The sequence below is a fragment of the Pseudomonas sp. NPDC089758 genome (genome assembly GCF_044748705.1).
In the GTDB taxonomy this organism is placed as follows: domain Bacteria; phylum Pseudomonadota; class Gammaproteobacteria; order Pseudomonadales; family Pseudomonadaceae; genus Aquipseudomonas; species Aquipseudomonas putida_X.
This window is the reverse complement of record NZ_JBIVGN010000024.1, coordinates 1-57,671: the sequence shown is the minus strand read 5'-3', so window position 1 is coordinate 57,671 and position 57,671 is coordinate 1. Positions and strand designations below refer to the sequence as shown.

44 protein-coding genes (1 of these 44 running past the window's edge) are annotated in these 57,671 nt (G+C 63.9%); 27 read left to right on the top strand and 17 right to left on the bottom strand.

Annotated features, from left to right (window positions below; genetic code table 11):
- On the top strand, positions 1-509 hold the end of the coding sequence (locus ACIPZH_RS24255; RefSeq protein WP_400638119.1) for a cupin-like domain-containing protein. 622 nt of this gene lie to the left of the window's left edge; only the last 509 of its 1,131 coding nucleotides appear in the window; the start codon falls outside the window, past its left edge; the stop codon is at positions 507-509.
- Between the two features lie 86 nt (positions 510-595).
- Here the strand turns inward: ACIPZH_RS24255 and ACIPZH_RS24250 are convergent, their stop codons facing one another.
- The 3 genes from ACIPZH_RS24250 to ACIPZH_RS24240 form a co-directional block, all read right to left on the bottom strand.
- Positions 596-1,987, bottom strand: a complete 1,392-nt coding sequence (locus ACIPZH_RS24250) for an aspartate aminotransferase family protein (protein WP_267817490.1) — start codon at positions 1,985-1,987, stop codon at positions 596-598.
- Positions 1,988-2,363: 376 nt separating this feature from the next.
- A complete protein-coding gene (locus ACIPZH_RS24245; RefSeq protein ID WP_267817492.1) occupies positions 2,364-3,686 on the bottom strand; it encodes an ATP-binding protein in 1,323 nt (440 codons plus the stop codon).
- Positions 3,683-4,366: a response regulator transcription factor gene (locus ACIPZH_RS24240; protein ID WP_016393078.1), complete on the bottom strand. Its 684-nt coding sequence runs from the start codon at positions 4,364-4,366 to the stop codon at positions 3,683-3,685. Before ACIPZH_RS24240 ends, ACIPZH_RS24245 begins: the two co-directional genes overlap by 4 nt.
- Positions 4,367-4,616: 250 nt before the next feature.
- Here ACIPZH_RS24240 and ACIPZH_RS24235 point away from each other — a divergent pair, with 250 nt between their 5' ends.
- The 3 genes from ACIPZH_RS24235 (at position 4,617) to ACIPZH_RS24225 (ending at position 7,310) form a co-directional block, all read left to right on the top strand.
- Positions 4,617-5,960 (top strand): DUF6861 domain-containing protein, encoded by a 1,344-nt coding sequence (locus ACIPZH_RS24235; RefSeq protein ID WP_400638118.1) that lies wholly within the window; start codon positions 4,617-4,619, stop codon positions 5,958-5,960.
- A gap of 18 nt (positions 5,961-5,978) precedes the next feature.
- A complete protein-coding gene (locus tag ACIPZH_RS24230; protein ID WP_400638117.1) occupies positions 5,979-6,596 on the top strand; it encodes a GAD-like domain-containing protein in 618 nt (205 codons plus the stop codon).
- 93 nt (positions 6,597-6,689) lie between these two features.
- On the top strand, positions 6,690-7,310 hold the full coding sequence (locus ACIPZH_RS24225) for a GAD-like domain-containing protein (protein WP_267817527.1): 621 nt from the start codon (positions 6,690-6,692) through the stop codon (positions 7,308-7,310).
- Between the two features lie 14 nt (positions 7,311-7,324).
- Here ACIPZH_RS24225 and ACIPZH_RS24220 read toward each other — a convergent pair whose 3' ends face one another.
- The 5 genes from ACIPZH_RS24220 to ACIPZH_RS24200 are packed head-to-tail and all read right to left on the bottom strand — an operon-like array spanning position 7,325 to position 13,437.
- Positions 7,325-7,891 (bottom strand): NTP transferase domain-containing protein, encoded by a 567-nt coding sequence (locus tag ACIPZH_RS24220; protein WP_400638115.1) that lies wholly within the window; start codon positions 7,889-7,891, stop codon positions 7,325-7,327.
- The gene (locus ACIPZH_RS24215; RefSeq protein ID WP_400638113.1) at positions 7,888-8,859 is read right to left on the bottom strand and encodes an XdhC family protein; all 972 of its coding nucleotides are present in this window, start codon (positions 8,857-8,859) and stop codon (positions 7,888-7,890) included. Before ACIPZH_RS24215 ends, ACIPZH_RS24220 begins: the two co-directional genes overlap by 4 nt.
- 3 nt (positions 8,860-8,862) lie before the next feature.
- Complete coding sequence (locus ACIPZH_RS24210) at positions 8,863-10,074, bottom strand: cytochrome c (protein WP_400638112.1); 1,212 nt, start codon at positions 10,072-10,074, stop codon at positions 8,863-8,865.
- A 2-nt stretch (positions 10,075-10,076) separates the two neighbouring features.
- Positions 10,077-10,613, bottom strand: coding sequence for a (2Fe-2S)-binding protein (locus ACIPZH_RS24205; RefSeq protein WP_241804480.1), 537 nt, complete (start codon positions 10,611-10,613; stop codon positions 10,077-10,079).
- Positions 10,606-13,437, bottom strand: coding sequence for a xanthine dehydrogenase family protein molybdopterin-binding subunit (locus ACIPZH_RS24200; RefSeq protein ID WP_400638111.1), 2,832 nt, complete (start codon positions 13,435-13,437; stop codon positions 10,606-10,608). Before ACIPZH_RS24200 ends, ACIPZH_RS24205 begins: the two co-directional genes overlap by 8 nt.
- A 265-nt stretch (positions 13,438-13,702) precedes the next feature.
- Between ACIPZH_RS24200 and dsbD the strand changes: the two genes are divergently transcribed.
- The 3 genes from dsbD to dsbG are packed head-to-tail and all read left to right on the top strand — an operon-like array spanning position 13,703 to position 17,011.
- The gene (gene dsbD / locus ACIPZH_RS24195; RefSeq protein ID WP_400638110.1) at positions 13,703-15,415 is read left to right on the top strand and encodes a protein-disulfide reductase DsbD; all 1,713 of its coding nucleotides are present in this window, start codon (positions 13,703-13,705) and stop codon (positions 15,413-15,415) included.
- Positions 15,415-16,251 (top strand): TlpA family protein disulfide reductase, encoded by an 837-nt coding sequence (locus ACIPZH_RS24190; protein ID WP_241804483.1) that lies wholly within the window; start codon positions 15,415-15,417, stop codon positions 16,249-16,251. The genes dsbD and ACIPZH_RS24190 overlap by 1 nt, the downstream gene beginning before the upstream one ends.
- Before the next feature lies 1 nt (position 16,252).
- Positions 16,253-17,011: a thiol:disulfide interchange protein DsbG gene (gene dsbG / locus ACIPZH_RS24185; protein ID WP_400638108.1), complete on the top strand. Its 759-nt coding sequence runs from the start codon at positions 16,253-16,255 to the stop codon at positions 17,009-17,011.
- A gap of 776 nt (positions 17,012-17,787) precedes the next feature.
- Here dsbG and ACIPZH_RS24180 read toward each other — a convergent pair.
- Positions 17,788-30,735: a non-ribosomal peptide synthetase gene (locus ACIPZH_RS24180; protein ID WP_400638107.1), complete on the bottom strand. Its 12,948-nt coding sequence runs from the start codon at positions 30,733-30,735 to the stop codon at positions 17,788-17,790.
- A 305-nt stretch (positions 30,736-31,040) separates the two neighbouring features.
- Here ACIPZH_RS24180 and ACIPZH_RS24175 point away from each other — a divergent pair, with 305 nt between their 5' ends.
- Entirely contained in the window at positions 31,041-31,571 is a 531-nt protein-coding gene (locus ACIPZH_RS24175; RefSeq protein ID WP_241804486.1) for an RNA polymerase factor sigma-70, read from the top strand.
- Between the two features lie 124 nt (positions 31,572-31,695).
- On the opposite strand, the gene ACIPZH_RS24170 is transcribed toward ACIPZH_RS24175, so the two are convergent.
- Positions 31,696-32,709 (bottom strand): GNAT family N-acetyltransferase, encoded by a 1,014-nt coding sequence (locus ACIPZH_RS24170; RefSeq protein ID WP_400638105.1) that lies wholly within the window; start codon positions 32,707-32,709, stop codon positions 31,696-31,698.
- Between the two features lie 63 nt (positions 32,710-32,772).
- Entirely contained in the window at positions 32,773-33,573 is an 801-nt protein-coding gene (locus ACIPZH_RS24165; RefSeq protein WP_267824039.1) for an ABC transporter substrate-binding protein, read from the bottom strand.
- Between the two features lie 163 nt (positions 33,574-33,736).
- On the opposite strand from ACIPZH_RS24165, the gene ACIPZH_RS24160 reads away from it, so the two are divergent.
- Positions 33,737-34,282: an exonuclease domain-containing protein gene (locus ACIPZH_RS24160; RefSeq protein ID WP_267817546.1), complete on the top strand. Its 546-nt coding sequence runs from the start codon at positions 33,737-33,739 to the stop codon at positions 34,280-34,282.
- Positions 34,283-34,371: 89 nt separating this feature from the next.
- Complete coding sequence (locus ACIPZH_RS24155) at positions 34,372-34,656, top strand: pyrimidine/purine nucleoside phosphorylase (RefSeq protein WP_012315400.1); 285 nt, start codon at positions 34,372-34,374, stop codon at positions 34,654-34,656.
- 110 nt (positions 34,657-34,766) lie between these two features.
- On the opposite strand, the gene ACIPZH_RS24150 is transcribed toward ACIPZH_RS24155, so the two are convergent.
- Positions 34,767-35,459, bottom strand: coding sequence for an alpha/beta family hydrolase (locus tag ACIPZH_RS24150; RefSeq protein WP_400638103.1), 693 nt, complete (start codon positions 35,457-35,459; stop codon positions 34,767-34,769).
- Positions 35,460-35,508: 49 nt separating this feature from the next.
- On the opposite strand from ACIPZH_RS24150, the gene ccoN (ACIPZH_RS24145) reads away from it, so the two are divergent.
- From ccoN (ACIPZH_RS24145) to ACIPZH_RS24070, 16 genes are all read left to right on the top strand, one after another.
- Positions 35,509-36,933, top strand: a complete 1,425-nt coding sequence (gene ccoN, locus ACIPZH_RS24145) for a cytochrome-c oxidase, cbb3-type subunit I (protein ID WP_400638101.1) — start codon at positions 35,509-35,511, stop codon at positions 36,931-36,933.
- Positions 36,934-36,946: 13 nt separating this feature from the next.
- On the top strand, positions 36,947-37,555 hold the full coding sequence (gene ccoO / locus ACIPZH_RS24140; protein ID WP_241804492.1) for a cytochrome-c oxidase, cbb3-type subunit II: 609 nt from the start codon (positions 36,947-36,949) through the stop codon (positions 37,553-37,555).
- Between the two features lie 5 nt (positions 37,556-37,560).
- The gene (locus tag ACIPZH_RS24135; RefSeq protein WP_400628448.1) at positions 37,561-37,752 is read left to right on the top strand and encodes a cbb3-type cytochrome oxidase subunit 3; all 192 of its coding nucleotides are present in this window, start codon (positions 37,561-37,563) and stop codon (positions 37,750-37,752) included.
- Positions 37,749-38,690: a cytochrome-c oxidase, cbb3-type subunit III gene (ccoP, locus tag ACIPZH_RS24130; RefSeq protein WP_349976123.1), complete on the top strand. Its 942-nt coding sequence runs from the start codon at positions 37,749-37,751 to the stop codon at positions 38,688-38,690. Before ACIPZH_RS24135 ends, ccoP (ACIPZH_RS24130) begins: the two co-directional genes overlap by 4 nt.
- A gap of 367 nt (positions 38,691-39,057) precedes the next feature.
- Positions 39,058-40,500: a cytochrome-c oxidase, cbb3-type subunit I gene (gene ccoN / locus ACIPZH_RS24125; RefSeq protein WP_241804494.1), complete on the top strand. Its 1,443-nt coding sequence runs from the start codon at positions 39,058-39,060 to the stop codon at positions 40,498-40,500.
- Positions 40,500-41,108: a cytochrome-c oxidase, cbb3-type subunit II gene (gene ccoO, locus ACIPZH_RS24120; protein ID WP_012315407.1), complete on the top strand. Its 609-nt coding sequence runs from the start codon at positions 40,500-40,502 to the stop codon at positions 41,106-41,108. Before ccoN (ACIPZH_RS24125) ends, ccoO (ACIPZH_RS24120) begins: the two co-directional genes overlap by 1 nt.
- Positions 41,109-41,113: 5 nt before the next feature.
- A complete protein-coding gene (locus tag ACIPZH_RS24115; RefSeq protein WP_012315408.1) occupies positions 41,114-41,311 on the top strand; it encodes a CcoQ/FixQ family Cbb3-type cytochrome c oxidase assembly chaperone in 198 nt (65 codons plus the stop codon).
- Entirely contained in the window at positions 41,308-42,288 is a 981-nt protein-coding gene (gene ccoP, locus ACIPZH_RS24110) for a cytochrome-c oxidase, cbb3-type subunit III (RefSeq protein ID WP_241804496.1), read from the top strand. Before ACIPZH_RS24115 ends, ccoP (ACIPZH_RS24110) begins: the two co-directional genes overlap by 4 nt.
- 307 nt (positions 42,289-42,595) lie before the next feature.
- Positions 42,596-44,011 carry a cytochrome c oxidase accessory protein CcoG gene (gene ccoG, locus ACIPZH_RS24105; protein WP_241804497.1) on the top strand — a complete coding sequence of 472 codons (1,416 nt, stop codon included), beginning with the start codon at positions 42,596-42,598 and terminating at the stop codon, positions 44,009-44,011.
- A 15-nt stretch (positions 44,012-44,026) separates the two neighbouring features.
- On the top strand, positions 44,027-44,554 hold the full coding sequence (locus ACIPZH_RS24100) for a FixH family protein (RefSeq protein ID WP_241804498.1): 528 nt from the start codon (positions 44,027-44,029) through the stop codon (positions 44,552-44,554).
- 39 nt (positions 44,555-44,593) lie between these two features.
- Complete coding sequence (locus ACIPZH_RS24095) at positions 44,594-47,038, top strand: heavy metal translocating P-type ATPase (protein ID WP_400638099.1); 2,445 nt, start codon at positions 44,594-44,596, stop codon at positions 47,036-47,038.
- 13 nt (positions 47,039-47,051) lie between these two features.
- On the top strand, positions 47,052-47,264 hold the full coding sequence (gene ccoS, locus ACIPZH_RS24090) for a cbb3-type cytochrome oxidase assembly protein CcoS (RefSeq protein ID WP_241804500.1): 213 nt from the start codon (positions 47,052-47,054) through the stop codon (positions 47,262-47,264).
- Complete coding sequence (locus tag ACIPZH_RS24085; protein WP_241804501.1) at positions 47,257-47,940, top strand: sulfite exporter TauE/SafE family protein; 684 nt, start codon at positions 47,257-47,259, stop codon at positions 47,938-47,940. Before ccoS ends, ACIPZH_RS24085 begins: the two co-directional genes overlap by 8 nt.
- Before the next feature lie 108 nt (positions 47,941-48,048).
- Complete coding sequence (hemN, locus tag ACIPZH_RS24080) at positions 48,049-49,431, top strand: oxygen-independent coproporphyrinogen III oxidase (RefSeq protein WP_241804502.1); 1,383 nt, start codon at positions 48,049-48,051, stop codon at positions 49,429-49,431.
- A 185-nt stretch (positions 49,432-49,616) separates the two neighbouring features.
- On the top strand, positions 49,617-50,351 hold the full coding sequence (gene fnrA, locus ACIPZH_RS24075; protein WP_012315416.1) for a Crp/Fnr family transcriptional regulator FnrA: 735 nt from the start codon (positions 49,617-49,619) through the stop codon (positions 50,349-50,351).
- A 55-nt stretch (positions 50,352-50,406) separates the two neighbouring features.
- On the top strand, positions 50,407-50,955 hold the full coding sequence (locus ACIPZH_RS24070) for an adenine phosphoribosyltransferase (protein WP_003254303.1): 549 nt from the start codon (positions 50,407-50,409) through the stop codon (positions 50,953-50,955).
- Between the two features lie 200 nt (positions 50,956-51,155).
- On the opposite strand, the gene recR is transcribed toward ACIPZH_RS24070, so the two are convergent.
- The 3 genes from recR to dnaX all read right to left on the bottom strand — a co-directional run bounded on the left by recR (position 51,156) and on the right by dnaX (position 54,439).
- Positions 51,156-51,758, bottom strand: coding sequence for a recombination mediator RecR (gene recR / locus ACIPZH_RS24065; protein ID WP_241804503.1), 603 nt, complete (start codon positions 51,756-51,758; stop codon positions 51,156-51,158).
- 203 nt (positions 51,759-51,961) lie between these two features.
- A complete protein-coding gene (locus ACIPZH_RS24060) occupies positions 51,962-52,297 on the bottom strand; it encodes a YbaB/EbfC family nucleoid-associated protein (protein ID WP_008093501.1) in 336 nt (111 codons plus the stop codon).
- Between the two features lie 63 nt (positions 52,298-52,360).
- On the bottom strand, positions 52,361-54,439 hold the full coding sequence (gene dnaX / locus ACIPZH_RS24055) for a DNA polymerase III subunit gamma/tau (RefSeq protein ID WP_400638097.1): 2,079 nt from the start codon (positions 54,437-54,439) through the stop codon (positions 52,361-52,363).
- 125 nt (positions 54,440-54,564) lie between these two features.
- Here dnaX and ACIPZH_RS24050 point away from each other — a divergent pair, with 125 nt between their 5' ends.
- Positions 54,565-55,338, top strand: coding sequence for a substrate-binding periplasmic protein (locus ACIPZH_RS24050; RefSeq protein WP_400638096.1), 774 nt, complete (start codon positions 54,565-54,567; stop codon positions 55,336-55,338).
- Between the two features lie 24 nt (positions 55,339-55,362).
- Here ACIPZH_RS24050 and ACIPZH_RS24045 read toward each other — a convergent pair whose 3' ends face one another.
- Complete coding sequence (locus tag ACIPZH_RS24045; RefSeq protein ID WP_400638095.1) at positions 55,363-56,262, bottom strand: EamA family transporter; 900 nt, start codon at positions 56,260-56,262, stop codon at positions 55,363-55,365.
- A 581-nt stretch (positions 56,263-56,843) separates the two neighbouring features.
- Entirely contained in the window at positions 56,844-57,089 is a 246-nt protein-coding gene (locus tag ACIPZH_RS24040) for a hypothetical protein (RefSeq protein ID WP_400638093.1), read from the bottom strand.
- Positions 57,090-57,671 lie beyond the last annotated feature (582 nt).

Sequence of the window (57,671 nt, the reverse complement as noted above, 5' to 3'; positions counted from 1 at the left end):
CGTCCATGGCAGATTTCATCAACGCCCTAGACAACCCGCAGCCGCGTGACAGCAACGGCGAGCCACCGGCTTACATGGGCAACAACATCGTGCCTGCGCAGTTGCTCGAGCTGATCCAGTACCCGCCCTACTTCGAGCGCTCGCTGTACATCGCACCGCGCATCTGGATCGGCCCCAAAGGCACCCTCACGCCGTTGCACCGCGACGATGCCGACAACCTGTTCGCCCAGGTGTGGGGGGACAAGTCGTTCATCCTGGCGGCGCCCCACCATCGCCCGGCCCTGGGCACCTGGTCGACCTCGCCCAAGGGAGGCCTGGACGGCTGCGACTTCAACCCCGATGCACCGGATTATCAGCGCTTCCCCGAAGCGCGCGGGGTTACCTTCCTGCGGGTGCTGCTGCAGGCCGGGGATCTGTTGTTCCTGCCAGAAGGCTGGTTCCACCAGGTGGAGTCGGTATCGACATCGCTGTCTGTGAACTTCTGGGTCAACTCCGGGCGCGGCTGGTAAGCGGTAGCGAACGCGGCGGGCATGCCCCGCCAGTTCAAGTGAAAGCGGGCTTGCCGAGAAATGGGGCGCAGCGCGCCCCTCAGGGGTCAGACCGCCGCAGCCAGGGCCTGGGCAAAGCGCTGCGCCACCTCATCGACCTGCTGCGCAGTGATGATCAGCGGCGGCAGGAAGCGCACCACCGCACCGTGGCGCCCACCCAGCTCCAGAATGAGCCCGCGCTTGAGGCATTCGCGCTGCACCTTGGGTGCCAGTTCGCGATTGGCCGGCGGGTGGCCCAGCACGTCGCGCTGGCCCTGCACATCGACCAGCTCGACCCCGAGCATCAGGCCACGCCCACGGATATCGCCCAACTGCGGATAGTCGCGTTGCAGCCGCTGCAGGTGATCACGCAGGCGCCGGCCCATGGCCTCGGCATGCTCGGCCAGGCGATGCTCGACCAGGTAGTTGATCACCGCCGAACCCGCGGCCATGGCCATCTGGTTACCACGGAACGTGCCGGCATGGGCGCCTGGCTTCCAGGTGTCGAGCCAGTCGCGGTACACCACCACCGCCAGCGGCAGGCTGCCACCGATGGCCTTGGACAGGGTGACCACATCGGGCACGATGCCGGCGTGTTCGAAGGCGAACATCCGCCCGGTACGGGCAAAACCGCTTTGAATCTCATCGACGATCAGTGCCACGCCGGCCTGCTCGGTGATGCGCCGCACCCCCTTGAGCCATTCGACATCGGCAGGTATCACCCCGCCTTCGCCCTGCACCACCTCCAGGATCACGGCAGCGGGCAGCGGCACGCCACTTTCAGGGTCGAGCAGCAGGTTTTCCAGGTAATGCAGGTTGGCCTTGACCCCGGCTTCGCCACCCAGGCCGAACGGGCAGCGGTAATCGTAGGGGTACGGCATGAACTGCACCCCGTTGGCCAGCAAGGCACCCAGCGGTTGCTTGGGGCCATGGCTGCCCATCAGGCTCAGCGCGCCCTGACTCATGCCATGGTAGGCGCCCTGGAAGGCCAGCACGGTGCTGCGCCCGGTGGCGCTGCGCACCAGCTTGAGTGCCGCCTCCACGGCGTCGGTCCCGGTCGGGCCACAGAACTGCACCTTGGCCTCACGGCGCAGCGCTTCGGGCAGGATGCCGAACAGGTCCTGAACGAAGCGGTCCTTGACCGGCGTGGTCAGGTCGAGTGTGTGCAAGGGGATTTCATCGGCCAGGACACGCTGGATGGCCTCGATCACCACCGGGTGGTTATGGCCAAGGGCCAAGGTACCGGCGCCAGCCAGGCAGTCGATGAACTGCCTGCCCTCGACATCTTCGACATGGATGCCACGGGCGCGCTTGAGCGCCAACGGGATACGCCGCGGATAGCTGCGGGCGTTGGATTCCTGTTGCTGCTGGCGTTGCAGCAGGGGCGACTCGGTGAACTCGTACAGCGGTTGCGGCGCGCTGGCCGGCAGGACCTGGGCAAGGCTGGAAGCGGTCGACATGGGTAAATCCTCGCAAGCAAGCGAATGTGCGGGTAGTTGTCGCTTGGAAAACGCTTGGCTGGGGGGAGGATTTAGCGCTTGTTGTGGGATTTTTTGTGGCCTGTGCTGCCCAGTCGCCGGCAAGCGGGCGCCCACGGCGACCGTAGCGCTGCTCTGGACTGCGCGCCAAATGCCAGACCGTTAGCGTGATCAGGGCTGCTGCGCAGCCCATCGCCGGCAAGCCGGCCCACAAGGTACTGCGCTGGCCCCAAAAACTGCAGCAAGTGCTGCAACTGCGGCAAGTGCTGCAACTGCGGCAAGTGCTGCAACTGCTGCAACTGCCGCAGCCCAGTGGGAGCCGGCTTGCCGGCGATAGGGCCGGTACAGCCGGCGCAGATCAAGCGCCCGAGCGCGCCGGCACTTGCAGCACCACCCGCAAGCCATCGCTCTGGCTGTCGAAGCGCAAGCTGCCGGCACAGCGCTGCACGATCGCCTGGACGATCGCCAACCCCAGCCCGCAGCCACCGCTCTGGCCGTTGCGCCAGAAACGCTCGGTCAAGTGCTGCAGGTCATCAGCGGCAATACCAGGCCCATGGTCGCGCACCATGAAGCCAATCTGCCCATCGGCCATCTGCACCTCCAGTTCCACTTCCGAGTCACCGCCATGGCGCAAGGCGTTGTCCAGCAAGTTGCGCAGCGCCGCCACCGCCAGCGGTGCCGGCATACCGAGGTAGATGCGCGTGGCCTCCTCCGGCAGGCGCACAACGATGCGCCGGTTATCACCCCCACCGGCATCCTGCACCGCCTGCCGGGCGACCTGTTCGGCGCTGCACTGCACGCCATCTTCGAACGACAGGCTGCCTTCGACCCGCGCCAGCAGCAGCAGTTGTTCCAGGGTCCGGTGCATGCGGTCGGTGCCCTGTTCTGCATGCGCCAGCGCCTGCTCGCGCACTGCGCCATCGGTCATGCGGGCCACCTGCAGGTGGGTCTTGATCGCCGTCAGCGGGCTGCGCAGTTCATGCGCGGCGTCGTCGGTGAGCCGGCGTTCGCGCTCCAGGGTCTGGGCGATGCGCAGAAACAGCTGGTTCTGGGTGTCGAGCAAGGGTTGCAACTCACTGGGCAAGCCCGCCACCTGCAACGGCTCAACGCTGTCGGCTCGCCGCCTGCGCAAGGCGTCACGCATGCGATTGAGCGGCTCCAGGCCTTTGCCCAGGCCGATCCACACAAGCCCCAGGCTGCCGAGCAAGGCCATCAGCACCGGCGCCGAGGCGGCCAGCAGGATGGACTGGTTGAGCGCCTCGCGCTCCATGTGGCGGTCGGCAGTGGTGATGCGCACATCGCCATGGTTGTAGGTGAAGGTACGCCACAGCGCGCCGTCGATGGTCTGGTCGCGGAAGCCGCTCTGTTCATCGTCCATGCCCCCATCATGCTTGTGGTTGCTGGCAAGAATCTCGCCGCGCAGCGAGCTGACCTGGCAGGCCATGCCGTCGGGCACGGTGAACTGGTCGGCGGAAAAATGCGCCTCTTCGCCCTTGGCGCTCAGAGGCTTGGGCAATTGATCGATCAGCCCCGCGACCATGCGCGCTGACGCCACCAGGCGCTGGTCGAGGGAGAACATCATCTGCTGGCGCAGGTCGCGCAGCATCCAGGCTGCCGCGAGCACCCAGATGATGATGAACGCACTGCCCAGAATCAGGCTCAGGCGTACCCGCAGGCTCATGATGCAGCTTCCTCTGGCGCCTGCGCCGGGCCAAGGCGGTAACCCAGGCCGCGCACGGTCTCGACGATGCTGTTGCCAAGCTTGCGGCGCAGGTGATGGATATGCACGTTGAGGGCGTTGCTTTCGACCTCGTCACTGAAGCCGTACACGCAGTCCTTGAGCTGCTCGCTGGACAGCACCCGGCCAGGGTTCTGCAGCAGGGCCTGGAGCAAGGCCTGCTCACGCCGCGACAGGTCGACCGGCTGACCGGCCAGGGTCGCTTCGCAGCTGCTGGGGTCGTAGCGCAGCGGGCCATGCTCGATCACGTTGACCGCCCGCCCCGCGACCCGCCGCAGCAAGGTGTGCAGGCGCGCGGCCAGCTCGCGCAGGTCGAAGGGCTTGAGCAGGTAGTCGTCGGCACCGGCCTGCAGGCCGTCGACTCGATCAGTGACCGCATCGCGGGCGGTGAGCACCAGCACCGGCAGGTCGATGCCCTGCTGACGCAGGCGGCGCAACAGTTTGAGGCCGTCTTCGTCGGGCAGGCCGAGGTCAAGGATCATCACATCGAACTGCGCCGCCTGGAGCATGGCCCGGGCGGCAGCGGCGTTGGCTACGCGGTCGACGGTCAAGCCTTGGGCAGTGAGGCCGGCGCAGATGCCGCTGGCGATCAGGTCGTCGTCCTCGCAGAGCAGAACGTGCATGGTGGGGGCTCCCGCAGTGGTGTGGCTGGCATTGCACTATGAAGGGATTAACGGGGGATTATGGGCCTTTTTCGCGCCATGGTGGGCGTGCCGTTCAAGGCCGGTGAGCTCAGGCAGGGCCATCGGTCTTTTTGCACCATGATCATCTCCATTCGAAGACGATAAAGACTTTTCCTACAAGAACCACGGAAATGATTACTTCCAAACCATGATGTGATTTCCCCTGCACAGCGCTGTCAGGGAGACACACATGTTTCTGAGCCACCTGGTGCCGTCATGGCACGAGATCGAGTCACGGGTCATCGATAAAGTGGGCTATCAGGGAGGCGCCCATTTCCGCACCCACCATAACCAGCCAGTGGCTTCACTGTCACTCAACCTACGCCGACTCAGGGCGGTGCAGTCTGCCTTCAACCAGGCCGAATGGCAGGCCGCGCACATGCTGCGCCAGCGCTTCGCCGACCTGAACATCGCCGTCATCATTGACGAACTGCTGATCGTCGTCAGGCAGATGGCGATGATCGTTGTCGGCAGCACGTTAACCGGCGGCGCGATTGGCGCCGGGATCGGGGCATTCGGCGCCGGTGCAGGGGCCATCCCCTTGGCCGGCACTGGCGCGACAGTGGGCCTCAAGGTCAGTGGCTGGATCCTGGGCGCACTGGGACTTGCCTCCATTGCCGAGTTCTTTATCGATGGTTTGCCCCGGATCGGCGAGTACTACATCGATGGTATCCGCATCGCCTGGGAGGGCACACGGGACGAAAGCCTTAACCCTTTCGGGCGGGATGATCCGCATGCAATTTCCAGGGCGGCCCATCACATTGCCTTGGGCCATGTGGAAGTGGTGGTTCTGCTATTGGGGGCAATGGTTTCGTACCTCACACGCGGTCGGGGCGATGCCCGGGTGCTGGCGCAGGAGATGGCGGCCAGCAGCAAGGGGGCGCGGCTTGGGCAATGGATGCTAAAGCATGAAGAAGGGCTGAAGAACCGGCCGGATTTGCAGGTGCCGGAGCGGCGTAAGGGGGCGCTGGATCATCCGCAGCCTGCGCAGGCGAATCGCCCTGCGGGGAAGGACAAGGAGTCTTCCCAGGGCAAGCCCAAAAGCATGCCGTTGCATACTGTGGCTTGCTTCAAGGCGGATAAATTGCCAGCCTCTAAGCACATTGAGTTTGAACGGCAACTGAAGGGACAGCAGGATGGGCTAAATCGCCTCACAGTTGAGGAATTCTTGGAAAATATTGCTAACCCTGCAAAGCGGGACCCAAACATAGCCAGAAAAGCAAGAAAGAAATTGTATGATGATCTGAGAAAGAGGGCTTATCAAGATTTGGCTGAGCAGATGAATCCTATCGAAGCAAAAAAACTGTCAACAAAACAGGCCAAAGAAACAATGTCTTCACTTGCAGCATTGCATAATCCAGACTTGATCGCCGGCGGCAAAGACCTCATTAGTGATTTTGGCGACAGGCAAGTCAATTCGAGCATAGGCCCTCAGTGGAAAAGCAAAATTGGAGTACTCGTGCAATCTGTCAAGCAACAGTCCAAGGCGGGAGGCGCCTCTAGCTTCCTAAACATCAAACTGCATAAGTGCTAACAAACAAGGATCATGAATATGGACGAAATCTTCTCGCTCTTCATAGAGGAAATGGGCGAACCTATATTCAGACAGGAAGTTCCTCCATCAACCATAGCACGCTACCGAAGTGTATTCCCAGAAAAATTATTGGACTACTGGATCGAGCACGGCTGGTGCGGGTATGGCGACGGGATATTTTGGACAGTTAATCCTCAGGACTACGAAGGTGTAGTTGCCTCACTCATAGAAGGTACACCACTCCAAGGCCGAGATAGCTATCACATCATCGCGCGAGGCGCTTTTGGCGACCTCTACCTATATGGCGAAAGATCCGGCTTTTCGTTAGATATCGTACCGTACACATCAAATTACTGCGGCCGAATTCAAGCATCAGCAACAAATGACTTGGACAAACAGGTACGGGGATTTTTTCTATTAATGGATCGTGAATCCAACGATTTCGGGAATTTTTTCGAGCCAGCAAAAAACAAACTAGGCAGACTTGAACCTGACGAAATTTATGGTTTTATCCCCGCACTTGCGTTCGGCGGAACACTCCGGCTTGAAAATATTCAAAAAGTCAAGACAGTGGAGCACTTGACACTACTCTCTCAGCTTTCACCCCTTGAACCCTATCCATTCTCCGATTTCTAATGGCACACAAAACAGCCTCCGCCAAACGCTTGACAATTATCACATAACAAACAGTAGAACTTCACACACAAAACCCTAAAAAGGAATTTACCAATGAACGTAGTTTTCTCCATCTTCCTCGAAGCCTTCGGAGACCGTATAGGCCAACAACCCGTACCGCCTTCAGCCCTCGATCATTACAAAGACAAACTCCCCAACCAACTCCTCGACTACTGGAAAGAACACGGTTGGTGCGGCTACGGCAGTGGCCTTTTCTGGCTGGTAAACCCACGTGAATACGAATCCGTAGTCGATGCCTGGCTGGGTGGCACCACCCACGACACATACCACCTCATTGCCCACAGCGCTTTCGGCGAGTTGTACCTGTGGGGTGAAAACACCGGCTCGCTGCTGACCATTGCGGCCTACCATTCCCGGTACTTCCTGAGTGTGCCAAGCGCCAACAGCGAAGAACGGGACAACAAAATCCAAAGCTTGCTCATGCGGGCCATGACCGAAAACATCGGCCTGGGGCTTTTCGACGAGGCCAGAAAAGCATTGGGCGATCTGGAGGCCGGCGAGATGTACGGTTTCGTACCTGCCCTGATGCTGGGAGGCTCTGCGGAGCCGGAGCGCCTTCAGCGACTGGATGCCGAAGTGCATTTGAGTCTGCTCGCGCAACTGGCTGACCTTCAGCCGTATGACCTCGACGAAGAGGAAGAAGAAAATGAATAGGCAGAACGACGTGCTCAGCGGTTGACGGCTTCGGGCCGGTCCACGTCCTGCAACACTCCGGCATCCTGCACTGCAAGCCTGATGCAACTCGCCGGGTGCGCCTTCACCACCGAGCGCGCGCCCTCATCACCCGTCAGGCGTGAAAGCGCCGGCCAGAAATCGCGCCCGAACAACACCGGGTGCCCCTGTTGTCCGTCATGTTCTGGCAAGACGATCCTGGACAAATCGGCAACCGCGGCAAGCTGGCCCAACGTTGCCTGAGCGATCCAGGGCATATCGCCCAACAGCACCGCCACCGCCTGTGCCTCACTGTCGATCAACGAGGCAGCCCCGGCCGCCAGGCTATGCCCCATCCCCAACCCGGCATCCGGGCTGGCAATGACCCGGCATTGGCCCTGTAAACCCAGATCCTCGCCGCGCTCCCCCTCACGCAGTACCACGCGAACATCGCTGAATACCGAACAGGCACGCTCGACGCTATGCACCAGCAAGCTGCGCCCATCGGCCAACGTGGCCCGGCGCTTGTCGGCACCGAAACGCACGCTGCTGCCCGCCGCCAGTACCAGCGCGACGATGCTCACAGCGCCGCCCGCTCGATGCCGTTACGCATGCGCAGGATATCGGCCAGCACTGCCAGGGCGATCTCAGCGGGGGTCTTGCTGCCCAGGTTGAGGCCGATCGGTGCGTGGATGCGCGCCAACTCGCCACTGCCCAGGCCACCGATGCGCTGCAGGCGTTCGCGACGCTTGTCGGAGGTGGCCTTGGAGCCCATGACGCCAATGTAAAACGCCTCGGTACGTACTGCTTCAAGCATGGCCAAGTCATCGATTTTGGGATCATGGGTCAATGCAACCACTGCCGTGTCGGCATGGCAACCACCGTTGGCGATGAATTCCGACGGCAACTCGCGGCGCACTTCGATGCCGTGCAGCACCACGCCTTCGAGCACCTCGCTGCGCGGCTCGCAGAGGATGACTTCAAACCCCAGCCCCTTGCCGAACTCGGCGCAATACTGCGCAACGCTGGAATACCCCGCCAACAGCAGCCGCTGAGCGGCGCCCACACGCAGGCGCACACGGTTGGCGGCACGTTCGACCCTTGGGCCCTGGCACGTGTCGTCGCTGAGCCGGCGCGTGCCCTCGGGCAGGCTCACCTCGCGCAGAAGCCGCCGCTGGCCCTGCAGCGCACTTGCCAAGGCGCGCAGATGCGCCTGCACGTCGCAATCGGCCGGCAGGTTTTCCACCAGCACCTCCAGCACCCCGCCACACGGCAGACGAATGCTCGAACGCCGGTCGCTGCCGTCGCCATAGCGCACGATCGCGACCGGCTCGGGGAACTCGCCCAGGGCCACGCGCTCGAGGAAGTCGTCCTCGACGCAGCCGCCCGACAGCGAGCCCACCCACTGCCCTGCCTCGTTCACCGCCAGCAGCGAGCCCGGCGCGCGCGGCGCCGAACCGTAAGTGGCCAGCACCGTGCACAACCAGACCCGCTGGCCGTTACCCGACCACTGCATCGCCTGGTGTACAACCTGCAGATCAAGATGTTGCACGTATTACTCCGCCTTCAGCTCAGCAAGCTGTTGTACGCTCAAATCACCCGGCAATCCGCCCCAGGCCTGACGCAGGTAATTGACCATATCCGTGACCTGCTCATCACTGAGCCTGTCGGCAAAGCCCGGCATGGGCTGCATGCGCTCGAAACCTGTGAATTGCTGCTCACGGATACCGTCGAGGATGGCCTTGACCAGGTTGCGTGAATCCCCCTGACGCAGCACCGTGTTGCCCTGCATTGCCACCGCGATATGCGGCTTGCCTTCGCCGTCGACACCGTGGCAACCGGCGCAGACATTGAGGTATTGCTGGCGGCCGCGCTTGGCGCTGTCGCTGAGCTGGTCCAGGGGGACTTCCTGTATGACCTTGGCAGGCGGCGGCTGTTCACCCAACAAATAGGTGGCCATGGCAGCCAGGTCGGCGTCCTCGAGGTGCTGGGTGCTGTGGTGCACCACCGGGTACATCTCGTTGAACATGCTGCCCTGGGCGCTGATACCGTGCTTGAGGAAGGTGGTGAGGTCGGGCTGGGTCCAGCCACGGTCGGCAAGGTCCTTGGCCAGCAGGCTCGGTGCCAGGTAGCCATTGAGCAGCCCGCCGGTCAGGCGCTGGTCCTGCTGCAGCGCACCAATCGGGTTACGCGGGGTATGGCACTCGCCGCAGTGGCCCATGACTTCGACCATGTACTGCCCGCGCTGCCATGCCGGGCTTTTACCTTCGGTGGGCTGTAGCTGCACACTCTTGCCGTACAGCATGTTCCAACCCGACAGGCCCATGCGCACGTTGAACGGGAAGCTGAGCTTGGTCTGCGGTGCCGGGCGGTTGATCGGCGGCACGGTCATCAGGTACGCCAGGATCGCATCGGAGTCTTCCCGGGAGATCAGGTGGTACGAGGTGTAGGGCATGGCCGGGTACAGGTTGGCGCCGTCCTTGCGCTTGCCCTCGGTGACGGCCGCAAAGAATTCGTCGGCGGTGTAATTGCCGATGCCGTACGCTTTGTCCGGGGTGATGTTGGTGCCATAGATGGTGCCGAACGGTGAGTGAATCGGCAGGCCGCCAGCATAGGGCGCGCCGCCTTCGGCGGTGTGGCAGGCCATGCAGTCGGCGGCACGGGCGAGGTATTCGCCGCGCTTGATCTGTGCCGGGTCATCGGCCTGGGCCGCCATCGATACGGCGAGGCCAAGCGCCAGCGCCAGGCTGGAACGTACGAACGCCATGCTCAACCCTCCTTGACCAGGCCGAGGTCGTTGAGGACCGTACGGGTGGCGTCGTAGTAACGCACGTAGCCAGTGCAACGGCAGATGTGGTGCCCCAGGCTCTCTTCGATACGGTCCTCCAGCTCGCTCTTCTTCACCGGCTGACGCTGGGCATTTTCCACCAGCACGGTGGCCGCGTTGACGAAGCCCGGTGCGCAGTAGCTGCACTGGAACGCGAACAGGTCGACGAACTTCTGCTGGATGGGGTTGAGCGTGAAGTTGCCGGCCTCGTCCTGCTTGGCATGGCTTTCGATGGTACGGACCTTCTTGCCGGTGAAGTAATGGGCACCGGTGATGCAGGTACGCACTTCTTCACTGGTGCCATCCGGGTTGTCGACGATCACGACGCAGGCATGGCAGATACCCTGGCCGCAGCCCAGGCGCGAGCCGGTGAGGTTCTGGTGTTCGTGCAGGTAGTCGATCATCGCCAGGTCGTCGGGGACCTCGACCGGACCGACAGGTTGACCGTTGAGGGTCAGTTGAAGCGGACGGTTAGCCATTGAGGGCCTCCTTGATGCGGGCTGGAGTAATCGGAAGGTCACGCACACGCTTGCCGATGGCATGGGCAACGGCGTTGCCGATGGCACCGACCACCGGGATCATCACCACCTCGGCAATGCCCTTGGACGGGTCGGTGGGCGACAAGGGCGGGAGAATCTCGGAGGTCTGCTTCCAGACGGCCACGTCCTTGGCATGCGGCAGGCGATAGCGGTTGAAGTTCCAGTCGCCCTCCCCCGGGCCACCCTCATGCAACGGCATCTCTTCGGTCAGCGCATGGCCAATGCCCATGGCGATGCCGCCTTCGAGCTGGCCCTTGACCAGCTCCGGCACCAGCACACGGCCGCACTCGACCCAGCTGTGATGGTTGAGGACCTGCACCTCATGGGTGCCCTTGTTCACTTTGATTTCGACGATGGTGGCCACCGGGCTGTAGTAGGTGACCATGGCGTTGTTCAACTGGGTGGCCGGGTAGGCGGCGTTCTGCCGGTCGAGCAAGTGGTAGCCGTTGCTGCTCATCTGCGCTTTCTTGGCGTTCGGGGCACCGTCGCCGTATTTCACGGCCACCGCATCGAGCGGGAAACGCTCGCGCACGCCGTCGATGACGAAGTCGGCCTCTGCCCAGCTCCAACGGTTGAAACCGTGCACGCTGACGCCGGTGACCAGGCCCATTTCGTGGGCTTTTTTCGCAAGCTCGGCGAACGGGATCGGCGCCAGGCCATTGCCGGTCAGTTCACCGTTGACCCACACCGCGTTCTCGCGGCGCACCACCAAGGGGTTGGCCTGCCCACCGAACGGGCCTTGACGCCACAGGGCCATGGCCGCCGGCCATAGGCCATGGTTGAACAACACGCGCGCCGCTTCGCGGGTGGCGTGGCTGAAATAGAACGCCGAGTTGGTCGCCGACGACGGCGATGCCAGCTTGCCGACCCAGCGCGGGTTGCGCAGCGCCGCGTCCTGCTCGGCCTGGCTGATCAGGTACGGGTTACCGCTGGTGGCCAGTTGCAGTTCAGGCCACTCGGTCACTGCGGTCTTCACCTCGTCGGCCGAACGGCCGAGGAAGTCGCTGACCACCAGAGCCTGGGAAGTGGACATGCCGGTGCCCAGTTCGGTACCGATGTGGCGCAGGCTGATGCGGCCATCGGCGGTGAACTCGACGCTGGCCATCGGCGCTTCGGAACCGGTGCCGAAGTCCTTCTGGCAGATGGCGAAACCGACGCCGTACCAGTGGTCCTTGTCTTTGGCGTCGATCTCGCGCTTGCGTGCGTCACGGTTGCGCCACCAGTCGTGGGCGGCGGCCTTGTCGAGGATCTCGTGCAGGCGCAGGGCACCTGCCGGGACCGCGCCCTGGGTGTTCTTCATACCCGATTTGAGCGCGTTGGCGCGGCGCAGGTCGATGGCATCGACGCCCAGGCGCCCCGCCACTTCGTCGACCATCATTTCGGTGGCGGCCATGGTCTGCAAGGTGCCGTAGCCGCGCATGGAGCCGGCCTCGACGCCACGCGAGTGGTAGGCCGTGACGGACAGGTCGTTCTGCGGCATGTAGTAGATCGACTGCGCCGCCGTGGCGCCAACCGCAGCCACCGACGGGCTGTAGTTGATGCGGCCACCGCCATCACAGCTCATGTCGGCGCGGAAGATCTTGAAGCTGTTGTCCTTCTTGTCCACGGCCAGTTGATAGCGGATGTCGAAGGCATGGCGCTTGATGCCGCTCTGGAACTGCTCATAGCGGTCGTTGGCCAGGCGGATCGGCACACCGGCACCATACAGCGCGGCAACTGCGGCGTAGAAGACGAAGATGTTGTTGTCTTTGGAGCCATAGCCCACGGTGTAACCCGGGTGCATGTTGAGGTGGTTGAGGGCGAAGCGCGAGGGCTTGATCATGTGCACGCAGTCCTGCGCCACTTCGAACGGGCACTGGGTGGCGACCACGAAGTGCAGCGTACCGGTGCCGGCGTCGTACCAGCCATTGCCGTTGTCGGGCTCGAGCGCCGCCGGCTCGATGGAAGGCGTCTTGTAGCGCTCATCGAACACCAGCCAGTCTGCCGGCGGGTTGTCCAGTTGCTCACCGATCCGCTGGGCGTAGAACAGGCCCTGCTCGGTGAGGTCGCCGTGCTGGTTGGGCTGCTTGGACCACACCGGTTTGCGGTTGAGGATGGTCGGGAACAGCATGCTGTTCTTCAGGCTGGAGAACTCGTCCTCGTCGAACGGCGTGGCGCCGCCGACGCGCACGAAACGGAAGCTGCCGTAAGGGTCACGCTGGTACAACGGGGCCTGGGCGCCGTAGCGGATCGCCTTGTCGTTGAACTGCAGCTTGCGCTTGGCCTGGCGGAAGCGCTCGAAGTCGTTCCAGATCAGGATCGCCACCGGGTGGCCAATGAACATCGGCACCTTGCCAGGTGGCAGCAGCGGGTCAGGCGAATGGGCTTGGGGCCAGGCGATACCGTCCTTTTCCAGGTCGGCGGCGGTGACGATGCGGTCCGGCTGCAGCTCGGCGCCGAGCAGGCCGAGGTCGAAACCGGCGTAGATGCGGTCGGCCTTGGTGGTCTTGAGCAACATGGCATGCCCTTGCTGCTCGGGCCAGCCGGGCATGTCCTTGGCGCGGATGTCGCGGGCAAAGACTTTGTTGCCACAGACCTTGGACAACGCGTCGTTACGGAAACGCGCCTTGCCGTCGTGGTTCATCCACTTCTGCGGCGACGTGGTGACACGGTCCTCCATCAGCGCGGCGAAGGCCTGGCTGCCGAGCGGCGCCATGCTCACGCCGACACCGGCGATCAGGCCACCTTGCAGGAAGGAGCGCCGGGAAATATCACGGTTGGACATGCTTGATCCTCTGGGCAGGCCGCTGCCTGCCCATCTTTTGATTCTTGTGCTGGAAACGCGGAAGGATGTGACCGCCTACGCAGGACGCCCACAAAAACTGACTTTCACGTCAACTTTACAGCACTCCAATAGGTTTTGGCAAAGTCAAGCAGACAGTATGTCGCGGTATGTCCGCACTGCTCGCGCCCAACCACGGCCACAGGTTAACTTTGGGTTAATCGGCTCAGGCCAGCATGGCACCGTTCAACTCTGCCAAGGCGAAGACATGCGCGTCCTCCTGCTCTTCCTCACATTCCTTGTGGCCGGCCCGCTGCAGGCCAACCCGTTCGCGGTAAAACCCGACTTCCTGCCGGTGAACCAGGCGTTCGTCCTGACCCACGACCGCCAGGCCGACGGCCAGATGCGCCTTCATTTCCAGATCAAACAGGGCTACTACCTCTACCAGAAGCGCCTGAAATTCGATGGCCTGCCCGTCGAGCAGCACCCGCAACTGCCGCCAGCCCTCAACCATCACGATGAATTCTTCGGCGACAGCGCGGTGTACCGCGAGCAACTCGAACTGCTGCTCCCCGCCAACACCGAAGGCCAGTTGCGCCTGGGCTGGCAAGGCTGCGCCGACGCCGGCCTGTGCTACCCGCCACAAACCACGGTCATCGACCTGGGCGGCAGCGCCGCGCCTGCCACCGACCAGGCCAGCGACCAAGCCCTGGCCAGCGGCCTGCAGAGCACCAGCCTTCTCTGGAGCCTGCTGGCGTTCTTCGGCCTTGGCCTGCTGCTGGCTTTCACCCCTTGCTCGCTGCCGATGCTGCCGATCCTGGCCGGCCTGGTCATGGGCAACGGCGCCAGCGCACGCCGTGGCTGGGTGCTGGCCGGGGTCTACGTGCTGAGCATGGCGCTGGTCTATGCAGGGCTCGGCGTGGTTGCAGCGCTGCTTGGCGCCAGCCTGCAAGCCTGGTTGCAGCAGCCTTGGCTGTTGGGCAGCCTGGCGGCGCTGTTCGTGATACTTGCCCTGCCGATGTTCGGCGCTTTCGAATTGCAATTGCCAGCCGCCCTGCGTGATCGCCTGGACCGTGCCGGGCAAAGCACCCGTGGCGGCAACCTCTACGGTGCGGCGCTTCTGGGGGCCCTGTCGGGCCTGCTGCTCGGGCCGTGCATGACCGCGCCGCTGGCCGGCGCCCTGCTTTACATCGCGCAGAGTGGCGATGTGCTGCAAGGCGCGCTGGTGCTGTTCAGCCTTGGCCTGGGCATGGGTGTGCCCTTGCTGTTGCTGGTCACCTTGGGCAACCGTTACCTGCCCCGCCCGGGCGCCTGGATGGAGCGGGTCAAGGGGGTGTTCGGCTTCGTGTTCCTGGCCATGGCCCTGTACACCGTCCGCAGCCTGCTCGCCGCGCCGCTGCTGCTGGCCTTGAGCGGCGCCTGGCTTATTGCGCTGGGCTGGGCGGCCTGGCCGGCCCTGCAGCGTCTGCCGGCCTTGCGCGCCTTACCGTTGTTGGGCGCCTTGTGGGGCGGCCTGCTGCTGATAGGCGCTGCCGCCGGCGGCGATGACCTCTGGCAGCCGTTGCGCCCGTTTGCCGGCGGGCCCGCACCTTCGGCCACTGAGCACGGCGAAGATGCGTTCGTCACCGTCAGCCGCCCGGAGGACCTGCAACGCGAGCTCGATGCGGCCAAAGCCCGTGGCCAATGGGTGATGGTCGATTACTACGCCGACTGGTGCGTATCGTGCAAAGTCATGGAAAAAAAGGTGTTTGCCCGTGACGATGTGCAAGCCAGCCTGGCCGGCGTGCGCCTGCTGCGCCTGGACGTGACCGCCGATGCCCCCGCCAGCCGTGCCCTGCTGCAGCGCTACCAGGTACCCGGCCCGCCCAGCATCCTCTGGCTCGGCCCGGAAGGCGAAGAACGCCGCGCGCGGCGCATCACCGGCGAGGTGGATGCGGCCGCCTTCCTGCAACATTGGGCCCAGACCAGGAGCCAAGGCTGATGCTGACGGTAACCCTGGGGCCCCTGACCATGGCCCTCAATCATCTGTTGATGCTCGCCGCCCTGGGCATCGCCAGCGTGGTCGGCTGGTGGGTGGCCCGGCGTGGCGGCGAAAGCCCGGAGTCGGCGCTGTTCAACCTGTTCTTGATCGGCCTGCTGTGCGCTCGCCTGGGCTTCGTGCTGGCCTACTGGCCGATGTACCGCGATGACCTGGTGCAGGTGATCGACATCCGCGACGGTGGTTTCCTGCTCTGGTCGGGGCTGACCGGCGTCGTGCTCGCCAGCCTCTGGCAAGGCTGGCGCCACCCCGGGCTGCGTCGCCCGCTGGGCTGGGCGCTGTTCAGTGGCGCGCTGTTCTGGGGCCTGGCCAGCCTTGGCAGCCATCTGTACAGCAAGGGCACCGAGCTGCCAGAGCTGAGCCTGCGCAATGCCAGCGGGCAATCGGTCGCGCTGCACAGCTATCGCGGCAAGCCACTGGTGATCAACATCTGGGCGACCTGGTGCCCACCGTGCCGCCGGGAAATGCCGGTGCTGCAACACGCCCAGGGTGAGTACCCTCATGTGACGTTCCTGTTCGTCAACCAAGGCGAGACGCCGGAAAACGTCAGCACCTTCCTCGCCACCACGGGACTGAGCCTGACCCATGTGCTGTTCGACGGCACCGGTATTCTGGCCCAGCGAGTCGGTTCCATGGCCCTGCCCACCACCCTGTTCTACGACGCCAACGGGCGGCTGATCGGCAGCCACCTGGGCGAGCTGTCCCGGGCCAGCCTGCACCGTGCCCTGGAACCTTTCGAACGGGCCGCCGCGCCCGCCCCTGCCGCACAAGGAAAATGACATGCGAATGACTGCACTGCTGCCCCTGTCCCTGGCCCTGCTGGCCGCCCCGCTGGCGCAGGCCGAAACGCTGCCCAAGGCAATCGAGCAACTGCAAGCCAAGGGTGCCGTGATCAAAGGCAGCTTCGATGCACCCAATGGCCTGCGCGGTTACGCCGCCGAGTACCAGAACAACGGCATCGCCCTGTACCTTACGCCCGATGGCAAGCATGTGCTGGTCGGCAGCCTGTTTGACGAACAGGGCCAGGACCTCAGTGCCGAACCCCTGGAAAAGCTGGTGTACGGGCCTATGTCCAAGGCCATCTGGGCGAAACTGGAAAAAACCAGCTGGATCGCTGACGGTAAAGCCGATGCACCGCGCAAGATCTACCTGTTCAGCGACCCGAACTGCCCGTACTGCAACATGTTCTGGCAGCAGGCGCGGCCATGGGTGGAATCAGGCAAGGTGCAGCTGCGCCATATCATGGTCGGCATCATCCGCGAGGACAGCCCGGGCAAGTCGGCGGCACTGCTGGCCGCCAAAGACCCGGCCAAAGCGCTGGAGCAGCATGAGAAAGCAGGCAAGGCCAGTACCCTGAAAGCGCTGGACAAGGTGCCAGAGGCGGTGCAGCAGAAACTGGCAGCGAACCTGGCCTTGATGGAAGAAATGGGCTTGCAGGCCACGCCGGCGATCTTCTATCAGGATGAGCAGGGCAACCTGCAGAGCCAGCAAGGGGCACCACGGCCGGAGGCATTGGGGAAAATTCTCGGCAAGCGCTAACCTCGCCGATCCAGTGTTTTCGAGCGCCGCACACGCGGCGCTCAATTTCAAAAGTGGGGCACAAGGCAAGGCACCTCACGGTGCACTCGGCTAATGGGTTGCCAACCGAAAACATCACGAAACACTCATTTCAAAAAAAACGACATAAACGCATCGCGATCAATTCTCAGAACAAAGCGAAAAGTATTACGCCTCTTTAGGAAAAACTACCGGAACACTTAAAGAAGCGGCCAGACCAGCCCCTCCTCACCCAGCACTGTAGGAAATCACCTAAGCAACTTTCTTACAGCGTGAAGCCTCAATAAACCACCGCCTGTTTTTAGGTCACCCCAGGTCAATTCAACCCCGTTGACATCTGCCACCCCAACAGCAACTCTTGGCGCAAGCTTGGTCTTCAGCCTCGCTGGCTTCAGCCACAGGACTTGAATTGCTACCCGAGAAGAAATGAAAACAATAAGAACCTACAACTATGAAATACTAAACTTTGAATTACCTCCACACCAAAAACTTCAAACACCGAACGCCCCCACTCAGCGAGCCAAGAACACCAAACTCGTACTGATGCTATGCACTCAGCTCATTGGCTATTCGGCCATCAACACTCCCATTGAAAACAATGAAGAACGCCTCCCGAACCACACTCGCTACTGGATCGTCGCCGCGCCTTCTTGGCGGGTAAATCAACTCCCACAAGCCCGCCGTTGTAGGTAATACAACGCAGACCTGTAGAAGGTGATCTCCCCGCTAAGAGGCCGCTACGGGTCAATCCGTGCCGGTCACAACCCCTCCAGCTCCGCCATCAGATCACTCAACCTATCCACCTTGCCTTCATCCAGCGCACTGCCCTGCAGCCCACGCACATATTCAGCCAGCTCCTCGACCGTACTGCACTCGAACATCGCCCGCAGCGGCACGTTCAACCGCAGCTGCTTCTGCACCCGCGAGGCAATCTGCGTAGCCAGAAGCGAATGCCCGCCCAGCTCGAAGAAGTTGTCGTGCATCCCTACCCGCTCGGCCTTGAGCACGTCGGCCCAGATACCGGCGAGCACCTCTTCCAGTTCGTCGCGTGGCGCCACGTAGGCCTGGCCATGCTGGCCGCCGATGTCGATGGCCGGCAACGCCTTGCGGTCGAGCTTGCCGTTGGCGTTGTGCGGCAGGCTATCGAACCAGCCCCAGTGCAGCGGCACCATGTATTCCGGCAAGTCGGCACGCAGGCGTTGCTTGACCTGCTCCAACAGCGTGGCATCGGCGCTGACGCCCTGATGCGCCACCAGGTATCCGACCAGGTGCTTGCCGTTCACACCGTCCTGCACACCCACGGCGGCGTCGCGGATTTCGGCCTGCTCGTGCAGGCGGGCTTCGATTTCACCCAGTTCGATCCGGTAACCGCGGATCTTCACCTGGTGGTCGATGCGTCCGACGTATTCGAGCACGCCATCGGGGCGCTGCCGCGCCAGGTCACCCGTGCGGTACAGGCGCTCGCCCGGCGCACCGTGCGGGTGCGGGATGAAGGCCAGGGCGGTGCGCACCGGGTCGCCGACATAGCCACGGCCCACGCCGGTACCGGCAACGCACAGCTCGCCCACCGCGCCCAACGGCACCAGGGTTTGATCCTCGCCGTACAGGTACAGGCGGTTGTTGTCGGTTGGCGTACCGATCGGCAGGTAGCTGCCGCGCGTCGAGGCCAGGTCGACGCGGAAGAACGCCACGTCATCGGAGCACTCGGCCGGGCCGTAGGCATTGACCAGGCCGATGTGCGGATAGCGCTGCAGCCATTGCGCGGCCAGCTCAGGCGGCATGGCTTCGCCGGTCGGCAACATCCAGCGCAGGCCGTCCAGCGCCTGGTGATCGTTGGCCAGCATGCCCTGGATCAGCGAGGGTACGCTTTCCAGCACGGTGATGCCGGTGGCCTGCACATGGGCCAGCAGGCCTTGTGGGTCGTGGGCGATGGCGTTTGGCACGATCTCGACCCTGGCACCGAACAATGGCGCGGCAAGGAATTGCCAGACCGAGATATCGAAGCTTTGCGAGGCGGTCTGGGCAATCACGTCATGCTCGTTCAGCGCCAGGTAAGGGACCTTGCTCAGCTGGTTGTTGAGCATGCCGCGCTGCTCGACCATCACGCCTTTGGGCAGGCCTGTGGAGCCTGAGGTGTAGATCACATAGGCCAGGTTGTCCGGCCCGCTGTGAATCCCTGGGTCATGGCTGGCGACGCTGCTCGCCTGTACCTCTTCCCACACCAGCAGGCGTGGCCGTGCCCCACCCGCCAGTTCGTCCAGCAACAGGCGCGCCTGCTCGGCACAGGCCGCGCTGCACACCAGCACCGGCGTGCGGCTAAGCTCGACGATGCGCTGCAGGCGCGCCGACGGCAGGCCGGGGTCCAGCGGCAGGTAACCGGCACCGGCCTTGAAGCTGCCGATGATCATGCCCAGCAGTGGCAGGCCCCGCTCGGCAAGCAGTGCGATCGGCTGATCGATGCCTGCGCCCGCAGCGACCAGCGCATGGCCCAGGCGGTTGGCTGCCAGGTTCAGGCCGGCGTAGTCGTAGCTCGCCTCGAGGCAGCGGGCCACCGTGCGCTCGGGGTGCGCGGCGACCTGTGCCTCGAACTGCGCGACGTAGCTCTGCTCCAGGGCGTAGGCATGTTCGGTACGGTTGCAGTCATCGAGCAGGAAGCGCTGTTCTTCTTCACCCAGCAACGGCAGTTCGCTGACCTCGCCCTCGAAACCCTGCACCAACGCCAGCAACAGGCGCTTGAACTCGGCCAGCAGACGTTCGACGGTCGAATGCTCGAAGTAGCGCTGGTCGAACGACAGGTGCAGGCCAAGGTCATCGCCCGGGTAGCACACCGCCGTCAACGGGAAGTTGGTGTGAGTACGGCCCGAGTCGGAGCTGGCGTTGAGGTGCTGGGCGTGGTCGAGCACGGCGGTTTCCACCGGGGCGTTCTCGAACACGAACAGGCTGTTGAACAGGGGCTGACCTTTGGGCAGTTCGCTGCATTCCTGAATCGTCACCAAAGGCAGGTATTCGTATTCGCGCAGCTCCATGTTGCGCTCCAGCAGGCCTTGCAGCCACTGGCGCACGCTGCAACGCTGGCCCGGTTCGGGCAATTGCACACGCAGGGCGATACTGTTGATGAACAGGCCAACGGTGCGCTGCATCTGCGGCATGCTCACCGGCCGCCCGGCCACGGTCACGCCAAAGGCGACGTCGCGCTCGCCGCTGTAGCGGGCAAGCACCAGGGCCCAGGCCGCCTGGGCGAAGGTGTTGATGGTCAGTTGGTGAGCCTGGGCCAGTTCGCGCAGGCGCACGCCGTCACTCACCGCCAGGCGGGTGTAGCAGTCACCGACCACCATGCCGTCACCGGCATGGTCATTACGCAGCGGGCGGTCGCTTGGGATCGCCGTGGCGCGCTCGAAGCCGGCCAGGTTGGCCTGCCACCAGCCTCGTGCTTCGTCCAGGTCCTGGCGTTGCAGCCAGCCGATGTAGTCGCGGTAGCGTGGCGGCACCGGCAGCTGGGCCTGGCGGCCTTCGCCAAGGGCCTGGTAAAGCTCGAAGAAATCGTTCATCAACAGCGAGCGGCACCAGGCATCGATGAGGATGTGGTGGTTGCTCATCATGAACCAGTAACGCTCATCGTCGACCCGCACCAGGCGCAGGTGGAACGGCGCCTGGCGCAGCAGCTCGAAGCCAGCCTCGCGTTCCTGCTTGTGCAGTGCTTGCAGCCGCTGTTCCTGGGCCGCCTCGTCGAGGCCGCGCCAGTCCTGATAATCGACAGGCGTGTTACCCGGTTTGTGAATGATCTGCAGCATCGCTTCGCCGGCATTCCAGCTGAACGATGCTCGCAGTGCCTCGTGGCGCGCCACCACCGCCTGCCAGGCCTGGGCGAAACGCTGCGGGTCGAGGGCGCTGTCGATGCGGTAACGGTCCTGCATGTAGTAGATGCCGGTACCCGGCTCCAGCAGGGTATGCAGCAGCAGGCCCTCCTGCATTGGGGTCAGCGGGTAGACGTCTTCGATTTCGCCAGCCGGAACCGGCAGCGCGTCGATCTGTTCCTGGGTCAGGTGCGCCAGCGGGAAGTCCGAGGGCGTGAAGCTGCCCGTACCCTCGGCCAGGCAGTGGCCAACCAGTGCCAGCAGTTCGTGGCGATAGGCATCGGCCAGACGCGCAATGGTCTGCTGGTCGAAACGCTCGCGACTATAAGTCCAGCGCAACTGCAAGGCACCGCCATAGACCTGGCCGTCGACGCTCAGCCAGTTCGGCAGCGGCGCGTCGAGGTCGTGGGCCAGGCCGGCAGGGGCATCCAGCGGCTGGAACAGCGCCGCACTGTCGAACTGCTGGTCGAACTGGCCGAGGTAATTGAAGGTGATGCGAGCTTGCGGCAGCGCGGCCATGCGTTCGCGCCCGGCGTCATCTGCCAGGTAACGCAGCACGCCGAAGCCCTGGCCTTTGTGCGGCACCTCGCGCAGCTGTTCCTTGATGCGTTTGATCGAGGTGGCGCGTGCGCAGTCGTCGTCACCCGCCTGAGGGTTCAGGCGCAGCGGGTAGGCACTGGTGAACCAGCCCACGCTGCGGGTCAGGTCCATGTCTTCAAACAGCCCGTCACGGCCATGGCCTTCGAGCTGCACCAGCACCTCGTCGTCACCGGTCCAGTGGCACAGGGTGCGCGCCAGGGCAGTCAGCAGCAGGTCGTTGACCTGGGTGTGGTACGCCGCGGGGGCCTGCTGCAACAACTGACGGGTCTGCTCCACATCCAGGGCAATGGCCAGGGTATCGGCATGCCGGTGCAGGTTGCCGCCCTGCGGGTGATCACATGGCAGCTCATGGCGCACATGCCCCAGTTGGTTCTGCCACCAGCCGAGCTCGTCGCGCAGCGAATCGCTGCCGGCGTAGCTTTCCAGGCGCGCGGCCCAGTCGGCCATGGCGTGGGTCTTGGCCGCCAGCGGCTGACCACGGTACAACGCCTGCAGGTCTTCGAGCAGCACGCGCCACGACACCCCATCGACCACCAGGTGATGGACCGCCAGCAACAGTCGCTGGGCGCCCTGCCCGTCACTGACCAGCAAGGCGCGCAGCAATGGCCCGTGCTCCAGGTCCAGGCTGCGTTGTACGTCGGTGTAAAGCGCCTGGCAGTCGTTGAAATCGGCCACGGTGGCAGTCCATAGCAATTGCTCGCCAGGCGATACGGCGTATTCGCCCTGCCAGCGGCCATCGGCCTGGGTGAAGCGCAGGCGCAGGCTGTCGTGGTGCGCCAGCAATGCAGCCAGGGCCCGCTCCAGCAGGGCACTGTCCAACGGCACCCGCGCCTGGAGCAACACCGCCTGGTTCCAGTGGTGCGGTTGGGCCACCTCACTGTCGAAGAACCACTGCTGGATCGGCGTCAGGCCGCTGTGACCCTGGCGTTGGCCCTGTTCGATGATGTTCGCTATCTCGCTGCGGCCAACCACGGCGGCCAGGGTCTGGATGGTCTGGTGCTGGAACAGGTCGCGGGGAGTGAACTGCAGGCCCAGCTGACGCGCCCGGCTGACCACTTGAATGGACAGAATCGAGTCGCCGCCCAGTTCGAAGAAGTTGTCCTGCACACCCACGCGAGAGACGTTGAGCACTTCGCGCCAGATCTGCGCCAGTTGTTCCTCCAGCTCGTTGGCCGGCGCCTGATAGTGCTGGCGCGCCTGCTCCAGGTCGGGCATCGGCAGGGCGCGGCGGTCGAGCTTGCCGTTGCCCATCAACGGCAGGCTGGCGAGCAGCACCAGGTGCGCCGGTACCATGTAATCCGGCAGATGCTGGCGGGCGTCGGCCTTGACCGCTTCGCGCAGCTGGGCCTGGGCCTCGCTGTCAGCACTGGCCTGCTTGCACACCAGGTAGCCCACCAGTTGCTTGCCACCGGGCAGGTCGAGCGCGAGGACCACGGCCTCGTCGACATCGGCATGCGCCTGCAAGCGGCTTTCGATTTCGCCGAGCTCGATGCGGAAGCCGCGAATTTTCACCTGCTGGTCGGCACGGCCGATGTACTCCACCAGACCGTCGGCGCGCAGGCGAACCAGGTCACCCGTGCGGTACAGGCGCCCACCGTCAGGGCTGAACGGGTCGGCGACGAAGCGCTCGGCACTGAGGCCCGGACGATCGTGGTAACCCTGGGCCAGGCCGGAACCACCGACGTACAGCTCACCGATGCCGCCCTGTGGCAGCAGTGCCAGGTCCTCGTCGAGGATGTAGGCGCTGCGGGCGCCGATCACCCGGCCGATGGGTACGCTGCCAGCGTCGGCGGGCAGTGTGTCGGGCGCCACGCAGGCCAGCGGCATGACCACGGTTTCGGTCGGGCCATAGGCGTTGATGAACTGCTGCGGGGCGAAGGCCTGGCGGATGCGCGCCAGGTGCTCACCAGTCAGCGCTTCGCCGCCGGTGATCACCAGGCGCACCGGCAGTGGCTCGCCCTGCGAGGCGAGGTATTGGGCCAACTGGCTGCCGTAGCTTGGGGTGAAGCCAAGGACACTGACCTGCTGCTCACGCACCAGCTGGCAGATCTCTTCGGCGCCCCATTGGCCCTGGGCACGCAGCACCACGCGTGCGCCGCACAGCAATGGCACCAGCAGGCGTTCGCTGGCCGCGTCGAAGTTGATCGAGTAGAAGTGCAGCTCGCAGTCGTCGCTGCGCATGCCGAACGCGCTGATCACCGCCTGGCAATGCATGGCAATTTCACCGTGGCTGACCACCACGCCCTTGGGCTTGCCGGTGGAGCCGGAGGTGTAGATCAGGTAGGCCGGGTGTTGCGGCAGGTTGAGGTTGTCCAGCGGCGCATCGCTGTAGGCGCACAGGCTTGCGGCATCGTCCTCCAGGCTCCAGCTGGCCACCCCGCCTGGCAACTCGCCCAGGCTTTGGAGCAGCGCGCGCTGGCTCAGCAGCAGGCCGATGCGGCTGTCCTCGATCATGTAGCGCAGGCGGTCGAGCGGGTACTCCGGATCGAGCGGCACATAGGCGCCACCGGCCTTGAGGATGGCCAACAGGCCGACGACCATTTCCAGCGAACGCTCCAGGGCCAGGCCCACGCGCACCTGCGGGCCGACGCCACGCTCGCGCAGGGCACGGGCCAGGCGGTTGGCCTGCTGGTCGAGTTCGGCATAGCTCAGGTGCTGGCCGGCGAAGGTCAGCGCGCCGGCCTGCGGGGTGCGCGCGGCCTGGGCGGCGAACAGGCCGTGCAGGGTCTGGTCCAGGGCATAGTGATGTTCGCCTTGCAGCTGACCGATCATCACCTGCCGCTCGGCGTCGGCGAGCATTGGCAGTTCGCAAAGGCGCTGCTCGGGGTCGTCGAGCAGGCCAGTCAGCAGTTGCTGCCAGTGCTCGGCCATGCGCGCGATGCGCGGCTTGTCGAACAGGTCGCGGCTGTAGGTCAGGCAGCAACCCAGGCGGCCGTCGAGGTCGGTGACTTCCAGATACAGGTCGAACTTGGTGGCGCTGGCGTCGTTGACCAGATAATCCACCTGCATGCCGGCCAGCTCGCGGCTTTGCTGGAAGGCCCAGCGCTGCACGTTGCACATCACCTGGAACAGCGGGTTGTAGGCACTGCTGCGCGGTGGCTGCAGGGCTTCGACCAACTGGTCGAATGGCAGGTCCTGGTGCGACTGGCCTTCGATGGCGGCCTGGCGCACCTGGTCGAGCAAGGCGGCTACGCTCATCTGCCCGTCCACCTCGCAGCGCAGCACTTGGGTGTTGAGGAAGGCGCCGATCAGCCCTTCGCTTTCGGGGCGGATGCGGTTGGCCACGGGCGCGCCGATGCGCAGGTCACGCTGGCCGCTGTAGCGGTGCAGCAAGGCGGCCAGGGTGGCGGTCATGGTCATGAACAGGGTCAAGCCGCGCTGGCTGTTGAAGGCATGCACGCGGGCCACCAGGGCCGGGTCCAGATCGAAGCGGTACAGCTCGCCACGGTGGCTTTGCACAGCCGGGCGTGGCCGGTCTGCCGGCAGGGCCAGCACCGGGTGCTCATCGCCCAGGCGGGCTTTCCAGTAGGCCAGTTGGCGCGCCCCTTCGCCGCTTTCCAGCCACTGCCGCTGCCACACGCTGTAGTCCAGGTACTGCACTGGCAACGGCGTCAGCGGCGACTCGCGCTCATCGACGAACGCTTCGTACAGCTCGCCCAGTTCGCGGGCGAAGATGTCCATGGCCCAACCTTCGGTGACGATGTGGTGCAGGGTGAGCACGAAATAGTGCTCGCGCTCCGCAGCCTTGACCAGGCAGGCGCGCAGCAGTGGGCCACGCTCCAGGTCAAACGGCTGGTGCGCCTGGGCCTCGGCCAATTGCTCCAGGCGCTGCTCGCGCAGGGCTGCTGGCAAACTGCTGAAATCCTGCCAGTCCAGGTGCACGGCGCTGTCAGCGGCCACGCACTGGTACGGCACACCGTCGATGGCGGGGAACGTGGTGCGGAGGGTTTCGTGGCGCACGATCAACGCCTGCAGCGCACGCTCGAAGGCATCCACATGCAATGTGCCGCGCAGGCGCGCCATGCCGCCGACGTTGTAGGCCGGGCTGTCCGGCTCCATTTGCCAGAGGAACCACATACGCTGTTGCGAATACGACAGCGGCACGGCCTGGCGGCGGTCGACGCGGGTGATCTCGCCTTGCAGGTTGCGTTCACCGGCATCGCGGATACGGGCGATCTCGGCGCAGAAGGTGCCCAGTTCGCTGGCCTCGAACAACACTTTCAGCGGCAGCTCGACGTCGCACGCCTGGCGGGTGCGCGAGACGATCTGGGTGGCCAGCAATGAGTGGCCACCGAGGGCGAAGAAGTCGTCATGCAGGCCGATGCGCGGCAGGTTGAGCACTTCACGCCAGATCGCCGCGACCTCCTGTTCGAGCGCCGTTTGCGGTTCGACATGTTCACGCTGCTGCCAGGCCGGTGCCGGCAGGGCCTTGCGGTCGACTTTACCGCTGGGGCCCAGCGGCATGTGTTCAAGCGCGATCAACTGCGCCGGCACCATGTAGGCCGGCAGGCGCTCGGCCAGGTTGGCCAGCAGCGTTTCAGCCTGGGCCGAGCCGCTGTAGTAGCCGACCAGTTGCGCCCCGACAGCGTCCTGGTGAATCAGCACCAGCGCCTGTTCGACACCCGGCTGGCTGAGCAGGCAGGCCTGAACTTCTTCCGGTTCGACGCGAAAGCCCCTCACCTTCACTTGCTGATCCAGACGGCCGAGGTACTCCAGGGCTTGCGCCTGCCAGCGGGCACGGTCGCCACTGCGGTACAGGCGCTCGCCGTTGCCATCGGCCTGGGGCACGAAGCGCTCGGCGGTCAGGCCTGGGCGGCCCAGGTAGCCGCGGGCCAGGCCCGCGCCACCGAGGTACAACTCACCCGGTACGCCTGGCGCAGCCAGCTGCAGGTCGGCATCCAGCACGCGGCAGATCACGTTGCCCAGCGGGCGACCGATGGGCGAACGCTGGCCGTCCTCGGCCTGGCAGTGCCAGTGGGTGACGTTGATGGCGGTTTCGGTCGGGCCGTAGCGGTTGTGCAGCTGCACCTGCGGCAGCAGTTGCAGCACGCGGTCACGCAGGTTGGCCGGCAGCGCTTCGCCACCAGAGTACAACCGGCGCAGGCTGGTGCAGCCTGCGGCCAGCGGCTCTTGCACGAACACCTGCAACAGCGGCGGCACAAAGTGCAGCGTGGTGACCTGATGCGCCTGCACCAGTGCGGCGATACGTTGCGGGTCGCGGTGTTCACCGGGGCCTGCGAGCACCAGTTTGCAGCCGGTGATCAGCGGCCAGAAGCACTCCCACACCGACACATCGAAGCTGATCGGCGCCTTCTGCATCAGCACGTCGCTGTCATCCAGCGCGTAGGTGGCCTGCATCCACTGCAGGCGCTCGGCCAGGGCCGCGTGGGTATTGCCCACGCCTTTGGGCTGGCCAGTGGAGCCGGAGGTGTAAATCACGTAGGCGAGGTTGTCGCCGTGCAGGTGCAGGCCCGGCGCTTGGCTGGGCCAGCTGTCCAGGTGCAGCTGGTCGAGGGCGATGGCGCTGACGCCGTCGACCTGCGGCAAGCTGGCGAGCATGGCGCTGTTGCTCAACAACAGGCTGGCCTGGCAATCGCGCAGCATGTAAGCCAGGCGCTCGGCCGGGTAGTCGACGTCCAGCGGCACATAGGCGCCACCCGCCTTGAGGATGGCCAGCAGGCCAACCAGCAGTTGCGGCGAGCGCTCGACGGCGATGGCCACGCAGGTGTCGGGGCCAACGCCCTTGTCGCGCAGGTAATGGGCCAGGCGGTTGGCCTGCTGATGCAGTTCGGCGTAGTCAAGGCTGCCGCCTTGCCAGGCCAGCGCAGTGCGCTCGGGGGTCAGGCGCGCTTGTTCGTTGAGCTGTTCGACCACCAGACGCTGCGGTACCGGCGCCGGAGCCTGGCCCCAGGCCAACAGTTGCTGACGGCTTTGCTCGTCCAGCAGGTCGACGTCGCCCACGGCCAGCTGGGGTTGTGCGCACACCTGTTCGAGCAGCGCCAGCAGGTGCTGGGACAGGCGCTTCACAGTGCCCTCGGCAAACAGCTCGGCGGCATAGTCGAAGGCCAGGCTCAGGCGGCCCTGGTGGTCTTCCTCGCTGTGCAGCTGCAGGTCGAACTTGGCTTCGCGGCTGTGCCATGGCAACTCTTCTGCCAGCAGGCCCGGCAGGCGGCGCAAGGCCGAGAGGTCGCGCTGCTGGTGGTTGAACATCACCTGGAACAGGCCTTGTTCACGGGCCTCGGGCAGCGCTTCGAGCAGTTGCTCGAACGGCAGGTCCTGGTGGGCCTGGGCATCGAGGGTGGCTTGGCGCACCTGGGCCAGCAGTGCGCTGAATGGCAGGCGGCCATCGAGTTGCGCACGCAGTACCTGGGTGTTGATGAAGAAGCCGACGATGCCCTGGGTTTCCTGGCGAGGGCGGTTGGCGTTCGGCACGCCGACGCGGATTTCCGCCTGGCCGGTGTAGCGGTGCAGCAGGCCTTGCCAGGCGGCCAGCAAGACCATGAACAGGCTGGCTTGCTGTTCGCGGGCCAGGCCTTTGAGGGCGTCGCTGAGCGCAGCCGGTACCTTGAGGTTCAGGCGTGCGGCGCGGCGAGTCTGCTGGGTGGAACGCGGCTGGTCGGGGTGCAGGTCGAGTACCGGCAGCGTCCCACCCAGCTGTGCCTTCCAGTAGTCCAGTTGACGGGCGCTTTCGCCGTCGGCCAGCCATTGGCGCTGCCAGCTGCCGTAGTCGGCGTAACCCAGCGGCAGCGGCGCCAGCGCGGCTTCCAGGCCCTGGCAGCGGGCCGCATACAGTTTGGCGAACTCGTCGAGCAGGATATTCAGCGACCAGCCATCGGCGACGATGTGGTGCAAAGTCACCCACAGTTGATGATCTTCATCGCCCAGCTGCGCCAGGGTCACACGCAGCAGTGGCCCTTGGGTCAGATCGAACGGTTGCTGGGCTTCGGCTTCGCGGCGCTCGGCCACTTCGCTGGCCGTCAGCCCTTGCAGGTCCAGGCGCTGCAGATTGAAAGGCTGCTCGGGCAGGATGTGCTGCAGGGCCTGGCCATCTGCTTCGCTGAACACGGTGCGCAGTGCTTCGTGGCGCTGCACCAGCGCCTGGAACGCGCCTTCCAGCGCGGCCTGGTGCAGCTCGCCGCGCAGGTGCAGGCCGGCGGGAATGTTGTAGGCCGCCGAGTGCGGCTCCAGTTGCCACAGCAACCACAGGCGGTTTTGCGCCAGCGACTGCGCCAGGGCCTGGCCACGGTCGAGGGCCGCGACAGCTGCCGCGCCACCACCGCCCTGGGCGATGATCGCCGCCACAGCGGCGCTGTAGTCGGCCAGGGTCGGCGCTTCGAACAAGGTGCGCAGGTTCAGCGAGATACCCAGCTCATCGGCCAGGCGCGCGGTGACCTGGGTGGCGGCAATGGAGTTACCGCCCAGCAGCAGGAAATGGTCGTCGGCGGCGACCGCTTCGGCGTCGAGAATCTCGCGCCAGACGCCGGCGATGCGGGCCTGCAGGCCAGCATCGGCTGCAGCGGTCTCGGCCGCTTCGGTAGCGCTCGGGAAACGCGCGTAGCAAGCCAGGCTGCCGTCATTCATGCGCAGGCGGCACGCCGAACGTTGCAGCTTGCCGCTGGAGGTCTTCGGCAGCGCGCCCGGGTTGAGCAACAGGACCACCGCCGGCGCCTGGCGGCAGGCATCGGCGATGACCTGGCGCAAGGTCTTGATCAGCGCCTCGGGCTTGACCGCCTTCTGCACGTTGCGGCTGACTTCCACCGCCACGCCGATGCCCTCCTCGCCCTGATCGTCGACGGCGAACACCGCGACGCGGCCCTTGCGCAGCAGCTCGATTTCACGCTCCAGGGTTTTTTCCAGGTCCTGCGGGTACAGGTTCTGGCCGCGCACGATGAGCATGTCCTTCAGGCGCCCAGTGACGAACACTTCGCCGTCGCGCATGAAGCCCAGGTCGCCAGTACGCAACCAGGTCTGGCCGTCCATGGCGACGAAGGTGCGGGCGCTGGCCTCGGGGTTGCGCCAGTAGCCCTGGGCGATGCTTGGGCCACCGGCCCAGATCTCGCCCACCCGGTTGTCCTCCAGCACTTGCAGGCGCTGCGGCTCGACGATACGCACCGCATGGCCGGGTTGCGGGTAGCCGCAGCTCATCAGCACGCTGCCCTTGCCGGGTTCGGCGCGGTTGGCGGCAAACGCTTCGGCGTCGAGCTCCAGCGCACCGATGCCCTGGCCACGGCGGCTGCCGCTGACGAACAGGGTGGCTTCGGCCAGGCCATAGCTGGCGAAGAAGCTGCTGGGCGTGAAACCACAGGGGGCGAATTTTTCGGCGAAGGTCTCCAGGCTGTCCTGGCGGATGGGCTCGGAGCCGGAATAGGCCACACGCCAGCGGCTCAAGTCCAGGCCGGCCAGGGCCGCCTCACTGACCCGTTCGCTGCACAGGCGGTAGGCAAAGTCCGGCCCGCCGCTGATGGTCCCGCCGTATTCGCTGATCGCCTGCAACCAACGTTGCGGCCGTGCGAGGAAATAACCTGGCGACATCAGCACGCAGGGCACGCCGCTGAAAATCGGCTGCAGCAGCCCGCCGATCAGGCCCATGTCGTGGTACAGCGGCAGCCAGCTGACGATCACATCGTCGGGGTTGAGGTCGATGCCGAAGCCGTGGCGGATCAATTGCTCGTTGGCCACCAGGTTGCCGTGGCTGACCTGCACGCCCTTGGGCAGCGCGGTGGAACCGGAGGTGTACTGGAGAAAGGCGATGTCGTCGCCAGCCAGCGCAGGTTCGCGCCAGGCACTCGCCAACGTTGGGTCCAGGCCATCCACCGCCAGCAGTTCGGGGGCGTTGTCGGCGGCCAGGGCTGGCAGGCCCTGCAAACCGTCATGCAGCGCTGCCACAGTCAGCAGCAGGCGCGGCTCGGCATCGTCGATGATCGACAGCAGGCGCTCCTGATGATGCTGGCGCGAAGACTCCGGCGGATAGGCCGGCACGGCAATCACGCCTGCATACAGGCAGCCAAAGAACGCCGCCACGTAATCGGGGCCGCTGGGGAACAGCAACACGGCACGGTCACCGAACGCGGCGCGGCTCTGCAAGGCGGCGGCGATGGTGCGCGCGCGCAGGTCCAGGTCGCGATAGCTGAGCACGGCCTGCTCGCCTGGAGCATCGGCCAAGAAGCGCAAGGCGATGCGGTCCGGGGTCTGTGCGGCGCGTTGCGCCAGGGCCTGGACCAGCGAGAGCGGGAGTTCGAAGGCGTCCGTCATGGGGTGTTCCTGCCAGTGTCTGGGTAAGTCGGGCCGGTTGCCCGCGCAAGGTCGGCGGGCAGCGTTCGGCGGCCGGATGTACAGAGGGGAACGGACGGGCGAGGGAAGAAATTACCGGGATGAGGCGGCTTTGTACGCAGCGAAAGGTGAACCGCGTCACGCTCGCCGGCTTAGAACTGAAACTAATAGATACTCATTAACTTTCGTATTTGACAATCATTATCATTCTGCATAGTTTGTCGCACGTCGTAGGAAGCTTCCCTGTGCGGGGTGCTCCTATTCCTCTCTGTGACAAGGTGATTTCCATGGCGGAACAACTATCCACAAGTAAGTGCGATTCACCATTACTCCAGGCATTCGTCGCCAATCGCAGCATCCTGGTCAAGATCGCGGCGCGCATCACCGGCTGCCGCTCACGCGCCGAAGACGTGGTGCAGGACGCGTTCTTCCGGCTCGGCGCCGCCCCGCAGATCACCTCGTCGTTCAAGGCGCAGCTGAGCTACCTGTTCCAGATCGTGCGCAACCTGGCCATCGACCATTACCGCAAACAGGCGATGGAGCTGAAGTATTCGGGCAGCGAGGAGGAAGGCTTGAACGTGGTCATCCAGAACGCGTCGCCCGAGGCGACGCACATCAACCTGGCGGCCCTCGAGCACATTGCCGAGGCGCTGAACGAGCTGCCCCAGCGCACCCGTTACGCTTTCGAGATGTACCGTTTGCACGGTGTGCCGCAAAAAGACATCGCCAAGGAGCTGGGCGTGTCGCCGACGCTGGTCAACTTCATGATCCGTGATGCGCTGGTGCACTGCCGCAAGACCGCCAGCCGCCAGGCCTGACCCAGCGGCAAGCTGCAAGCTGCAAGCTGCAAGCTGCAAGCTGCAAGCTGCAAGCTGCAAGATGGATCAGCGCCGACCCGCTTTTCTCTTGCAGCTTGAAGCTTGCAGCTTGCCGCTCCAGCCCCTAAGCGAGGCTGCAGCGGTCGAAGAACCGCTCCCGGCCCAGGATCATCAACGCTGCACGTTTGTGCGGGAAGTCGAATTCCTTGTCGCAGTGGAAGCACTGGTCCTGCATGTAGCCGATCATCTTGCCGTTGTCGGCACGGGGCTCGGCCACCACCCGCTGAGTGCGGGGGTCATCCAGAAACAGGTAGTGCACCAGCGCCGACAGCCAACTGGCGACCTTGTGCGGCCCCCGATGCGCCTGCTCACCCACCAGCATATGGATGCCACGGTCGTAGTCGTCGGCCTGATAGAACGGCGCGATGCGGTCTTCCTTGGCCCAATAAGCCTCGAAGTAGGCAAATGGCTGATCGTCGAAGCAGCCGATCAAGGTCACGGTGTGCGGGTCGGCTTGCAGCTTGGCCACGTACTCCCGATGCTGCTCCAGCGACCCGCCCTCCTGCCAGAACTGCTCCACACGCGGATCGTTCTGCCAACGATTGAAGCGCTCCAGGTCCTGGTCTATCTCCAGGGTACGCAGCGACACCCAGCTGCCCAGGCGCGCATCGAAGCGCCGATACACCTCGCCACGGGGCTTGGGTGCCCGGCGCGGGTGGCGCTTGCCATCGCTGAGCTGCATCTGTTGCGGGTATGCGCCCTTGACCGGCTGCGCCAGCCAGGGCTGTGGCAACTGCCAGAACATGGAGCGCTCGCACAGGTACACGCCTGGCTGCTGCGTGCTGAGCAACAGGCCACTGGCGAGGGCCTCAGGGACAGCCTGCGGCAGGTGCCAGGCAAGGCGCTGGCAGGCTGGGTCACGCGACAACAACCAATAACAGGCGGCCCACAGGGCCTGCTCCGGGCGCTCGGGGCACAGGCGTTCAACATGCACCGCCAGGGTAGCGGCTGGCGCCAGGCGCACCTGGATCAGCGGGCGGCCCTCCAGGGTCAGGCTCAGGCACAGGTCGCCCTCTTCAGCGCTGAGGCTACGCCAGCGGGGCTGTGACAAGGGCTGCGAAGCGGCATCGAAAGGCATGGTCAGGGCTCACAGAAATGAATTGAAGGCTCGCTTCTGAAAACGTCATTGCAATCGGGGAATTTAGTCGTGGGGGGCTTGGACGGTGATCTGGTAAGGCTGGAAGATGCGGGTCAGCTCGCCGGTATCACGCAGGCGGCGCAGCAACGCGGCCAACTGCGCGTCGCTGATCGGCGCGCCGGGGCGCAGCAGCGCATAGTGATGGTAGACCTGATCGATGCGCGTGGAGGCGATCAGCTGGCCCTGGCTGGCCGGGTTGCGCGCCAGGAAATCACTGAGGTACGAGCGCGTCACCAGCGCGATGTCGGCGCGACCAGCCTGCACCATCAGCAGGTTGCTGTCGTGCGAATAGGTCAGCGTGGCGTTGTAGGCCTTGCGCAGGTAGTTGGGGTCCGGGTTGAAACGGGCGAATGCATAGTGGTAACCGTTGAACAGCGCCAGGCGCTTGCCGGCAAGGTCATCGAAATAGCGTTGGTCACGGCCATCGACCTGCTTGGCCACGAACACCTCGGCATCTTCCAGGCCCATGTCCACCGCCTGATGGGGTATTCGTTGCCAGCCCCACTGCGGGTTCTCGAAGATGGCCATGTCGGTGCGGCCTTGCTGGAAATCGCCAAAGCGCCGCTGGATCGATGTGGGCACCAGCACGAAGCGATAGTCTTGCTGCAGGCGGTTCAACGCTTCGACCAGTTGCGGCAGCAAGCCAGTGTCCGCGCCCTGCTCGGGGCGCACCGTATAAGGCGGAAAATGCGCGGCACCGATCTTCACCTTGATGGCGTCAGCTGCCCAGACCGGTGCCGCCAGCCATACAGCGGCCAGCATCAACAGGGTGGTCAAAGCCTTCAGGCCGGGCGCTGGAGTCAAGACGGACACTCATAACGGTTCATACCTGGATGCGCCTAAGCTAGGCGTTTTCCTGGCAAGGCACAACTGCTGGTTATGCCAAAGTGAGGGCATTTTGCCAGGGGATGCCGTGACGCCGGACATTGGCTACGCTGCTCTGGCATGTATGGCGAGGGAGCCTGGTATGGGCCACTGGTTGGTAATCGACCTGGAAGCCACCACCGACGACGGTGGCTGGCCGGTGACGGAGATGGAAATCATTGAAATCGGCGCCAGCCTGGTGACCCGTGAAGGCCGCGAAGTGGACCACTTCCAGCGCTTCGTGCGGCCCAGGCGGCGGCCGCAACTGACGCCGTTCTGCCGAGAACTGACTCATATCAGCCAGGCCAGCGTGGACAGCGCGGCGCCATTTCCCGAGGTATGGGCGCGTTTCGAGCGCTGGCTGGGGCACCACCGTGGGCAATTGCAGGCCTGGGTCAGCTGGGGTGATTACGATCGCCAGCAATTGCTTCAGGAATGGCAGCAACATGAACTCGACAGCCTGTTGCATAACCTGCCGCATATCAACCTCAAGCAGCGCTTCGCCAAGGCTCGTCACCTGCAGCGCCCGATGGGTCTGAACGGTGCCCTGCAACTGGCCGGCATGCACTTTTGCGGGCAACAGCACCGGGCGCTGGAGGATGCCCGCAATACCGCGCGGCTATTGCCCTTGAGCCTGCCGGGCATTTGAGCGCAGGCCACTTGAAAGCAGATGACGAGGCGGATGGGCTTGGGCATACTGGCCAGCCTTTTTCATCCCTCTTTTTCAGGAGTCGCCCCATGTTCAAGGTCAACGAGTACTTCGATGGTACCGTCAAGTCGATCGCCTTCGAAGGCACTGAAGGCCCGGCCACCGTCGGTGTCATGGCACCGGGCGAATACGAATTCGGCACCGCCAAGCGCGAAATCATGCACGTGGTTTCCGGTGCGCTGACCGTCAAGCTGCCGGGCAGCGACAACTGGGAAACCTTCAACGCTGGCGACAAGTTCAATGTGGCTGCCGACAGCAAGTTCCAGCTCAAGGTGGCGGTAGACACTGCCTACCTGTGCGAGTACCGCGACTAAGCGCTGCCTGCACCGGCCTCATCGCCGGCAAGCCGGCTCCCACAGGTACCGCGCTGCTCTCAAGGCCAGCGCTAACCCAGTGGGCCGGCTTGCCGGCGATGATGGCAACGCTATCGCAACAGAAACCCCGCAACCTGCTCAGCCGCCGCCTGCAAATGCTGCTCATGGCTGAACCCCGAGGCTTTCAGCGGCTTCAGGTCATGGTCGCCTGCCACCAGCCAGCTGACCTCGATCGACGGTGACAGCGCATACCCCTGCACCGCCTCACGATTGCCCAGCGCATCCCGCTCGCCCTGCACGATCAACGTCGGCGTCTGCAAGCCCGCCAAATGCTCGACCCTCGGTTTTTCCGGTTTGCCCACGGCATAGAACGGATAACCCAGGCACACCAGCGCGTCAGCACCCAACTCGTCAGCCAGCAGGCTGGCCATGCGCCCGCCCATTGACTTGCCGCCAATCGCCAGCTTGCCCGTGACCAAAGGTCGCACCTGCCGGTACACCTCGCGCCAGTATTCGAGCAGCACCTTCTGTGGATTAGGTGGCCGCTTGCCACCCCCTGCCCTGCGCTCGGCCATGTAGGGGAACTCGAAGCGAACCACCCCGACGCCAAGCGCCGCCAGCCTTTGCGCCATTTCGTCCATGAACCCGCTGTCCATTGGCGCGCCAGCGCCATGGGCCAGGATCAGGCACGCCGCCGCACTGCCATCTTGCGGCGTGTGCGGCGGATTGCAGTGCAAGCCTGGGACATTTCCGATCTTCGCCCATTGATCCCCGTCAATACCGGCACGTTGCCCATTAATCATGCTTGCCTCGCTGTAAAGCCTGCCAATAACCGTGGATGGGAACCCATACATGAACACAACCAGCAGTACCGCCTATAACTATAAGGTGGTCCGCCAATTCGCCATCATGACGGTGGTGTGGGGAATCGTCGGGATGGGGCTCGGCGTCTTCATCGCCGCCCAGCTCGCCTGGCCTTCCCTGAATTTCGACCTCCCCTGGACCAGCTTCGGCCGCCTGCGCCCACTGCATACCAATGCGGTGATCTTCGCGTTCGGCGGCTGCGCACTGTTCGCCACCTCCTATTATTCGGTGCAACGCACCTGCCAGACCACCCTGTTCGCACCCGGCCTGGCCGCGTTCACCTTCTGGGGCTGGCAACTGGTCATCCTGCTGGCGGCTATCACCCTGCCGCTGGGTTACACCAGCTCCAAGGAATATGCCGAGCTGGAATGGCCGATCGACATCCTGATCACGGTTGTCTGGGTCTGCTACGCCATCGTGTTCTTCGGGACCCTGATCAAGCGCACCACCAAGCATATCTACGTCGGCAACTGGTTCTTCGGCGCCTTCATCCTGACCGTGGCCATGCTGCACATCATCAACAACCTGGAGCTGCCGGTCAGCCTGACCAAGTCGTACTCAGTCTACGCGGGGGCCACCGACGCCATGGTGCAGTGGTGGTACGGCCACAACGCCGTGGGCTTCTTCCTCACTGCAGGCTTCCTGGGGATGATGTACTACTACGTGCCCAAGCAGGCCGAGCGCCCGGTGTATTCCTATCGCCTGTCGATCGTGCACTTCTGGGCGCTGATCACCCTGTACATCTGGGCAGGCCCCCATCACCTGCACTACACCGCGCTGCCCGACTGGGCGCAGTCGCTGGGCATGGTGATGTCGCTGATCCTGCTGGCCCCCAGCTGGGGCGGCATGATCAACGGCATGATGACCCTGTCCGGTGCCTGGCACAAACTGCGCAGCGACCCGATCCTGCGCTTTCTCGTGGTATCCCTGGCGTTCTACGGCATGTCCACCTTCGAAGGCCCGATGATGGCCATCAAGACGGTCAACGCCCTGTCCCACTACACCGACTGGACCATCGGCCACGTGCATGCCGGCGCCCTCGGCTGGGTGGCGATGATCTCGATCGGCGCGCTTTACCACACCATCCCGCAAGTGTTCGGCAAGGCACGCATGTACAGCATCGGCCTGATCAACGCGCACTTCTGGCTGGCCACCATCGGCACCGTGCTGTACATCGCCTCGATGTGGGTCAACGGCATCGCCCAGGGCCTGATGTGGCGCGCGGTCAACAGCGACGGCACGCTCACCTACTCGTTCGTGGAAACCCTGGTGGCCAGCCACCCGGGCTTCATCGTGCGTTTCGTCGGTGGCGCGATCTTCCTCAGTGGCATGTTCCTGATGGCCTGGAACACCTGGCGCACCATCCGTGCACCGGCCGCCGAGGCCGCCCCTGCCAACGCCCAGCTGGCCTGAGGAGACTTGCCTGATGAAACATGAAGTCATCGAGAAAAACGTTGGCCTGCTGGCCCTGTTGATGGTGTTCGCCGTCAGCATCGGCGGCCTGACCCAGATCGTCCCGCTGTTCTTCCAGGACGTCACCAACAAGCCGGTCGAAGGCATGAAGCCTTACACCGCGCTGCAGCTTGAAGGCCGCGACATCTACATCCGCGAAGGTTGCGTGGGCTGCCACTCACAGATGATCCGCCCATTCCGCGCCGAGACCGAGCGCTACGGCCACTATTCGGTCGCGGGTGAAAGCGTGTGGGACCACCCGTTCCTGTGGGGCTCCAAACGCACCGGCCCGGACCTGGCCCGGGTCGGTGGGCGCTACTCCGACGACTGGCACCGCGCGCACCTGTACAACCCGCGCAACGTGGTACCGGAGTCGAAGATGCCGTCCTACCCATGGCTGGTCGGCCAGCAGGTCGACAACAGCCACACCGACACCAAGATGCGCACCCTGCGCACGCTGGGGGTGCCGTACACCGACCAGGACATTGCCGGTGCGCGTGATGCGGTCAAGGGCAAGACCGAGATGGACGCCCTGGTCGCCTACCTGCAGGTGCTCGGCACCGCGATCAAGAACAAGAGGTAAGAGCGATGGAAATGGATATCGGCATGATCCGTGGCGTGGGCACCCTGGTGGTGATGATTGCCTTCATCGGCCTGTCGCTGTGGGTTTTCAACCGCCGCCGCGACCATGATTTCGCCGAAGCGCGCCTGCTGCCCTTCGTCGACGACCGCCTGCCCCCTGCCGGGCAGGACACTGGCATGAGGAGTAAGCCCCAATGACTACCTTCTGGAGTACGTACATCTGCGTACTGACCATCGGCAGCCTGATCGGCCTGACCTGGCTGCTGCTGTCGACCCGCAAGGGCCAGAGCAGCAACACCACCGACCAGACCATGGGGCACAGCTTCGACGGCATCGAGGAGTACGACAATCCGCTGCCCAAGTGGTGGTTCTGGTTGTTCGTCGGCACCCTGGTGTTCGCCGTGGGCTACCTGATTCTCTACCCGGGCCTGGGCAACTGGAAGGGCGTTCTGCCCGGCTACGAGAACGGTTGGACCGGCGCGAACGAATGGCAGAAAGAAATGGACAAGGCCGACGCCCGGTTCGGCCCGATCTTCGCCAAGTACGCCGCCATGCCGGTCGAGGAAGTGGCCAAGGACCCGCAGGCCTTGAAGATGGGCGGCCGCCTGTTCGCCTCCAACTGCTCGGTGTGCCACGGCTCGGATGCCAAAGGCGCCTATGGTTTTCCCAACCTGACCGACAACGACTGGCGCTGGGGTGGCGAGCCCGAAACCATCAAGGCGTCGATCATGAATGGACGCCACGGCGTGATGCCGGCCTGGGCTGAGGTGATCGGCGAACAGGGCGTGGCGGATGTAGCCGCCTATGTGCTGACGAACCTCGATGGCCGCAGCCTGCCCGAAGGGGCCAAGGCTGATGTGGCCAGGGGCAAGGAGATTTTCGCCGGCAACTGCGTGGCCTGCCACGGGCCCGAGGGCAATGGCACCCCGGCCATGGGCGCGCCAAACTTGAACCATCCACAGGCGTTCATCTACGGTTCGAGCTTTGCCCAGCTGCAGCAGACCATTCGCTATGGCCGCCAGGGGCAAATGCCCGCCCAGGCGGAAATTCAGGGCAATGACAAGGTGCATCTGCTGGCCGCTTATGTGTACAGCCTTTCACAAGGTGGTATGACTGAAACCGTGACTGCCAAGTAACACCCCGGGGCCGCCAAGCGGCCCCGGCATTCCCCGCCCCGCCCCCGCCTTGCACCCCCTCCGAACAGAACTAAGCTTGTTGGCACAGTTGCCTTCGCTGTCGATCCAGCGCAGCAGACGCGGTGCATCGCCTGACACCGCCCGCAAAAAAAAGCTTGACCGATCGATCAGAAAAAGGCGAAAAACGGTACACATTACAAATATTTATTTGTGTACAATCGCCCAGACCCTACTGCCGTGGGACACCGGCAAAAGGGCCCGGACACGGGTCGGCGCAGGGCTCCTTGCGTTGCCATAACCCTGGCGGTTATCGATACTGGCGCCGATTTTTCAACCAACAAGAACACCAAAACCGTGGAACCTTAGAATGAGCACAGCAATCAGTCCGACTGCTTATAACTATAAGGTCGTCCGCCAGTTCGCCATCATGACGGTGGTCTGGGGGATCCTTGGCATGGGCCTGGGCGTTTTCATCGCCTCGCAGCTGGTGTGGCCGCAACTGAACCTGGACCTGCCCTGGACCAGCTTCGGCCGCCTGCGCCCCTTGCACACCAACCTGGTTATCTTCGCCTTCGGCGGCTGTGCGTTGTTCGGCACCAGCTACTACGTGGTGCAGCGAACCTGCCAGACCCGGCTGATCTCCGACAGCATGGCCGCCTTCACCTTCTGGGGTTGGCAGGCCGTCATCGTCGGCGCGCTGATCACCTTGCCGATGGGCTACACCACCACCAAGGAATACGCCGAGCTCGAGTGGCCACTGGCGATCCTGCTGGCCATCGTCTGGGTCACCTACGGGCTGGTGTTCTTCGGCACCATCGTCAAGCGCAAGACCAAGCACATCTACGTCGGCAACTGGTTCTACGGCGCCTTCATCGTGGTTACCGCGATGCTGCACATCGTCAACCACATCTCGCTGCCGGTGAGCCTGTTCAAGTCGTACTCGGCCTACTCCGGCGCCACCGATGCCATGATCCAGTGGTGGTACGGCCATAACGCCGTGGGCTTCTTCCTCACCACCGGCTTTCTGGGGATGATGTACTACTTCGTGCCCAAGCAGGCCGAGCGGCCGATCTACTCGTATCGCCTGTCGATCGTCCACTTCTGGGCGCTGATCACCCTGTACATCTGGGCAGGCCCGCACCACCTGCACTACACCGCGCTGCCCGACTGGGCGCAATCGCTGGGCATGGTGATGTCGATCATCCTCCTGGCACCGAGCTGGGGCGGCATGATCAACGGCATGATGACCCTGTCCGGCGCCTGGCACAAACTGCGCACCGACCCGATCCTGCGCTTCCTCGTGGTATCCCTGGCGTTCTACGGCATGTCCACCTTCGAAGGCCCGATGATGGCCATCAAGACCGTGAACTCGCTGTCGCACTACACCGACTGGACCATCGGCCACGTACATGCCGGCGCGCTCGGCTGGGTGGCGATGATCTCGATCGGCGCCGTGTACCACATGATCCCGCGCCTGTATGGCCGTGAACAGATGCACAGCGTGGGCCTGATCAACGCGCACTTCTGGCTGGCGACCATCGGCACCGTGCTGTACATCGCCTCGATGTGGGTCAACGGCATCACCCAAGGCCTGATGTGGCGCGCCATCAACGATGACGGCACGCTGACCTACTCCTTCGTCGAAGCGTTGCAGGCCAGCCACCCGGGCTACATCGTCCGCGCACTGGGCGGTGCGTTCTTCGCCTCCGGCATGCTGCTGATGGCTTACAACGTGCTGCGTACCGTACGCGCCGCCAACCCGGCAGAAGCGGATGAAGCCGCCAAGATCGTCGTTGTGGGAGCCCACTGATGAAGCATGAAGCTGTCGAGAAGAACATCGGCCTGCTGGCCTTCTTCATGGTCATCGCCGTGAGCGTCGGTGGCCTCACCCAGATCGTCCCGCTGTTCTTCCAGGACGTCACCAACAAACCCGTCGAAGGCATGAAGCCGCGCACCGCGCTGGAAGTCGAAGGCCGCGACATCTACATCCGCGAAGGTTGCGTAGGCTGCCACTCGCAGATGATCCGCCCGTTCCGCGCCGAAACCGAGCGCTACGGCCACTACTCGGTGGCTGGTGAAAGCGTGTGGGACCACCCGTTCCTGTGGGGCTCCAAGCGCACTGGCCCGGACCTGGCCCGCGTCGGTGGGCGCTACTCCGATGACTGGCACCGTGCACACCTGTACAACCCGCGCAACGTAGTGCCGGAGTCGAAAATGCCGGCCTACCCGTGGCTGGTGGAGAACACGCTCGACGGCAAGGACACCGCGAAGAAGCTGGAAGTGCTGCGTACCCTTGGCACGCCGTACACCGATGCCGACATCGCCGGTGCCCGCGACGCGGTCAAGGGCAAGACCGAAATGGACGCACTGGTCGCGTACCTGCAGGGTCTTGGCACCATCATCAAAAGCAAACGGTGACGCTGATGGATATCGGGATGATTCGCGGCCTGGGCACCGTCGTGGTGATGGTGGCCTTCGTGGGCCTGGCGCTGTGGGTGTTCAACCCACGGCGCAAGCAGGAGTTCGACGAGGCGACCCAACTGCCGTTCGCCGATGACCCCGAGGCCAAAACGCACGTCGAGCAAGCGCAAGCAAAAGCTTCTGGGAGCAAACAACAATGACAACCTTCTGGAGTCTGTACGTCACCGTCCTGACCCTGGGCACCATCTTCGCGTTGACCTGGCTGCTGCTGTCGACCCGCAAGGGCCAGCGCGAAGAGGTCACCGACGAAACCGTCGGGCATGCCTTCGATGGCATCGAGGAATACGACAACCCACTGCCCAAATGGTGGTTCTGGCTGTTCGTCGGCACCATCATCTTTGCCCTCGGCTACCTGGTGCTGTACCCGGGCCTGGGCAATTGGAAAGGCGTGCTGCCAGGGTATTCGTACCTGGATAACGACAAGCAGACCGAGTTCACCAACGGTCAGCCCGGCTGGACCGGCGTGCACGAGTGGGAGAAGGAAATGGCCAAGGCCGATGCCCGCTTCGGGCCGATCTTCGCCAAGTACGCGGCCATGCCTATCGAGGAAGTGGCCAAGCAGCCGCAAGCACTGAAGATGGGTGCGCGGTTGTTCGCTTCCAACTGCTCGGTGTGCCACGGCTCCGACGCCAAGGGCGCCTATGGCTTCCCCAACCTCACCGACAACGACTGGCGTTGGGGTGGCGAGCCGGAGACCATCAAGGCCACCATCATGGGCGGCCGCCATGGCGTGATGCCGGCATGGGCGCAAGTGATTGGCGAACAAGGTGTGGCCGACGTGTCAGCCTTCGTGATCAGCAAGCTCGATGGCCGCAGCCTGCCCGAGGGGGCCAAGGCCGATGTCGAGAACGGGCAGAAGATCTTCGCCGCCAATTGCGTGGCGTGCCATGGCCCTGAAGGCAAGGGCACACCCGCCATGGGCGCGCCGAACCTGACCCACCCGCAGGCATTCATCTACGGTTCGAGCTTCGCTCAATTGCAACAGACCATCCGTTATGGCCGCCAGGGCCAGATGCCGGCGCAGGAGCAACTGCAGGGCAATGACAAAGTGCACCTGCTGGCGGCTTATGTGTACAGCCTGTCGCATCAAGGGCAGGAGCCTGAAAAGGCCGAGTGAGGCCTGCACTGGCGCTATCGCCGGCATGCCGGCTGCCACAGTCACCCCGTGAACTCAGGTTCGCTGGGGCCGCTGTGGGGGCCGGCTTGCCGGCGATAGCGCCGGTAGATTCAGCGCCGGATGACCTGGATCAATTGACACCCGCCTTAACACGATAAACACCACGAAACCAACGCGACTAAAGGTCGCAGATCGACCCCGGCGTGCCATCAGCGGCGTATCATGGGTCGCAGCGCTAGCAGAATGCGCGAGACTGCGGCCGGCACGCACTGGCCGCGGCATTTCTCCACTGCCGTGGGACTTGATGATGAGCAAGCACATTCCGGTACATGACGTCACCCCGCCTGCCAGCAAAGGGAAGGATTCCGTCGACCTCTACGCCTCTCGCGAGAAAATCTACACCCGCGCCTTCACCGGCCTGTTCCGCAGGTTGCGGATGGTCGGCGGGGCAGCGCTGTTCATTCTGTACTTCGGCACGGTGTGGCTGAACTGGGGCGGGCATCAGGCGGTATGGTGGAACCTGCCTGAGCGCAAGTTCTACATCTTCGGCACCACCATCTGGCCGCAAGACTTCATCCTGCTCTCGGGCATCCTGATAGTCGCCGCCTTTGGCCTGTTCTTCGTCACCGTGTACGCCGGCCGCGTGTGGTGCGGTTACACCTGCCCGCAAAGCGTGTGGACATGGATCTTCATGTGGTGCGAAAAGGTCACCGAAGGCGACCGCAACCAGCGCATGAAGCTTGACCGGGCCCCGATGAGTGCCAACAAGTTCGTGCGCAAATTCACCAAGCACAGCCTGTGGCTGCTGATCGGTTTCGTCACCGGCATGACCTTCGTCGGCTACTTCTCGCCGATTCGCGAACTGGTCATCGAATTCTTCACCGGCCAGGCCGATGGCTGGGCCTACTTCTGGGTCGGCTTCTTCACCCTGGCCACCTACGGCAACGCCGGCTGGCTGCGCGAGCAGGTGTGCGTGTACATGTGCCCCTACGCCCGCTTCCAGAGCGTGATGTTCGACAAGGACACACTGATCGTCTCCTACGACCCGCGCCGCGGCGAAACCCGCGGCCCGCGCAAGAAGGACACGGACTACAAGGCCCAGGGCCTCGGCGACTGCATCGACTGCACCATGTGCGTACAGGTCTGCCCCACCGGCATCGACATCCGCGATGGGTTGCAGATCGAGTGCATCGGCTGCGCTGCCTGCATCGACGCGTGCGACAGCATCATGGACAAGATGAACTACCCCAAAGGCCTGATCAGCTATACCACCGAGCACAACCTGTCGGGGCAGAAAACCCACATGCTGCGCCCAAGGCTGATCGGCTACGCGCTGGTGCTGGTGGTGATGATCGGCGCCTTGGCCACCGCCTTCGCCACCCGCTCGCTGGTGGGCTTCGACGTCAGCAAGGACCGCGTGCTGTACCGCGAGAACGCCCAGGGCCGGATCGAGAACGTGTACAGCCTCAAGGTCATGAACAAGGACCAGCGTGACCACGTCTACGTGCTGGACGCCGCCGGCCTGCCTGACCTGCGGCTCGAAGGCCAGCGGGAAATCCGCGTGGCCGCCGGCGATATCGTCAGCCTGCCGGTGCAGTTGTCGGTCGCCCCCGAAAAACTGCCTTCAACCACCAACGAAATCACCTTCACCCTCAAAAGCGCCGATGACAGCGCTGCCGAGGTCCAAGCCAAGAGCCGCTTCATCGGCCCACAGATCCGCTGAGAGAGAACGCGAACCATGCCTGCCGCCACCGCCACCAGCCCCTGGTACAAGCACCTCTGGCCCTGGATCATTATCGGCATCCTCACCACCTCGGTGTGCCTGAGCCTGACCATGGTCAGCATCGCCGTGAACAACCCGGACAACCTGGTCAACGACAATTACTACGAAGCCGGCAAAGGCATCAACCGCTCGCTGGACCGTGAATTGCTGGCGCACAACCTGGGTTTGCAGGCCAGCGTGCACCTGGACGAACTGACGGGCGAAGTGGACCTGCGCCTGACCGGTAGCAGCGACCCGAAGCGCCTGGAGCTGAACCTGATTTCCCCCACCCAGCCAGAGAAGGACCGCAAGGTGCTGCTGAGCCGGGTCGAGGCGGGGCGCTATGTGGGGCAACTGGAAGACAAGGTCGACGGGCGCCGCTTCGTCGAACTGCTGGGTAGCGAAAACGGCCAGGTGTGGCGCTTGTTCGAGGAGGAAAAAGTCGCGCACGGTGTGACCTTGCAGCTGGGTGACGAAGCCATCCAGGGCGCTGAACACTTGTAGCCACGCGCCGGCCAGCCAAATATGCAAGGCAATGATGTGATGACCCAGCCCACCCCCTGCTACCACTGCGCCCTGCCCGTCCCCACTGGCAGCCGCTTCACCGCCATGGTCCTTGGCCAGCCCCGACAGTTCTGCTGCCCCGGCTGCCAGGCCGTGGCCGAGGCCATCGTCGCCGGTGGCCTGGAACACTACTACCAGCACCGCAGCGAAAACAGCGCCAACCCCGAGGCCCTGCCCAAGCAGTTGCAGGACGAACTGGCCCTGTACGACCGTAGCGACGTGCAAAAAACCTTCGTCCACCACCAGGGCGAGCTGGCCGAAACCACCCTGCTGGTCGAAGGCATCAGCTGCGCCGCCTGCGGCTGGCTGATCGAAAAGCACTTGCGCAACCTGCCCGGGGTGGCCGACGCACGCCTTAACCTGTCCAACCATCGCCTGCTGCTCAGCTGGGAAGACCAACGCCTGCCGCTCTCGCGATTGCTGGCCGAGCTGCGCCAGATCGGCTACGCCGCCCACCCCTACCAACCCGACCAGGCCGCCGAGCAACTGGCCCGGGAAAACCGAAGTGCCCTGCGCAGGCTGGGCGTGGCCGGGCTGCTGTGGTTCCAGGCAATGATGGCCACCATGGCCACCTGGCCGGAATTCAACATCGACCTGTCGCCCGAGCTGCACGCCATTCTGCGCTGGGTGGCGCTGTTTCTTACCATCCCGATCGTGTTCTACAGCTGCGCGCCGTTCTTCAAAGGGGCTGCCCGCGACCTGCGCACCCGCCACCTGACCATGGACGTGTCGGTATCGCTGGCCATCGCCCTGGCCTTCGGTGCCGGCATCTGGACAGCCGTTACCGGCAGTGGCGAGCTGTATTTCGACACCGTGGGCATGTTCGCACTGTTCCTGCTCACCGGCCGCTACCTTGAACGCCGCGCCCGAGAGCGCACGGCGGCGGCCACTGCGCAACTGGTCAACCTGCTGCCGGCCTCCTGCCTGCGCCTGGACAGCCTTGGCCGCAGCGAGCGCATCCTGCTCAGCGAACTGCACTGCGGCGACACCGTGCAGGTGCTGCCCGGTGCGGTGATCCCGGCTGACGGGCGCATTGTCGAGGGCCGTTCCAGTGTCGACGAGTCGCTGTTGACCGGTGAGTACCTGCCGCAACCGCGGCGGGTCGGCGATCGGGTCACCGGCGGCACCCTGAACGTCGAAAGCATGCTGAACGTGGAAATCGAAGCACTCGGCCAGGCGTCGCGACTGTCGGCCATCGTCCGCCTGCTGGAACGCGCGCAGACCGAAAAGCCACGCCTGGCCCAGATTGCCGACCGTGCATCGCAGTGGTTTTTGCTGTTCACCCTGGTAGCCGCCATCGTCATCGGCCTGTGGTGGTGGCACCTGGACCCGACACGGGCGTTCTGGATTGTCCTGGCCATGCTGGTAGCCACCTGCCCCTGCGCGCTCTCGCTGGCCACCCCTACTGCACTGACCGCCGCCACCGGTACGCTGCACAAGCTCGGCCTGCTGGTCACCCGCGGTCACGTGCTCGAAGGCCTCAACCAGATCGACACGGTCATTTTCGACAAGACCGGCACGCTCACCGAGGGCCGCCTGACCCTGCGCAGCATTCGCCCGCTGGGCGCGGTGGCCGCCGACCGCTGCCTGGCGCTTGCCGCCGCCCTGGAAAACCGTTCCGAACACCCCATCGCCCGCGCCTTCGGCCGCAATGCCGAGCCCGCGGACGAGGTGCAAACGGTGCCCGGGCTGGGCCTGGAAGGGCTGGTCGGCGGGCAGCGCCTGCGCATCGGCCAGCCCACATTCGTTTGCGCCCTCAGCGGCGCGGAAATCCCGCCTGTACCGGAACCCCGCGGCCAATGGCTGCTGCTGGGCGACCGCCAAGGCCCGCTGGCCTGGTTCGGCCTGGACGATCGCCTGCGCGAGGACGCCCCTGCCCTACTGGCGGCATGCAAGGCGCGTGGCTGGCGCACCCTGCTGCTGTCGGGCGACAGCTCGCCGATGGTCGCCGAGGTGGCCGCCCAGCTGGGTATCGACCAGGCCATTGGCGGCCTGCGCCCGGACGACAAGCTGGACCGGCTCAAGGCCCTGCAGACCGCCGGGCGCAAGGTGCTGATGCTGGGTGACGGGGTCAACGATGTGCCGGTGCTGGCCGCCGCAGATATCAGCATTGCCATGGGCAGTGCCACCGACCTTGCCAAGACCAGTGCCGATGCCGTGCTGCTGAGCAACCGCCTGCAAGCGCTGGTACATGCCTTCGACCTGGCCCGCCGCACCCGCCGCAACATCCTTGAGAACCTGCTTTGGGCGACCCTGTATAATGGCCTCATGCTGCCGTTCGCCGCGCTCGGCTGGATCACCCCGGTATGGGCCGCTGTCGGCATGTCGGTCAGCTCGCTGATCGTGGTCCTCAATGCCCTGCGCCTGACCCGGCTGCCTGGCGTGGCGGCCAGGGCCAGCGCCCCACAACCTGCCATTGCCTGATCAGGAGCCGCCCATGCCAGCCCTCTATGTCATGATCCCGGCCGCCCTGCTGCTCGTTGGCGTCGCCGTGTACATCTTTTTCTGGGCGGTGGACAGCGGCCAGTACGACGACCTTGAAAGCCCTGCCCACAGCATCCTGTTCGACGACCAGGACCCCCGCCACCAGGCTGCCGTCACCCCCGAGCCCGCCGAGCCGCAAGACAAGGACCAACCACCCCGTGCCTGACCTGCTTCCCCTGCTTGGCTCCGCGCTGGTCCTCGGCCTGCTGGGCGGCGGCCACTGCCTGGGCATGTGCGGCGGCCTGATGGGCGCGCTGACGCTGGCCATCCCGCCGGAGCAACGCGGCCGGCGCCTGCGTCTGTTGCTGGCGTACAACGTCGGGCGTGTTCTCAGCTATGCCTGCGCCGGCCTGCTGCTGGGCCTGGCCGGCTGGGCCGTAGCCAGCAGCCCGGCTGCCCTGGCACTGCGGGTGGTGGCCGCGTTGCTGCTGATCGCCATGGGCTTGTACCTGGCCGGGTGGTGGAGCGGGCTGACACGCATCGAAGCACTGGGCCGGGGGCTTTGGCGGCATATCCAGCCCGTGGCTTCGCGCCTGTTGCCGGTCTCCAGCCTGCCCCGGGCCCTGCTGCTTGGCGCGCTGTGGGGCTGGCTGCCGTGCGGGCTGGTGTACAGCACCCTGCTGTGGGCAGCCAGCCAAGGCAACGCGGGGTACAGCGCGGCCCTGATGCTGGCATTCGGGCTGGGTACCTGGCCGGTGCTGCTGGCCACAGGGCTGGCGGCGGAGCGGGTCAACACCCTGTTGCGGCGGCGCAGCGTACGCATGGCAGGCGGCCTGCTGGTCATCCTGTTCGGCCTGTGGACCCTGCCGGGGCCGCACCAGCATTGGTTGATGGGGCACTGACAGGGCGGCTGCCCAGCGGCCCCCATAGCGCTTGACACAAATCAACACAGATTCCTACAGACGGCCATAGACTCCGGGGCACTGCTGCTCATTCCGGGGACCGCCCACATGCTCGAAGATCTACGCTGGGATGCCGACCTGATCCGCCGCTACGATCTGGCCGGCCCGCGCTACACCTCCTACCCGACTGCGGTGCAACTGCACAGCGAAGTCGGCTCGTTCGACCTGCTCCACGCCCTGCGCGAAAGCCGCCGGGCCGTGCGCCCGCTGTCTGTGTACGTGCATGTGCCGTTTTGCGCCAACATCTGCTACTACTGCGCCTGCAACAAAGTGATCACCAAGGACCGTGCCCGAGCCGCACCCTACCTGCAGCGCCTGGAACATGAAATCCAGTTGATTGCCTGCCACCTGGACCCTAAACAGCGTGTTGAACAACTGCATCTGGGGGGCGGCACGCCGACCTTCCTCAGCCATGTGGAACTGCGCCAGCTGATGGCCACCCTGCGCCAGCACTTCAACCTGCTGGACGATGATTCCGGCGACTACGGCATCGAACTGGACCCCCGCGAGGCCGACTGGTCGACCATGGGCCTGCTGCGCGAACTGGGCTTCAACCGGGTGAGCCTCGGCGTGCAGGACCTGGACCCTGCGGTGCAGCGCGCGATCAACCGCCTGCAGAGCCTGGAGCAGACCCGCACCCTGATCGAGGCGGCGCGCACCTTGCAGTTCCGCTCGGTCAGCCTGGACCTGATCTACGGCTTGCCCAAGCAGACCCCGGAGGGTTTCGCCCGTACCATCGAGGAGGTGATCCGCCTGCAGCCTGACCGCATCTCAGTCTTCAACTATGCCCACCTGCCTGAGCGCTTCATGCCGCAACGGCGTATCGACAGCAACGACCTGCCGGCCCCGGCTGCCAAGCTGGAGATGCTCCGGGCCACCATCGAGCAGCTCACCACCGCCGGCTATCGCTACATCGGCATGGACCACTTCGCCCTGCCCGACGACGAGCTGGCCGTCGCCCAGGAAGAAGGCACCCTGCAGCGCAACTTCCAGGGCTACACCACCCACGGCCACTGCGACCTGATCGGCCTGGGGGTTTCGGCAATCAGCCAGATCGGCGACCTGTACTGCCAGAACAGCAGCGACCTCATCACCTATCAGGACGCGCTCTCCGGCTCGCAGCTGGCCACCCAGCGCGGCTTGCTGTGCAATCACGATGACCGCGTGCGACGCGCAGTGATCCAGCAACTGATCTGCCACTTCGAACTCGACTTCGAGCCCATCGAAAGCGCCTTCACCATCGATTTTCGCGGTTATTTCAACGACGTTTGGCCAGCGCTGCTGAACATGCAACGGGACGGCCTGATCCGCCTCGATGAACAGGGCATCCGCATCCTGCCGGCCGGGCGCCTGCTGGCACGCTCGGTCTGCATGGTGTTCGACGCGTACCTGGCGATGCATGACCGTCAGCGTTTTTCGCGAGTGATCTAGCCAGGCGAACCCTCGACCGTGTGGACAAGCCCGCTTGCCAGGCACACTATGGGCAACAACGGACCCCCGGCATGATGCAGCTGGGGTTCGGCCAAGGCGCATCATCCTCGCGCACTCTGGCCTACACCCTATGCCGTAGGTTACCCTTACGACTTATGTGTGCTTTCCCACAAGGATCGATTCAAATGTCCGAGCCAGTCAAACTGCGCGCCCACGGCCAGGCCCATTGCAAGGATTGCAGCCTGGCACCCCTGTGCCTGCCTCTTTCGCTCAACCTGGAAGACATGGATGCACTGGATGAAATCGTCAAACGCGGGCGTCCGCTGAAAAAAGGCGAGTTTCTGTTCCGACAGGGTGACAATTTCGGCTCGGTTTACGCCGTACGTTCCGGCGCACTCAAGACGTTCAGCCTGAGCGACAGCGGTGAGGAGCAGATCACCGGCTTCCATCTGCCCAGCGAACTGGTCGGGCTGTCCGGCATGGACACTGAAGCCTACCCAGTCTCGGCTCAGGCGCAGGAAACCACCTCGGTCTGTGAAATCCCGTTCGAGCGGCTCGATGAGCTGTCTGTGCAACTCCCCCAGCTGCGCCGCCAGCTGATGCGGGTGATGAGCCGTGAAATCCGCGACGACCAGCAGATGATGCTGTTGCTGTCGAAAAAGACCGCCGATGAGCGCATTGCCACCTTCCTGGTCAACCTGTCGGCACGCTTCCGCGCCCGGGGCTATTCGGCCAACCAGTTCCGCCTGAGCATGTCGCGCAACGAAATCGGCAATTACCTGGGCTTGGCCGTTGAAACCGTGTCGCGGGTGTTCACCCGCTTCCAGCAGAACGGCCTGCTGCGCGCCGAGGGCAAGGAAGTGCACATTCTCGATCCGATCCAGTTGTGCGCGCTGGCCGGTGGTGCGATGGAGGCCTGAAAGGCTGCTTGAAAAAGGTATACTGGCGCATTCGTTTTTCAGGATACCTGCAACAATGCACAGCGAAGCCTTCGACCTCAAAGCCCTGATCCGCCCGGTAGTGGACTTCCCCAAGCCGGGTGTGATCTTCCGCGACATCACCCCGCTGTTCCAGTCGCCACGCGGGCTGCGCTATGTCGCCGACCAGTTCATCGAACGTTATGTAGAGGCGGAGTTCAGCCACATCGGCGCCATGGATGCCCGTGGCTTTCTGATCGGTTCGATCATCGCCCACCAGTTGAACAAGCCGCTGATCCTGTTCCGCAAGCAAGGCAAACTGCCGGCTGATGTGCTGTCGGAGGGTTACCAGACCGAGTATGGTGAGGCCTTCCTGGAGGTGCATGCCGACAGCCTGTGCGAAGGCGATTCGGTGCTGATCTTCGATGACCTGATCGCCACCGGTGGCACCCTGCTGGCCGCAGCCAACCTGGTGCGCCGCACCGGAGCCCAGGTGTTCGAAGCGGCGGCAATCATCGACCTGCCTGAGCTGGACGGTTCGCGCCGACTGCAGGCGGCGGGTGTGCCGACCTTCTGCCTGACCGAGTTTTCCCTGAGCGAGTACTGAGCGGCAAGCCGCAAGCTGCAAGCTGCAAGCTACAAGCTACAAGCTACAAGCTACAAGCTACAAGCTACAAGCTACAAGCGAACGCGGATCTGCTTTTACTTGAAGCTTGCAGCTTGCAGCTTGCAGCTCTCAAAGCCACAAGCCACAAGCGAACGCGGACCTGCTTTTACTTGCAGCTTGCAGCTTGAAGCTTGCAGCTCTCAAAGCGCAATGGGCTTACGCCCGGCAAAGGCATGCGCCAGGGTGCCGCCATCGACCAGCTCCAGCTCGCCGCCCAGCGGCACGCCATGGGCAATCCGCGAGGCCACCAGCCCCTTCTCGGCCAGCAACTGGGCGATGTAATGGGCGGTTGCCTCACCCTCCACGGTCGGGTTGGTGGCCAGGATCACCTCGGTGAAGCTGCCCTGCTCCTCGATCCGCGCCATCAACTGCGGCACGCCAATAGCATCAGGCCCCAGGCCATCGAGCGGCGACAGGTGCCCCTTGAGCACGAAGTAGCGACCGCGATAACCGGTCTGCTCCACCGCATACACATCCATCGGCCCCTCCACCACGCACAGCTGGGTATCGTCGCGGCGCGGGTCAGCGCATTGCGGGCACAACTCCTGCTCGGTCAACGTGCGGCACTGGCGGCAATGGCCAACCCCTTCCATGGCCAGGGTAAGCGCCTGGGCCAGGCGCACACCACCGCTGCGGTCGCGTTCCAGCAACTGCAGGGCCATGCGCTGGGCGGTTTTCTGGCCAACGCCCGGCAGCGTGCGCAGGGCGTCGATCAGTTGGCGGATGAGGGGGCTGAAGCTCATGGGAAAGGCCTGATAATTCTATGAGAGGCGGTTTATACCGGCGCAGGGTGACAGCGTCAAATCTCACACATCACAAGCGGCGCTCGACCTAGAGGCCACCCGAACGATCCAGGCATGCGCACGCCCCCCCCTACGCCCCTGTAAACAACACCACAAAAAAAGCCGCCTTGGAACCCCAAGGCGGCTTTTGAACAGCAAACGCCTTAGAACGGCATCTTGAAGCCCGGTGGCAGCTGCATGCCAGCAGTCATGCCACCCATTTTTTCCTGGCTGCTCTGCTCGACCTTGCGTACGGCGTCATTCAGCGCAGCAGCAATCAGGTCTTCGAGCACTTCCTTGTCGTCTTCATCCGTCGACATCAGGCTTTGATCGATGCTGACGCGCTTGACGTCATGACGACCGGTCATCACCACGCTGACCAGGCCGCCACCCGATTGGCCGGTCACTTCGGCGTTGGCCAGCTCTTCCTGCATCTTGGCCATTTTTTCCTGCATCTGCTGGGCCTGCTTCATCAGGCCGGCCATGCCACCTTTCATCATGGGGGTATACCTCGATTGGGTCGTGTGATGCAGCCCGCCACAGGGCGGCCGCATGGTTATCCGTTACTGACCCTGACTGACCAGGGCCGCTACAGGTTCAATAGTATCCTGCCGCACGGTAGCACCGAACTGCTTGATCATCTGCTGGATCAACGGATCCTGCTCGATCGACGCCACCGCGTCCTGCTGGCGCTCGGCACGCTTGCGCGAGGCTGCCTGGGCCGGGGTTTCCTGCTCGGGCAGGATAAGCTCGATGCGCAGGTTCAGCGTGCGCCCCAGGTGCTGGTTGAGCGCATCATTCAAGCGCCGTTGCTGGGTGGCGTTGAACAAGGCGCCTTGGCCTGGGTCAAGGTGCAGCAGCCAATCGTCACCGTCTGCAGCGATCAGCGTGCAGTTTGCGGCGATGTTGCCTGTCATACCGGACACAGGCAACTGTGGGAATAATTCCAGCCATTGCAGGGCCAGGCCGGTGGCGGGCTTGGCAGCCGGCAACGGCTCTGGCGCAGCGATGGGGGCGTCTTCCTGGACGTGCTCGACCAGTTCGTCCAGATAGCTGAAGCCCACCGGGTCGCTTTCGCCCCCGTAATAATCCTCATCCATGGGCGGCTCGTCATCACGCTCCATGCCCACCGAGGCGTACTCCGACGGATCGAATGGCGGCGCATCATAGGCCGGCTGGGCAGCTTGCGGCTCGGCGACTGCAGGCCGGGGCGCGGCAGCCGGCGCAGGCGTGGGCTCAACGGCCAGCGGCTCAGGCTGTGCAGCAGGCTCCTCCCAGGGCAGGTCGATGACTTCCTCTTCCGGTGCCGGCTCGGGCTCGGGCTCGGGCTCTGGCTCTGCCAGCTCAGCCTTCGGCTCAGGTTGTGGTGGCGCCGCCGACAACGCCTCGGCGACGACCGCAGGCTCGGCTTGCGGGGCCATCACCACTGCAGCGGGGGCTTGGGCAACGACAGACGCGCCGGGAAGCACCGCAGGCGCTGCCACCGGGGTTGCAGGATCAGCTGTGGCCTGGCTGATCCCCACCGGCTTTAGTACCGGTTTCGGTGCATCGTCGTTGTCGGCCGGGCGGAACGCCAGCATCCGCAGCAGGACCATTTCGAAACCGCCCCGCGGGTCGGGTGCCAAGGGCAGGTCGCGGCGACCGATCAGGCCCATCTGGTAATAGAACTGCACATCCTCGGCAGGCAACGCCGACGCCAGCGCCAGCACCCGCTCGCGATCACCCTGGCCGTTGTCCACCGCCTCGGGCAGCGCCTGGGCGATGGCGACACGGTGCAGCACATTGAGCATTTCGGCCAGCACACCACTCCAGTCCGGCCCCTGCTCGGCGAGGTTGCGCACCGCCTCCAGCAGCGCCCGTGCATCCCCTTCCAGCAGTGCCTGCAGCACACCATAGACCTGGCCGTGATCGAGGCTGCCGAGCATGGCCCGCACATCGGCGGCCAGCACCTTACCCTCGCCGAACGCGATAGCCTGGTCAGTGAGGCTCATGGCATCACGCATCGAACCATCGGCAGCACGGCCAAGCAACCACAGCGCATCGGGCTCGAACGGGACGTTCTCGGCCTCCAGCACATGACTCAGGTGTTCGACCACCCGCTCCGGGCTCATGTTCTTCAGCGAGAACTGCAAGCAGCGCGAAAGGATGGTGGCCGGCAGCTTTTGCGGGTCGGTGGTGGCGAGGATGAACTTGACGTAGGGTGGCGGCTCTTCCAGCGTCTTGAGCAAGGCGTTGAACGAGTGCGTGGACAGCATGTGCACTTCGTCGATCAGGTAGACCTTGAAGCGCCCGCGGCTGGGGGCATACTGTACGTTGTCGAGCAGTTCGCGGGTGTCCTCGACCTTGGTACGGCTGGCGGCGTCGATCTCGATCAGGTCGACGAAACGGCCTTCATCGATCTCCCGGCACACCGAGCAGGTGCCACAGGGCGTGGAGGTGATGCCGGTCTCGCAGTTGAGGCACTTGGCGATGATTCGCGCAATGGTGGTCTTGCCCACACCCCGCGTACCGGTGAACAGGTAGGCATGGTGCAGGCGCTGGTTGTCCAAGGCATTGATCAAGGCCTTGAGCACATGGGCCTGGCCGACCATTTCGCGGAACGAGCGCGGACGCCATTTACGTGCAAGAACCTGATAACTCATCGAAAAACCATCGCAGCCTGATCGAGCGGAAGATCGCTAATGCTAGCGGAGCGGGGCCGAAATTGCACCCTGCATGGTTCGTCTACGCTCAGTAACTGGCGCACGTTGTTCATGGAGGATGTGCTTTGCGAAGACTGCTGGCCCTGTTGTCGCTGTGGACCTCTTGCAGCCTGGCCGATCCACCGGTGCTGCGCTTTTCCGTCGCCGAAAGCTGGAGCATGCCGCTGGTGCGCGTCGAGGGCGAGCAGCCGGTCGAAGGGCTGCTGTTCGACCTGATGCAAGGGATCGCTCGCGAAGTCGGCGCCCGCCCCGAATACCACGTACTGGCCCGCCTGCGCCTGCAGCAGGCGATGGATGAGGGCGACATCGACGTGCGCTGCTATGTGAGCACGCAGTGGTTCAATGACCGGCCAGGGCATTTTGTCTGGAGCATACCGTTGTTCCATCAGCGCGATGTACTGGTCGGGCAGCCAGGTGACAACGCCCCGACCCGGCCGGAGCAACTGCCGCGGCAGGCCATTGGCACGGTACTGGGGTACACCTACACGACGCTGGAGCCTTTGTTCGAGCAGGGGCAGTTGCGCCGCGAGGACAGCCGAAGCCAGGCGTTGGCGCTGCAGAAGCTGCAAATAGGGCGTTATCGGCACGCGGTCAGCAATGAGCTGTCCTTGCAGTGGTTCAACCAGCGGCTGCCGGCCGAGCAGCGCCTGCAGGTGCTGGCGGTGCTAGAGGAGCAGGCGCTGGGGTGCATGGTGAGGAACGACCCGGCGATACCGACGCAGGGGATACTCAGGGCTTTGGTACGCATGCAACATTCTGGCGAGATCGCGCGGATCATGCAGCGTTACGGTGCCAGGGCGGTTTCTGATGAGGTCACTACACAACAACCTGGTAAATAACTGCCACGGCGTCGGGAGACTCCGTCAACGCAGCCGCACAACCCGACGCCCGATACCCCGAAGCAAGTGGCCAGCGAAAAATACCATCATCCCCGTCAAGATCAGGCCAATGGCCAACCACTGGCCCGCGCCCAGCCTTTCACCGAAGAACATGCAGGAGGTGACCAGCCCTGATACCGGCACCAGCAACGACAAAGGGGCGACCTGGGTAGCCGGATACTTTTTCATCAGGTTGTTCCAGACCCGATAACCCAGAATGGTGGTGATCAGGCTCTGGAACAGCACGGAGAACAGCGCCTCCCACGCCAGGCCATGACCAAGGCCTTCGAATGCCTTCCAGCCTTGCGAGACGACTATGAAGGCGAGGATGAAAGGCAGCGAGAACAGGCTCGACCAGACGATGAACGCCGTCATCTCACCAGGGCGTTTGAGCTTGATCAGCAGATTGCAAAATGCCCAGGCAAGCGCGGCAAGCAGCACGAGAAATAGCCCTATCACCGTCGACGACTGGCTGCTCGACAGCAGCATCATGCCCAGGCCACAGGCCGCGAGCGCCATTCCCCAGAAGTGTGCGGCAGTGATGCGCTCGCGCAGGAAGACTGCACTCAGCAGGATGGTGAAAAATGCGCTGAACTGCAGAAAGACCGAGGCCATGCCGGGGCTAAGCCCCTGGTACATGGCGAAATTGACCATCCACCAGATCCCCACTGCGAACAGCACGCCATAGAGCGCCATGACCACCATGGAAACGCCCGTCGGCCGCCTGATGAAGAACACCAGCGGCACCGCACAGAGGGTGAAACGCAGCAGCGTCATGACGGAGGGTTCGAGCGTGCTCAAGCCCAGTTCGATCACACCGTAGTTGCAACCCCACAGCACCGTTACCAGAACACCGATGGTCAAATCCCGTTTGCACATTCCCATGCCTGCTCTCCTATTTCAGCAGGCATGACCTTATTTTTTACAAAGGTGGATAGATGTAGGGGCTTTCTTCATGGGGCGTACGAACGCTGAATAACTAGCGCCGCCGCTCAACCGCCATCGCCACCGCATCCGCCTGCCCCCAGGCAATCTGCATCGCGCGCAATCCATGCTCCAGCTGCTGCCGGGTCTGCCACTAGCCTACAGGCGGTGGCCGATTGCATAGTTGAACGCAAGATACCCACCGCTCGTGGTGGACAGTGGCCACCAACGGCTGTGATGCGAGCGAAGCAGCTTCCGGGGTTGTGGCTTAACAAGGCAACCAGTGCCTTGTAGCATCATAGGAGGCCATTGAGTTAACGCTAACGAGCAATCCCCATCAGATGCATCATGTTTCGTTTTTGGGGCTTCAAGCAGCCGCTGTCTGAGCCAGAGGCATTAAGTACCGGCCCACCTCTGGTTCAGCGCCCGAAGATATTCCTGTCCTGCCTCACTGCCCCGAGGTCAGCTAGGGCTGGCGGTCGATGTTGAAGGTCACTAGTTTTTGCCCGCTATGGATGTAGCCTCTGCCTGGCGCAGGGGCCTCAGCCCTTCCTAGCTTGCTTCTCCTTCATTTTCTCGATGGCATCAGGAAGGTTCTGGATAAACTTCACCCCCATGTAGAATGACCCCTTCCCAACCAACTTTGCCGTCGATGCAGCCCGGTCCATCCCCGTACCATGGGAGAAGTCATCCTTCACCTCTTTCCACGCGTCACCCATCATCTTATCTAGGGTCGCGCTGAAGGAGGGCCCGTCTTTCACCCACTCTTCCTGCACATCATCGTCCATGCTTTCTTTCCTCATCCGAGCAAGCCCACCGCAATGAGATGAGCTTGAAGTACGTCACGAGTTTGGTATCAGGTCTCTACAGCAGAGATGATCTTCGCCTGCCCGCGCTCTCGTTCCTTGATTATTTCCTTTGCCTGACTCGCACTGCTTGCTCGCACGCTTGCGGTTACCACCGAAGAGCTCGTGCCACGAGTGTAAGTTACGCGAAAATTCTTGTCGCTCATCCCTGTTTCTCCATGATAGCAATATGCCTTCTTAGTTAGATGTACCAGATACGATCCTAAAGCACAACTGGCTCCACGACTGGATTGAACCACAAACGCAAAGACCACGCCGAGGGTCGTGATCATTGCACAGAGCTATAACCCCCCTGCACCGGAACGAAGCCGCACGGTCGTAGTAGTAAGCCAATGACAGCTTTGCTCACAGCGAGAATGCCCATGGACGACGACAAAGCGTAAGCGCTCCATGAACCCCACATTCAAAGGAGTGCGATCCATGAACCCCACCTTCTAAAAGATAGGGCCTCAGCTTACCGTGGTATCTCTGGCGAGCAGTTCCATGGCAGCAAGGCTTCGTAGT

Excerpts from the sequence above, each read along its gene's own strand:
- ccoG (WP_241804497.1), top strand. The coding sequence starts at position 42,596 with ATGAGCAAGCACATTCCGGTACATGACGTCACCCCGCCTGCCAGCAAA.
- ccoO (WP_012315407.1), top strand. The coding sequence starts at position 40,500 with ATGAAGCATGAAGCTGTCGAGAAGAACATCGGCCTGCTGGCCTTCTTC.
- ccoP (WP_241804496.1), top strand. The coding sequence starts at position 41,308 with ATGACAACCTTCTGGAGTCTGTACGTCACCGTCCTGACCCTGGGCACC.
- ACIPZH_RS24045 (WP_400638095.1), bottom strand. The coding sequence starts at position 56,262 with ATGGGAATGTGCAAACGGGATTTGACCATCGGTGTTCTGGTAACGGTG.
- ACIPZH_RS24175 (WP_241804486.1), top strand. The coding sequence starts at position 31,041 with ATGGCGGAACAACTATCCACAAGTAAGTGCGATTCACCATTACTCCAG.
- ACIPZH_RS24180 (WP_400638107.1), bottom strand. The coding sequence starts at position 30,735 with ATGACGGACGCCTTCGAACTCCCGCTCTCGCTGGTCCAGGCCCTGGCG.
- ccoN (WP_400638101.1), top strand. The coding sequence starts at position 35,509 with ATGAACACAACCAGCAGTACCGCCTATAACTATAAGGTGGTCCGCCAA.
- ACIPZH_RS24170 (WP_400638105.1), bottom strand. The coding sequence starts at position 32,709 with ATGCCTTTCGATGCCGCTTCGCAGCCCTTGTCACAGCCCCGCTGGCGT.
- ccoN (WP_241804494.1), top strand. The coding sequence starts at position 39,058 with ATGAGCACAGCAATCAGTCCGACTGCTTATAACTATAAGGTCGTCCGC.
- hemN (WP_241804502.1), top strand. The coding sequence starts at position 48,049 with ATGCTCGAAGATCTACGCTGGGATGCCGACCTGATCCGCCGCTACGAT.
- ACIPZH_RS24115 (WP_012315408.1), top strand. The coding sequence starts at position 41,114 with ATGGATATCGGGATGATTCGCGGCCTGGGCACCGTCGTGGTGATGGTG.
- ACIPZH_RS24070 (WP_003254303.1), top strand. The coding sequence starts at position 50,407 with ATGCACAGCGAAGCCTTCGACCTCAAAGCCCTGATCCGCCCGGTAGTG.
- ACIPZH_RS24200 (WP_400638111.1), bottom strand. The coding sequence starts at position 13,437 with ATGTCCAACCGTGATATTTCCCGGCGCTCCTTCCTGCAAGGTGGCCTG.
- ACIPZH_RS24040 (WP_400638093.1), bottom strand. The coding sequence starts at position 57,089 with ATGGACGATGATGTGCAGGAAGAGTGGGTGAAAGACGGGCCCTCCTTC.
- ccoO (WP_241804492.1), top strand. The coding sequence starts at position 36,947 with ATGAAACATGAAGTCATCGAGAAAAACGTTGGCCTGCTGGCCCTGTTG.
- dsbG (WP_400638108.1), top strand. The coding sequence starts at position 16,253 with ATGCGAATGACTGCACTGCTGCCCCTGTCCCTGGCCCTGCTGGCCGCC.
- ACIPZH_RS24100 (WP_241804498.1), top strand. The coding sequence starts at position 44,027 with ATGCCTGCCGCCACCGCCACCAGCCCCTGGTACAAGCACCTCTGGCCC.
- ACIPZH_RS24230 (WP_400638117.1), top strand. The coding sequence starts at position 5,979 with ATGGACGAAATCTTCTCGCTCTTCATAGAGGAAATGGGCGAACCTATA.
- dsbD (WP_400638110.1), top strand. The coding sequence starts at position 13,703 with ATGCGCGTCCTCCTGCTCTTCCTCACATTCCTTGTGGCCGGCCCGCTG.
- ACIPZH_RS24240 (WP_016393078.1), bottom strand. The coding sequence starts at position 4,366 with ATGCACGTTCTGCTCTGCGAGGACGACGACCTGATCGCCAGCGGCATC.
- ACIPZH_RS24135 (WP_400628448.1), top strand. The coding sequence starts at position 37,561 with ATGGAAATGGATATCGGCATGATCCGTGGCGTGGGCACCCTGGTGGTG.
- ACIPZH_RS24190 (WP_241804483.1), top strand. The coding sequence starts at position 15,415 with ATGCTGACGGTAACCCTGGGGCCCCTGACCATGGCCCTCAATCATCTG.
- ACIPZH_RS24205 (WP_241804480.1), bottom strand. The coding sequence starts at position 10,613 with ATGGCTAACCGTCCGCTTCAACTGACCCTCAACGGTCAACCTGTCGGT.
- fnrA (WP_012315416.1), top strand. The coding sequence starts at position 49,617 with ATGTCCGAGCCAGTCAAACTGCGCGCCCACGGCCAGGCCCATTGCAAG.
- ccoP (WP_349976123.1), top strand. The coding sequence starts at position 37,749 with ATGACTACCTTCTGGAGTACGTACATCTGCGTACTGACCATCGGCAGC.
- ACIPZH_RS24225 (WP_267817527.1), top strand. The coding sequence starts at position 6,690 with ATGAACGTAGTTTTCTCCATCTTCCTCGAAGCCTTCGGAGACCGTATA.
- recR (WP_241804503.1), bottom strand. The coding sequence starts at position 51,758 with ATGAGCTTCAGCCCCCTCATCCGCCAACTGATCGACGCCCTGCGCACG.
- dnaX (WP_400638097.1), bottom strand. The coding sequence starts at position 54,439 with ATGAGTTATCAGGTTCTTGCACGTAAATGGCGTCCGCGCTCGTTCCGC.
- ccoS (WP_241804500.1), top strand. The coding sequence starts at position 47,052 with ATGCCAGCCCTCTATGTCATGATCCCGGCCGCCCTGCTGCTCGTTGGC.
- ACIPZH_RS24250 (WP_267817490.1), bottom strand. The coding sequence starts at position 1,987 with ATGTCGACCGCTTCCAGCCTTGCCCAGGTCCTGCCGGCCAGCGCGCCG.
- ACIPZH_RS24245 (WP_267817492.1), bottom strand. The coding sequence starts at position 3,686 with ATGAGCCTGCGGGTACGCCTGAGCCTGATTCTGGGCAGTGCGTTCATC.
- ACIPZH_RS24235 (WP_400638118.1), top strand. The coding sequence starts at position 4,617 with ATGTTTCTGAGCCACCTGGTGCCGTCATGGCACGAGATCGAGTCACGG.
- ACIPZH_RS24160 (WP_267817546.1), top strand. The coding sequence starts at position 33,737 with ATGGGCCACTGGTTGGTAATCGACCTGGAAGCCACCACCGACGACGGT.
- ACIPZH_RS24060 (WP_008093501.1), bottom strand. The coding sequence starts at position 52,297 with ATGATGAAAGGTGGCATGGCCGGCCTGATGAAGCAGGCCCAGCAGATG.
- ACIPZH_RS24155 (WP_012315400.1), top strand. The coding sequence starts at position 34,372 with ATGTTCAAGGTCAACGAGTACTTCGATGGTACCGTCAAGTCGATCGCC.
- ACIPZH_RS24210 (WP_400638112.1), bottom strand. The coding sequence starts at position 10,074 with ATGGCGTTCGTACGTTCCAGCCTGGCGCTGGCGCTTGGCCTCGCCGTA.
- ACIPZH_RS24150 (WP_400638103.1), bottom strand. The coding sequence starts at position 35,459 with ATGATTAATGGGCAACGTGCCGGTATTGACGGGGATCAATGGGCGAAG.
- ACIPZH_RS24095 (WP_400638099.1), top strand. The coding sequence starts at position 44,594 with ATGACCCAGCCCACCCCCTGCTACCACTGCGCCCTGCCCGTCCCCACT.